54 protein-coding genes and 3 tRNA genes (1 of these 57 cut by a window edge) are annotated in these 55,783 nt (G+C 62.1%); 20 read left to right on the forward strand and 37 right to left on the reverse strand.

Annotation, left to right across the window (positions count from 1 at the left end):
• Positions 1–61: 61 nt before the first annotated feature.
• The 3 genes from EZV60_RS10635 to EZV60_RS10645 form a co-directional block, all read right to left on the reverse strand.
• Positions 62–682: a UPF0149 family protein gene (locus EZV60_RS10635; RefSeq protein ID WP_135505281.1), complete on the reverse strand. Its 621-nt coding sequence runs from the start codon at positions 680–682 to the stop codon at positions 62–64.
• Between the two features lie 384 nt (positions 683–1,066).
• Positions 1,067–1,642: a CHRD domain-containing protein gene (locus EZV60_RS10640; protein ID WP_135505744.1), complete on the reverse strand. Its 576-nt coding sequence runs from the start codon at positions 1,640–1,642 to the stop codon at positions 1,067–1,069.
• Between the two features lie 480 nt (positions 1,643–2,122).
• Entirely contained in the window at positions 2,123–3,604 is a 1,482-nt protein-coding gene (locus tag EZV60_RS10645; RefSeq protein ID WP_135505283.1) for a DUF6538 domain-containing protein, read from the reverse strand.
• Positions 3,605–3,910: 306 nt separating this feature from the next.
• On the opposite strand from EZV60_RS10645, the gene EZV60_RS10650 reads away from it, so the two are divergent.
• Positions 3,911–4,597: a hypothetical protein gene (locus EZV60_RS10650; RefSeq protein WP_167853506.1), complete on the forward strand. Its 687-nt coding sequence runs from the start codon at positions 3,911–3,913 to the stop codon at positions 4,595–4,597.
• On the opposite strand, the gene EZV60_RS10655 is transcribed toward EZV60_RS10650, so the two are convergent.
• Positions 4,580–5,308 (reverse strand): helix-turn-helix domain-containing protein, encoded by a 729-nt coding sequence (locus EZV60_RS10655; protein WP_135505287.1) that lies wholly within the window; start codon positions 5,306–5,308, stop codon positions 4,580–4,582. The two genes, EZV60_RS10650 and EZV60_RS10655, sit on opposite strands and share 18 nt — an antisense overlap.
• A gap of 479 nt (positions 5,309–5,787) precedes the next feature.
• Between EZV60_RS10655 and EZV60_RS10660 the strand changes: the two genes are divergently transcribed.
• Positions 5,788–5,864 (forward strand) — tRNA-Asp (locus EZV60_RS10660).
• A gap of 23 nt (positions 5,865–5,887) precedes the next feature.
• A tRNA-Asp gene (locus tag EZV60_RS10665) sits at positions 5,888–5,964 on the forward strand.
• Positions 5,965–6,096: 132 nt separating this feature from the next.
• Here EZV60_RS10665 and EZV60_RS10670 read toward each other — a convergent pair.
• From EZV60_RS10670 to EZV60_RS10680, 3 genes are all read right to left on the reverse strand, one after another.
• Positions 6,097–8,526 carry a DUF6851 domain-containing protein gene (locus EZV60_RS10670; protein WP_135505289.1) on the reverse strand — a complete coding sequence of 810 codons (2,430 nt, stop codon included), beginning with the start codon at positions 8,524–8,526 and terminating at the stop codon, positions 6,097–6,099.
• 196 nt (positions 8,527–8,722) lie between these two features.
• Entirely contained in the window at positions 8,723–9,592 is an 870-nt protein-coding gene (locus EZV60_RS10675; RefSeq protein ID WP_425353565.1) for an alpha/beta fold hydrolase, read from the reverse strand.
• A gap of 4 nt (positions 9,593–9,596) precedes the next feature.
• Positions 9,597–10,985: a dipeptidase gene (locus EZV60_RS10680; RefSeq protein ID WP_135505291.1), complete on the reverse strand. Its 1,389-nt coding sequence runs from the start codon at positions 10,983–10,985 to the stop codon at positions 9,597–9,599.
• A 265-nt stretch (positions 10,986–11,250) separates the two neighbouring features.
• Between EZV60_RS10680 and hemA the strand changes: the two genes are divergently transcribed.
• The 3 genes from hemA (at position 11,251) to ispG (ending at position 15,059) form a co-directional block, all read left to right on the forward strand.
• Positions 11,251–12,474, forward strand: a complete 1,224-nt coding sequence (gene hemA / locus EZV60_RS10685) for a 5-aminolevulinate synthase (RefSeq protein WP_135505293.1) — start codon at positions 11,251–11,253, stop codon at positions 12,472–12,474.
• A gap of 127 nt (positions 12,475–12,601) precedes the next feature.
• Entirely contained in the window at positions 12,602–13,846 is a 1,245-nt protein-coding gene (locus EZV60_RS10690; protein ID WP_135505295.1) for a helix-turn-helix domain-containing protein, read from the forward strand.
• Positions 13,847–13,928: 82 nt separating this feature from the next.
• On the forward strand, positions 13,929–15,059 hold the full coding sequence (ispG, locus tag EZV60_RS10695) for a flavodoxin-dependent (E)-4-hydroxy-3-methylbut-2-enyl-diphosphate synthase (RefSeq protein ID WP_135505297.1): 1,131 nt from the start codon (positions 13,929–13,931) through the stop codon (positions 15,057–15,059).
• A 14-nt stretch (positions 15,060–15,073) separates the two neighbouring features.
• On the opposite strand, the gene EZV60_RS10700 is transcribed toward ispG, so the two are convergent.
• The 3 genes from EZV60_RS10700 to EZV60_RS10710 are packed head-to-tail and all read right to left on the reverse strand — an operon-like array spanning position 15,074 to position 17,683.
• Positions 15,074–15,550, reverse strand: coding sequence for a disulfide bond formation protein DsbA (locus EZV60_RS10700; RefSeq protein WP_135505299.1), 477 nt, complete (start codon positions 15,548–15,550; stop codon positions 15,074–15,076).
• On the reverse strand, positions 15,547–16,314 hold the full coding sequence (locus tag EZV60_RS10705) for a DsbA family protein (protein WP_135505301.1): 768 nt from the start codon (positions 16,312–16,314) through the stop codon (positions 15,547–15,549). Before EZV60_RS10705 ends, EZV60_RS10700 begins: the two co-directional genes overlap by 4 nt.
• Positions 16,315–16,354: 40 nt before the next feature.
• Complete coding sequence (locus tag EZV60_RS10710; protein ID WP_135505302.1) at positions 16,355–17,683, reverse strand: M48 family metalloprotease; 1,329 nt, start codon at positions 17,681–17,683, stop codon at positions 16,355–16,357.
• Between the two features lie 65 nt (positions 17,684–17,748).
• Between EZV60_RS10710 and EZV60_RS10715 the strand changes: the two genes are divergently transcribed.
• The 4 genes from EZV60_RS10715 (at position 17,749) to prfB (ending at position 24,099) form a co-directional block, all read left to right on the forward strand.
• Complete coding sequence (locus EZV60_RS10715; RefSeq protein ID WP_135505304.1) at positions 17,749–18,894, forward strand: pyridoxal phosphate-dependent aminotransferase; 1,146 nt, start codon at positions 17,749–17,751, stop codon at positions 18,892–18,894.
• Between the two features lie 117 nt (positions 18,895–19,011).
• Positions 19,012–20,229, forward strand: a complete 1,218-nt coding sequence (locus tag EZV60_RS10720) for an N-acetylmuramoyl-L-alanine amidase (RefSeq protein WP_135505306.1) — start codon at positions 19,012–19,014, stop codon at positions 20,227–20,229.
• A 102-nt stretch (positions 20,230–20,331) separates the two neighbouring features.
• The gene (locus EZV60_RS10725; protein WP_135505308.1) at positions 20,332–22,854 is read left to right on the forward strand and encodes a penicillin-binding protein 1A; all 2,523 of its coding nucleotides are present in this window, start codon (positions 20,332–20,334) and stop codon (positions 22,852–22,854) included.
• A gap of 114 nt (positions 22,855–22,968) precedes the next feature.
• Positions 22,969–24,099 carry a peptide chain release factor 2 gene (gene prfB / locus EZV60_RS10730; RefSeq protein WP_135505310.1) on the forward strand — a complete coding sequence of 377 codons (1,131 nt, stop codon included), beginning with the start codon at positions 22,969–22,971 and terminating at the stop codon, positions 24,097–24,099.
• Between the two features lie 16 nt (positions 24,100–24,115).
• Here the strand turns inward: prfB and gluQRS are convergent, their stop codons facing one another.
• The 5 genes from gluQRS to EZV60_RS10755 form a co-directional block, all read right to left on the reverse strand.
• Complete coding sequence (gene gluQRS, locus EZV60_RS10735; RefSeq protein WP_135505312.1) at positions 24,116–24,955, reverse strand: tRNA glutamyl-Q(34) synthetase GluQRS; 840 nt, start codon at positions 24,953–24,955, stop codon at positions 24,116–24,118.
• Entirely contained in the window at positions 24,952–25,569 is a 618-nt protein-coding gene (locus EZV60_RS10740) for a class I SAM-dependent DNA methyltransferase (RefSeq protein ID WP_135505314.1), read from the reverse strand. The genes gluQRS and EZV60_RS10740 overlap by 4 nt, the downstream gene beginning before the upstream one ends.
• 13 nt (positions 25,570–25,582) lie before the next feature.
• The gene (gene trmFO / locus EZV60_RS10745) at positions 25,583–26,947 is read right to left on the reverse strand and encodes a methylenetetrahydrofolate--tRNA-(uracil(54)-C(5))-methyltransferase (FADH(2)-oxidizing) TrmFO (RefSeq protein ID WP_135505316.1); all 1,365 of its coding nucleotides are present in this window, start codon (positions 26,945–26,947) and stop codon (positions 25,583–25,585) included.
• Positions 26,948–26,985: 38 nt separating this feature from the next.
• A complete protein-coding gene (locus EZV60_RS10750) occupies positions 26,986–28,287 on the reverse strand; it encodes a cytochrome-c peroxidase (protein WP_135505318.1) in 1,302 nt (433 codons plus the stop codon).
• 159 nt (positions 28,288–28,446) lie between these two features.
• Positions 28,447–29,268 carry an enoyl-CoA hydratase gene (locus tag EZV60_RS10755; protein WP_280952589.1) on the reverse strand — a complete coding sequence of 274 codons (822 nt, stop codon included), beginning with the start codon at positions 29,266–29,268 and terminating at the stop codon, positions 28,447–28,449.
• A 24-nt stretch (positions 29,269–29,292) separates the two neighbouring features.
• Here EZV60_RS10755 and EZV60_RS10760 point away from each other — a divergent pair, with 24 nt between their 5' ends.
• Positions 29,293–29,727, forward strand: coding sequence for a PaaI family thioesterase (locus EZV60_RS10760; protein ID WP_135505322.1), 435 nt, complete (start codon positions 29,293–29,295; stop codon positions 29,725–29,727).
• Here EZV60_RS10760 and EZV60_RS10765 read toward each other — a convergent pair.
• The 16 genes from EZV60_RS10765 to EZV60_RS10830 all read right to left on the reverse strand — a co-directional run bounded on the left by EZV60_RS10765 (position 29,724) and on the right by EZV60_RS10830 (position 43,287).
• Positions 29,724–29,987: a pilus assembly protein PilP gene (locus tag EZV60_RS10765; protein ID WP_245306272.1), complete on the reverse strand. Its 264-nt coding sequence runs from the start codon at positions 29,985–29,987 to the stop codon at positions 29,724–29,726. The genes EZV60_RS10760 and EZV60_RS10765 overlap by 4 nt on opposite strands.
• 128 nt (positions 29,988–30,115) lie before the next feature.
• Positions 30,116–31,567, reverse strand: a complete 1,452-nt coding sequence (gene purF, locus EZV60_RS10770; RefSeq protein WP_135505750.1) for an amidophosphoribosyltransferase — start codon at positions 31,565–31,567, stop codon at positions 30,116–30,118.
• A gap of 120 nt (positions 31,568–31,687) precedes the next feature.
• The gene (locus EZV60_RS10775; protein WP_135505324.1) at positions 31,688–32,134 is read right to left on the reverse strand and encodes a DMT family transporter; all 447 of its coding nucleotides are present in this window, start codon (positions 32,132–32,134) and stop codon (positions 31,688–31,690) included.
• Between the two features lie 32 nt (positions 32,135–32,166).
• Positions 32,167–32,307, reverse strand: coding sequence for a hypothetical protein (locus EZV60_RS19100; protein ID WP_167853507.1), 141 nt, complete (start codon positions 32,305–32,307; stop codon positions 32,167–32,169).
• Positions 32,308–32,373: 66 nt separating this feature from the next.
• Positions 32,374–32,484 (reverse strand): Hint domain-containing protein, encoded by a 111-nt coding sequence (locus EZV60_RS19555; RefSeq protein ID WP_425353567.1) that lies wholly within the window; start codon positions 32,482–32,484, stop codon positions 32,374–32,376.
• Between the two features lie 146 nt (positions 32,485–32,630).
• A complete protein-coding gene (locus tag EZV60_RS10780; protein WP_135505326.1) occupies positions 32,631–33,191 on the reverse strand; it encodes a CvpA family protein in 561 nt (186 codons plus the stop codon).
• A 24-nt stretch (positions 33,192–33,215) separates the two neighbouring features.
• Positions 33,216–34,580 carry a DNA repair protein RadA gene (gene radA, locus EZV60_RS10785; RefSeq protein WP_135505329.1) on the reverse strand — a complete coding sequence of 455 codons (1,365 nt, stop codon included), beginning with the start codon at positions 34,578–34,580 and terminating at the stop codon, positions 33,216–33,218.
• Between the two features lie 66 nt (positions 34,581–34,646).
• Entirely contained in the window at positions 34,647–35,420 is a 774-nt protein-coding gene (locus EZV60_RS10790; protein WP_135505331.1) for a DNA repair protein, read from the reverse strand.
• A 133-nt stretch (positions 35,421–35,553) separates the two neighbouring features.
• The gene (locus EZV60_RS10795; RefSeq protein WP_135505333.1) at positions 35,554–36,006 is read right to left on the reverse strand and encodes a paraquat-inducible protein A; all 453 of its coding nucleotides are present in this window, start codon (positions 36,004–36,006) and stop codon (positions 35,554–35,556) included.
• 83 nt (positions 36,007–36,089) lie between these two features.
• The gene (locus EZV60_RS10800; protein ID WP_135505335.1) at positions 36,090–36,836 is read right to left on the reverse strand and encodes an ABC transporter ATP-binding protein; all 747 of its coding nucleotides are present in this window, start codon (positions 36,834–36,836) and stop codon (positions 36,090–36,092) included.
• The gene (locus EZV60_RS10805) at positions 36,833–37,618 is read right to left on the reverse strand and encodes an MlaE family ABC transporter permease (protein WP_210115083.1); all 786 of its coding nucleotides are present in this window, start codon (positions 37,616–37,618) and stop codon (positions 36,833–36,835) included. Before EZV60_RS10805 ends, EZV60_RS10800 begins: the two co-directional genes overlap by 4 nt.
• The gene (gene alr / locus EZV60_RS10810; protein ID WP_135505337.1) at positions 37,615–38,652 is read right to left on the reverse strand and encodes an alanine racemase; all 1,038 of its coding nucleotides are present in this window, start codon (positions 38,650–38,652) and stop codon (positions 37,615–37,617) included. The genes EZV60_RS10805 and alr overlap by 4 nt, the downstream gene beginning before the upstream one ends.
• A gap of 157 nt (positions 38,653–38,809) precedes the next feature.
• Positions 38,810–40,285 (reverse strand): replicative DNA helicase, encoded by a 1,476-nt coding sequence (locus EZV60_RS10815; protein ID WP_135505339.1) that lies wholly within the window; start codon positions 40,283–40,285, stop codon positions 38,810–38,812.
• Positions 40,286–40,512: 227 nt separating this feature from the next.
• A complete protein-coding gene (locus tag EZV60_RS10820; protein ID WP_135505341.1) occupies positions 40,513–41,187 on the reverse strand; it encodes an orotate phosphoribosyltransferase in 675 nt (224 codons plus the stop codon).
• 50 nt (positions 41,188–41,237) lie between these two features.
• Positions 41,238–42,275 carry a dihydroorotase gene (gene pyrC, locus EZV60_RS10825; protein ID WP_135505343.1) on the reverse strand — a complete coding sequence of 346 codons (1,038 nt, stop codon included), beginning with the start codon at positions 42,273–42,275 and terminating at the stop codon, positions 41,238–41,240.
• 46 nt (positions 42,276–42,321) lie between these two features.
• On the reverse strand, positions 42,322–43,287 hold the full coding sequence (locus tag EZV60_RS10830; RefSeq protein WP_135505345.1) for a phosphoadenosine phosphosulfate reductase: 966 nt from the start codon (positions 43,285–43,287) through the stop codon (positions 42,322–42,324).
• 195 nt (positions 43,288–43,482) lie between these two features.
• On the opposite strand from EZV60_RS10830, the gene EZV60_RS10835 reads away from it, so the two are divergent.
• Complete coding sequence (locus EZV60_RS10835) at positions 43,483–44,391, forward strand: AAA family ATPase (RefSeq protein WP_135505347.1); 909 nt, start codon at positions 43,483–43,485, stop codon at positions 44,389–44,391.
• A 60-nt stretch (positions 44,392–44,451) separates the two neighbouring features.
• Positions 44,452–45,714, forward strand: coding sequence for a vWA domain-containing protein (locus tag EZV60_RS10840; RefSeq protein ID WP_135505349.1), 1,263 nt, complete (start codon positions 44,452–44,454; stop codon positions 45,712–45,714).
• 51 nt (positions 45,715–45,765) lie between these two features.
• Here EZV60_RS10840 and EZV60_RS10845 read toward each other — a convergent pair whose 3' ends face one another.
• Positions 45,766–45,999, reverse strand: a complete 234-nt coding sequence (locus EZV60_RS10845; RefSeq protein WP_135505351.1) for a DUF1127 domain-containing protein — start codon at positions 45,997–45,999, stop codon at positions 45,766–45,768.
• Between the two features lie 149 nt (positions 46,000–46,148).
• On the opposite strand from EZV60_RS10845, the gene EZV60_RS10850 reads away from it, so the two are divergent.
• The 4 genes from EZV60_RS10850 to EZV60_RS19105 all read left to right on the forward strand — a co-directional run bounded on the left by EZV60_RS10850 (position 46,149) and on the right by EZV60_RS19105 (position 48,912).
• Positions 46,149–47,480: an aminotransferase-like domain-containing protein gene (locus tag EZV60_RS10850; RefSeq protein ID WP_245306273.1), complete on the forward strand. Its 1,332-nt coding sequence runs from the start codon at positions 46,149–46,151 to the stop codon at positions 47,478–47,480.
• Positions 47,481–47,654: 174 nt separating this feature from the next.
• Positions 47,655–48,113: a 50S ribosomal protein L13 gene (rplM, locus tag EZV60_RS10855; RefSeq protein WP_135505355.1), complete on the forward strand. Its 459-nt coding sequence runs from the start codon at positions 47,655–47,657 to the stop codon at positions 48,111–48,113.
• Between the two features lie 5 nt (positions 48,114–48,118).
• Positions 48,119–48,610, forward strand: a complete 492-nt coding sequence (gene rpsI, locus EZV60_RS10860; RefSeq protein WP_135505357.1) for a 30S ribosomal protein S9 — start codon at positions 48,119–48,121, stop codon at positions 48,608–48,610.
• 125 nt (positions 48,611–48,735) lie between these two features.
• Positions 48,736–48,912, forward strand: coding sequence for a hypothetical protein (locus EZV60_RS19105; RefSeq protein WP_167853508.1), 177 nt, complete (start codon positions 48,736–48,738; stop codon positions 48,910–48,912).
• Positions 48,913–48,916: 4 nt separating this feature from the next.
• Here the strand turns inward: EZV60_RS19105 and EZV60_RS10865 are convergent, their stop codons facing one another.
• The 4 genes from EZV60_RS10865 to EZV60_RS10875 form a co-directional block, all read right to left on the reverse strand.
• Positions 48,917–50,101, reverse strand: a complete 1,185-nt coding sequence (locus EZV60_RS10865; RefSeq protein WP_135505359.1) for a vWA domain-containing protein — start codon at positions 50,099–50,101, stop codon at positions 48,917–48,919.
• Between the two features lie 9 nt (positions 50,102–50,110).
• Entirely contained in the window at positions 50,111–50,278 is a 168-nt protein-coding gene (locus EZV60_RS19110) for a hypothetical protein (RefSeq protein WP_167853509.1), read from the reverse strand.
• A 13-nt stretch (positions 50,279–50,291) separates the two neighbouring features.
• Positions 50,292–51,650, reverse strand: coding sequence for a DUF2927 domain-containing protein (locus EZV60_RS10870; RefSeq protein ID WP_135505361.1), 1,359 nt, complete (start codon positions 51,648–51,650; stop codon positions 50,292–50,294).
• A gap of 356 nt (positions 51,651–52,006) precedes the next feature.
• On the reverse strand, positions 52,007–52,852 hold the full coding sequence (locus EZV60_RS10875) for an AAA family ATPase (RefSeq protein ID WP_135505363.1): 846 nt from the start codon (positions 52,850–52,852) through the stop codon (positions 52,007–52,009).
• Between the two features lie 147 nt (positions 52,853–52,999).
• On the opposite strand from EZV60_RS10875, the gene dksA reads away from it, so the two are divergent.
• Together dksA and EZV60_RS10885 are read left to right on the forward strand one after the other, a co-directional pair.
• Positions 53,000–53,455, forward strand: a complete 456-nt coding sequence (dksA, locus tag EZV60_RS10880) for an RNA polymerase-binding protein DksA (RefSeq protein WP_135505365.1) — start codon at positions 53,000–53,002, stop codon at positions 53,453–53,455.
• A 73-nt stretch (positions 53,456–53,528) separates the two neighbouring features.
• On the forward strand, positions 53,529–54,689 hold the full coding sequence (locus EZV60_RS10885; protein ID WP_135505367.1) for an FAD-dependent monooxygenase: 1,161 nt from the start codon (positions 53,529–53,531) through the stop codon (positions 54,687–54,689).
• Between the two features lie 104 nt (positions 54,690–54,793).
• Here the strand turns inward: EZV60_RS10885 and EZV60_RS10890 are convergent.
• A tRNA-Ser gene (locus EZV60_RS10890) sits at positions 54,794–54,883 on the reverse strand.
• Between the two features lie 187 nt (positions 54,884–55,070).
• Here EZV60_RS10890 and EZV60_RS10895 point away from each other — a divergent pair.
• A protein-coding gene (locus EZV60_RS10895; protein WP_135505754.1) for a DUF2059 domain-containing protein crosses the window boundary here: on the forward strand, positions 55,071–55,783 show its 5' portion. Its footprint extends 64 nt past the window's final position; 713 of the gene's 777 nt are visible here — the first part of the coding sequence; its start codon is at positions 55,071–55,073; its stop codon lies beyond the right edge, outside the window.

Raw genomic sequence — 55,783 nt, forward strand, 5'->3', positions numbered from 1 at the left:
TTGGATACCGGCCTCCCGCAACGGAAAGTATTGTCCAGATGGACCAGAGGCCGGTCATGCACTAACAATCAACCTGGACCACTCCGTGGGGGCAGTCCAGAATTTCCTTTGCAGCAGCATCCAGCGTCTCGTCCAAGTCCTCTTGCGATATGCCCAACACCGAGTTTCCGTTGTCATCCAGAATATGAACCAGAATAGGTGTCATGAGACGAGCACCAGCACTGCTCTCCGTGAGCCTCAGCCATTCCTTGTGACGAAGCGAAACTGCCTTCATGAACCCCTCACACCAGTCCATCGCAATTACATGGCCTTCCTTGGCTTGCCAGAATATTGGCTCTACCTCGGGCGGGTCTTGTGACAGGCCATAGGCTATCTCTCCGTAGAGACAAACAATCGTTTCGATCACCCAATCGGGGGTGCCTTCCACATGGCCTCCCATAGCGACCGGCATCCATTCCTCCGGCTGTATCATGACATGTGAGCAGACAACCCCATGCATGAAACCATCCAAATCCGATATACACATGCAGGAGTCCGGAGTGGCATCCGAAGACAGGTAATCGTCTAGTTCATCAAGGCTTTCCATATCGTTGCCTGCAGGACAGTGGTCTGCAATCAGTAAACCGGAGATGACGATGGATGCAAAATGATGAATGAAACAATCAGGGTCTTCATCGAACAAGGCTGGAGTGGCCACACAGGTCGTAGGTGTGTGCCAGATGATTATTAATAATGGTTTTTAAAGGCGGGTCATCGCTCAAAGTTTCACCCCCGCCGGGCGATTGGTCCCGACGAGGGCTTAGTCTTAGAACACGCTTAGGTAGTGAAATATAGATAACAGAAAACATTCAGTTGCACAAGATTATGTTATCTTTTTTAGGCAAGACCTTGGACGTTCCTGATGGTTCCGAGGAGTGTCATGGTTTGTCTGCATAGGTCACAGGTGGTTAAATTACCCCCGCCAGACGTGAATCCAGCGAGGGTAGCAACTGCTAAATGCTGACTAGGTGACACTTGACTGTGAAAACACAGTGATCGTCAGGTGAAGCGTGTGAGGCTTCCTAGGTTAAACCTGTTTCTTCTTCTTACGGGCGGCGAACCCAAGAGCGGCTAAGCCCCCCGAAAGCAGTAGAAAGCTCGCAGGCAAGGGGACGGCAGAAATTTGTCCGCGAATTTCACCACTAAGATGGTCGTTTGTGTGCACGTTTATGTATAAATTACCCGCAAGTAGATCTGGCACCGCAGACGCCAAATCTACTGTGCCTTCACCCACGTCCCATACAGCAGAGAGACTGAAGCCTGTAGCAGACTCCACAAAGCTTTCGTCTCCATCGATGTTGTTATTAAAGCCAGTCGGACCGAACCCAAACACCACAGGTCCGTTCGTACCCGCCGGTCCTTGATGGATATGAATGCCTGGGGCTCCTACTAGATCCGATAGAAAGATCCCTCGAACAAAGAGGTCAATAAACAGCTCTGTTTGACTATCGTTAAGTTCCAGCGTCGCATTGCCGCTTGCACCCGTCACAACGCGTGGCACCTCCTGATCCCCAGTAAGATTAGCCGAAAAATTAACTACAGCAGCATGTGCTTGCACAACGCTGGTAGCTAACATCACAGCTGAAAGCAGCAGTTTTCGCATTTCCGCGATCCTCTCCCATAATAATAAATAAGCACAAAGGTAAAATTTAAGCAACGATAGGATGGTTCACCGGTTAAGGGCGAGTCTCAACCTGTCACAGAAGACAAATGCGCGCGCCCAAAATGATGCTGTCATCTGTTCGGCCTCTGGCTGCGGTTCTGTTCGATAACCATTATTCACATACCCGCCGCATCGGCGCACGATCCTTCGATCATTTCATCGAATTCATCGGCGAAGTCCGTGACCTCTTCATCCCAGACGAATGTTGAAACTTCCTCATCTTCTTGGCTCATTTTTTCACCCTCTTTCTGCCTGAAGCCGTCTTCACTTCCTCCGCCTCAGCCTGATCTACCAGTTCTTGATGCTCCCAATCTGGATCGTAATACCTATGATAACCATCTGCCACTGCATCGAAGACAGGTCTCAGGGTATCGATCTGCGTGATGATGTAGCCCTCTGTCACACTGCGTGACTTGTGGTCTAGAAGTTGCCCCAGTCCTCGCACTCATACGCCAGAGCTAGCTGTTCCTGCATTTCCGTCAGCCGTTCGCCTGATCCGTATCCCCCAGCGATACTGTTTTGAGAAGCATGTCCCATGATTGCATGCTGGATGTGCTCCGGTGTTCGTACCGCTCGCAGTTTGTCCTTCATGGTGTGGCGGGCTGAGTAGGCGACCAATGCCGAGTCCTTTATCTCCATCTTCTTACGTATGATGCGATTCAGTGTCTGGCTTATTGAGTCCATGCCCCCGTCTCGTCCATACCGAGGCAACAGGGGAGCTTGTGGATCCTCGCGTTGATCGTGCTTGGCTACGTAATTTCGCAGTTCCTCCAAAGCCTCACCCACGAGTGGTAGGTCTCTCTCCGATGCATCGTTCTTGAGTTGGCGGATACGGTTATGCCGAAGCTGAATGTGCGGTGTGTTGGCATCTAACTTGATTTCACCGACGGTGAGACCTGCTGCCTCCATAGTGCGACAGCCCGCGTGGCTCATAAGGAGAGCCACCAGCTTGACCTGTTCATGGCTAGCACGGGCATGCTTGAGGTACTCGTTAAGTTCCTGAGGTGTGAATGATCGTCGGGCAGCTTGTCTTTCGCGTAGGTTGGTCTCAAGCTGCAATCCGCTGAACGGATTTTTCAGGGGAAGGTCGAAGTGATCGCAGCCACAGTTGAAGATCGCCTGAAGTCTTTGGATTTCTTTGTTTAGCGTCGCGTTTGACCAACTGGGTTTTTCCCGCCTCAGATACTCGCGGTATTGACGCATCAAAGGTTTCGAGAGGTTCTTGAGTGGGGTTTGCAGGTCAGATGACAGGTTGTACTCCAAGAAGGTTGCCAGTCTCAAAGCTGCACGCCAGTTCGCTTGTTCGAATTTCTTTTTGTTGTGCTCGGAGCGCTGCTTCTTCTCCTGATTGATCTCAAGATACAGCTTAACGCACTCTTCGAGTGTGGGCTCCACGGTTGATGGTTGCTCACCACGCAGGATCAGGGCTGCTTGATCCCATTGATCCGCCGGACTCCTCTTGGTGTAGATTGTTTCTCCTGTCGCAGGGTCTGTTCCTTCGTCTTTAAGGTCTGCGTACCTATTGAAGAATTCTGCGACCGTGTCCGCATATGCTCTCACTTCCTCAGGGCTGGCCTGAAAGTCTGGCTTTTGAAGGGGGTGTATGCCGTATCGCGTCAGAAATTCTTCTGCACTTTGTCTCGCGTAATGCACGTCGAGTACACTGGGAACTTTTACATCAGAGGCTTGGGGGTCATTCCCCCTTCGTATCTCTGCAACTCGCTTCTCGAACTTGGCGTTAACGAATGCTCCCTTCGCAAGCGCTTCCGAATGGGACTTGGTTTTCAGGGACCGCTTTTCTTCCCGTTTGCCAAAGACGTCGCGACAATCATCCGGTACCCTTCGTCGATACGAGTAAAAGCCGGTCTTCGACTTCCTGATGTAGCTCGTGACCTGTGCCATCTAATCTTTGAGATTTTCAAGTGTGTACCATATGGGTCTTATTTTGTGTACCAAATCTCTCTGAAGTTATCAATAAAACAAGAAAAATAAGGGTAAATCGTGCGAGGTGTAGAGTCCCTCACCGCCCACCATTCCCGGATACGTTGTATTGTTCAGGCGTCGAGAAGGGATTGTTTAGTCATTGGAAACATTCCGTTTTTCCGGACCATGGTCATTCCAAAAAGGACCGGTCGCTGATAGCACGTAGGTGGGGGGCGGCGTGGCCGCCATGCGCTTTTTTTGCGATCGGGGGACCGCATGAATGCCATGCGAAATTCATTGGACTTGATAAAGGTCGGGGGTACCTGTGTCTCGGCGCTGGCGGCAAGCGGACACGAGGTTGAACTGATCAGCGATTTCATCGCCGCCGAAGACCTCGTGCGCTCGATGGGCAAGGAAAGCGTGACGGCCAAGCTGTCGGGGCATTTCAACGACTTCACGGAAGAATCCGGCTTCTGGCTGGTGCTGCGCGAGCATGGCGAGTTCGCGGCGGCGGTGGCGACGCGCTTTGATCACGTGGGCCGGGAATCAATGGGCGATTACATGATTCGCACGATGCGGCGGCACTATCCGCATCCGTCCGGTGAAACGCTTTTGCAGGTCACACGGGCGCTGCCGCCGGGGTTTCACGGCCGGATGGCCTATATCGGTGAACTGTTCGTGCGCCCGGGAAAGCGCGGCTCGCGGCAGCGCCTGAGGCACCTGATGCTGCTTTTGCATTGCTGCATCGCCGGCAAGTGGGAGGTCGACTGGACCTATGCGCTGATGCGCGACCGCGACGTGATGGCGGGGTTCGCCACAACCTATGGCTTTACCGTGCAGTTGCCGGGCGTCGCGAAATGGGCGCAGCCCGCGCCGGCGGGACGCGACGACAGCGAATGGCTGGTGGCGCTCAGCGCCGATCACCAGGCCCACATGCTGCATCACTACGCCGGATCACTCCAGAGCTTGTGAATAGTTCAGCACGTATTTGTTGCCGTCGGCATCCTCGACCGGTAGCAGCAGGCGCTTATAGGTGAAGCGCAGCGGAAAGCTGTGACCGGGCAGCATGACGTCGATTTCCTGAATCGACAGCTGCGGGTCGCCGTGGCTGGCCTCGACATGAGCAAGGCGCACGCTTTCGGTCAGCTTGCCGTCGAACGTGGTGAAGAGATATTGCAGATGCTCGGCCGTCTGGATGCCAAAGCTTTGCGCCGCAAGGCTTTGCGCGCCGATCTTGAAGGGTTCGGGCAGGCGCGAATCCGGTTCGGGCGCGCGGTAGAGATCGACATGCTCGCTCAGCGCGTCAAAGTTGGCCAGCTTGCCGCGCTGCTGGTGCCACCAGGTCAGCACGTCATCCAGAAGCGGGCGCGCGCCCCGCTGGTTCAGCTTGCGGTGCGCCTCTCGGGTGACGGCGGTCAGGATACGCTCGGCTTGGGCGGTCACGATGCGGTTGTCGATCTCGCCGCCCGCCAGGCTGATCTGGTCGTTCAGCCCGGCGATCTGGTTGGGCGTGATGCCCAGTGCCGAACAGATCTTAACCACGCTGGAATAGCCGGGGTCGCTTTTGGTCGACAGAAGGTTTGAAATATAGCGTTCGCCCTGTCCGATCTCGAGAGAAAGGCTTTTGTAGTCGTAAGGCGACTCTTGAATAAACGCTTTCAGGCGTTGGTGAAAGTCTTGCACGGCAGCGCATCCTATTTAACGGACAGTAGATCACATATAAGTTCAATCGCAACTTCACGTCAATTAGAGCGCCGACATTCGGCATTAAATGTCGAGAAATTCAACAAGCTCAGGTTGACCTGATCACCAAACTCAGAACGCGTGCTACGATATAGATCCTACTTTACTTCAAAAGATTAGGCAATCTTATGGCAAATCAATAACACTAATATGGCGCTTGATTCTTCGGGACTGACTACAATGTCTTTCCATTGCCGAAACGAAACTAAGCTATTGTTTCGGTGTCATTAATAAGCTGTGTTGAGCTGAATGCGGGTTTTGGGAAAAACAGTGTTTCTGAGGCATCTTTGAAGGCGGTTTTTGACCTGTTGGGAAATGCGTATAGGAAAGCAGAAAAGCTGCGTCTGAATGCTTGACGGCGCCGGACGCGCAGACTAAACCGCGCCTTACGCCGGGCGACGCCCGCGCGTGAGCAGCGGGCGGTTGTAGCTCAGTTGGTTAGAGTACCGGCCTGTCACGCCGGGGGTCGCGGGTTCGAGCCCCGTCAACCGCGCCACTGCTGCTTACGACAACCTTTGCGCGGTTGTAGCTCAGTTGGTTAGAGTACCGGCCTGTCACGCCGGGGGTCGCGGGTTCGAGCCCCGTCAACCGCGCCACTTCCCTTCAGTTTCGTCACTTCCCGGGTATGGAACGGCCTTGTGCCGTGGACTGTCTTGCATGGCCGCTGTCAGGACGCTGCCCCGGTTGGTCCGGGGCAGGTCGTGACATGTTTGGCGTGCTCTGAGGGCTTAGCCGATCGGCAGATCTCCAAGGCCGAAGGGTCGGTCGGCATCGGTCGCCGTTCCGTCGAAGAACAGCTGCGCGAGATCGTAGGTGTCCGAGCCGGTCGTCCGACCTAGCTGCCGCCCGAAAAGGTCGCCATCGGTGAAATGAATGCCACCATAGAGCCGTGACAGCCCGGCCTCGTCCGCCGCGTCGCTGAACGTATCCCAGGCAAGCGTCGTCTCTTCGAAGGGCACGCCCTGCTCGAAGATGGTCGAGCCGGGCGCGAAGGTCACCGAGCCACCGAAATCGTCCGATCCGGTAACCAGCCTCAGCACTTCCGCACCCGCCGCGCTGAATCCGGAATGGCCCGAGGTGTATTCCGCGAAGGGCGGGGAGACGTTGCCGCCGGGAAGCTGGAAGGTGATGAAGTTCTCGGCCAGGATCGTGCGCGTGCCGTAACCGGTGCCGTCGGGCGCGATGCCGCCGAAGGCCTCGATCACATAGCCGGTTTCGCCGGTCAGTTCATCGACACCCATTTCGCCGATCAGGCCAAGTTCGCCAAGATCGCGGATCGCGCGCACCGGGCGAGCGTAGTCGTATTCGACCTTGGATTGCCAGGTGGCGATGCCGGCGTCCATCACCGCATTGCCCATCATCAGGAACAGCTTTGCGTCCTGTTCGATCGTGTGGTTGTCGCGTGCCGACACGAATTGCGCGAAAGAGATGAAGGTGCCCGGCGGAAATGCCGTGCCGCCGCCGTCTTCCCAGAACTCGGCGATGATCTTTTGCTCGTCGGTCAGATTTGCGGAATAGGCGACCACCTCTTCTGCCTGATCGATGAAGCCTTGATTGATCACGTCACCGATCAGGTCCTTGCTGACCGCGATCACATCACCGGCGATATAGGGGACGCCGCCGATGGTCGCGTCGCTGCCAAGTGTGATGGACTTGGCCGCGAAATTCAGCGTGGCGTCGGAAAAGGCCGCGGTAAAGAACGCGTCGGGTGGCGGCGGCAAAGTGTTCGAGAAATCGGTTTCCCCGTCGGGATTTTCCGCCAAGGCAAAGCCTTCGACTTCCAGCCAGTGAGGTGTCAGGAAGGTCTGTTCGGGATTGTTGTCCTCGGGATCGACCGGCACGTTTTCAGGGGTCCAGCGGGTGATGTCGTTGATCTGGTTCGGCCCGGAATTGAACGGCGTATAACCGGTCGTGTCGGTATATCCGCCCGCCTGGTTCGACCCGTCGACAAGACGCACGGCCAACAGGTCTTCTGCCGCATCGATACCGATTTGCGCTTCGAGACTACCGTCATCGCTCAGCGGGAAGCCAAGATTCTCCGCCATGACCGTCTCAAAGAGAGGCTCCATATCCGGGAAGAGCGCGCGCAGCACGGTGATGGCGGCAAAGCTCATCGCCTTTTCCTTTTGCGCGTCGGTCCCGGTGGTCTCGATATTGTCGCCTTCCAGGTCGAGAGACACGTGAGTTGCTGTCGCATCGAATGCCGACCACGCATCGTAGATTGCCGTGTGCATCATCGCATAGGCGCGCGAGGCCACGGTCGGCCCCGTGGGCGAACTGGTTTCGATCACCGATTGCTGCACGACCCGGTCCCAGATCACGCTGATCGTCGGGTCGATATTGTTGACCGTCACGGCCTGTGTGCCGCCGGCGACCTGGATATATGGCGCGGCGTCAGGACCGAAGGCTTCGGTAAGTTCCCCGATATCGAAGCTGCGATCGGCAAAGGTAATCTGTTCGAACCCGTCCGCCGTCATTTGCTGGCCCGAGAAGCGTTCGATCAAGGTGATCGTGCCGTTCGAGACGGCGATATCCAGCGCACCCGCGTCGAAAGAGAAGATGAGCTCGTCGGTGCCCAGACCGCCATCCGCGTATGCGACGAGCTCATCGAGGCTGAGGACGTCGTTGCCGAGACCGAGATCGACCGTTCCGCCGCCGGAATTGAGCGTGACGTTATCGTTGTCGTTCCCCGCGCTGACCTCGTAGACGAACGCGTCGGCGGTGAAGATGTCGTTGCCACGTCCCAGGTCCACCTCGTCGGCCCCGCCCTTGAGCGTCACAACGTCGTTTCCACCCCCGGCGCTGAGATACCCGACGAAACCTTCGGCCATTAGCAGGTCATTGCCGTTTCTGAGCGACACGTAGCCCGCGTCGCCCATCAGCGTCACGTCATCGTCACCATTCCCGGCATCGAGCATGCCGACCCAGCCTTCGGCGAGAAGAGTATCGTCGCCTTTTCCAAGGATCACCCGGTAGGCGTCGTCCTCAAGGGTCACGGTGTCAAAGCCGGCCTTCGCGTTGAGGAGCCGGATCGGATTGGACACGACAAGCGTGTCATCGAAATTGGTGCCAAAGACAAACTGCTTGGGGATTGGAAAGGCGGCCCCTTGCAACGAGGAGGATCCGAGAAGGGGAAACAGGCGTGAATTGATCTGCATTTTTGCAAAACCTTTTTGAGAATGCGGAAGAAAAAATACACACTACGGCGAAAAGCAACTCTCTGAGTGTTTCAACACCGGGGTGATCGGTCAAATGATATAAAACATTTTAAATCAGTGTCTTAGGGTTATTTTTCGGAATTTTTCCAGTCAGGCGATCGTGGTGTCAACCTGAGCGTGCAGGGCAAAGCACGCTTCACGCGCCGAAAAAGCTTTGCAGCGCTTCGGCTGTCTCCTCCGGGGCGGTGTCGATGAAGAAATGCCCGCCGGGAATGGATCGGGCCATCATGTCGGTACATTTCCCTTCCCAGGTCGCGGGCACGTCATAGGCTTTGGCCATCGCGCCCGTGCCGCCATAAAGGATCAGCGTGGGGCAGGTGACACGCGCCGACAGATCCTCGGCATCGTCGTGCACATCGTGATCCAGCGCCGCGCGATAATCGTTGCACATGCCCCGGATCGTATCGGGGTCGCGCCACGCCCGGCGATAGGCCTCCAATTGATCCGCGTCGAAATCCTCCAGCTTGGCCCCGCCCCAGCCCAGAAGGCAGGCGTGATAATAGCGGTCCGGATCGGCGGCGATCATCTCTTCGGGAAAGGGGGCCGGCTGTGCGAGGAAGAACCAGTGGTAATAACTGCGCGCGACCGGGAAGGTCAGATCGGTCAGAAGGGTATGGGTAGGCACGATGTCCATCAGGCAAAGCCGCGTCACCGCCCCCGGCGCATCGAGCGCCAATCGGTGCGCCGTGCGCCCGCCCCGGTCATGGCCCGCCAGCGCGAAAGACGCGTGCCCCAGATGCGCCATCAGCGCGACCATGTCCCGCGCCATTTCGCGAAAGCTGTAGGCGGCGACCGCCTCGGGCTTGGAGGATGCGCCATAGCCGCGCAGGTCGGGGCAGATGACGGTGTGCGTCTTGGCCAGCTCGGGCGCCACATGCGCCCACATCGCGCGGGTCTGCGGAAACCCATGCAGCAGCAAAAGCGGCGGGCCGTCCCCGCCCATGCTGAAAGCGATCGAGACGCCGTTGACCTGCGCGATGTGATCGGTAAAGCCGGGGATCGTCACCGGCCTAAACCGAAGCCAGCTTGTCGAGCACGCGCGCCCAGCTTCGAATGCCCTTGTGGAAGCTTTCGACGTTATACTTTTCGTTCGGCGAATGGATCGCGTCGTCGTCCTGCGCAAAGCCAATCAGCATCGAATCAAGGCCGAGAATCTCTTTGAAATAGCCCGCGACCGGGATCGACCCGCCCATGCCGGAGAACACGGCCTCGCGGTTCCACTCGGCGGACAGGGCTTGACGCGCGGCCTCGAACTCGGGGCGGTCAAGGTTCATCACCGCCGCCGGCGAGCCGTCGAGATCCTGATTCCACGTCACCGATGCGTCGACCGGCAGGCGGTCTTCGACATGTTTGCGGACCTTCTGACGCAGTTTGTCGGGGGCCATGTCGCCGACCAGCCGGCAGGTCAGCTTGCAATGCGCCTCGGCGGGGATCACGGTCTTGGTGCCCGCGCCCTGATAGCCGCCCCAGAGGCCGTTGATTTCCAGGGTGGGCCGCGCCCATTGCTGGACCAGCGCGGAGTAGCCTTCCTCGCCATGGGGTTTTGTGAACCCGACGGAGTTGAGATAGGTTTTCTCGTCAAAGCCGCAGTTTTCCCACTGCTCCAGCAATTCGGGCGGCACCTCGTGCACGCCCTCATAGAACCCGTCGACCGCCACCCGGCCGGTTTCATCGTGGAAAGACGCGATGATGCGCGAAATTTCCTTCAGGGGGTTCAGGCCCGGCCCGCCGTAATGGCCCGAATGCAGATCGATGCGCGGCCCGTGCAGCGTGAATTCGTCCTTCAGCATGCCGCGCAGCTGCGAGGCGATGGACGGCACGCCGGGCGAGACCATCGAGGTGTCGCAGATGAGCGCCAGATCGGCCGACAATTCCCCGGCGTTCTCCTTGAGGAAGGGGATGAGTGAGGGCGAGCCTGATTCTTCCTCGCCCTCGAAGAAGAAGGTGATGCGGCAGGGCAGCGACCCGGTCACATGTTTATAGGCGCGGCAGGCCTCGACAAAAGTCATGAGCTGCCCCTTGTCGTCCGAGGCGCCCCGGCCCCGGATGACGCGGCCCTGTTCGGTGTCCTGAATCTCGGGCTGGAACGGGTCGCTTTTCCATAGCTCCAGCGGATCCACCGGCTGCACGTCGTAATGGCCGTAGAAGAGGAGATGCGGGCCGCCGTCAGCCGGCCCGTCGACATGGCCCACGACCATCGGGTGACCGGGGGTGGCGCGCTTCTCGGCCTTGATGCCAAGGCTTATGAGATCCTCGACCAGCCAGTCGGCGGCCTCTTCGGTGGGGCCCTTGTAGGCCGGATCGGTCGAGATCGACGGGATGCGCAACAGCGCCATGAGGCGGTCCATCGCCTCGGGGATCTGATCGTCGATACGGTTCAGGATGGCGTCGATGGACATGGGCGGGCGGGCTCCTAGGTTTTGGGTGGCCGGAAGGTAGCAGGCCGCGCGACGCTGTCCAGCCGCTTGACCGGGATCAAAGTCTGTGCCCGTGGCAATATGTAACCTGTTGCCGTATGCCGATGGATTCTATATCCATTGCATAAATTGAATATGTGGCGGACCAACCGCCATGGAGGAGAACAGGCAGGGGCACCTGCCGGAAGAAAAGGCGGGTCCGTCCCGCCGGGCCACCCAGGTCTGACTGCGAAGGAAGGGAATGCCAGTGGATTATTCCGCAAAGATCGACGCGGCGCTGAACCGGCTGCACGAAGAAGGCCGGTACAGGACCTTCATCGACATCGAGCGCAAGAACGGGCAATTCCCGCACGCGACATGGCGCAGGGCAGACGGCTCTGAGCAGCCGATCACGGTCTGGTGCGGCAACGATTATCTGGGCATGGGCCAGCATCCTGCCGTGATTGCGGCCATGCACGAGGCGCTGGATGCCACCGGCGCGGGCTCGGGCGGGACGCGCAACATTTCCGGCACCACCGTCTATCACAAGCGGCTCGAGGCCGAGCTGGCCGATCTGCATGGCAAGGAAGCGGCGTTGCTCTTTACCTCGGCCTACATCGCGAACGACGCCACGCTGTCGACGCTGCCGAAGCTCTTTCCGGGCCTCATCATCTATTCGGATGAGCTGAACCATGCCTCGATGATCGAGGGCATCCGCCGCAATGGCGGTGCCAAGCGGATCTTCCGGCACAACGATCTGGCGCATCTGCGTGAGCTTCTGGAAGCCGACGACCGCGACGCTCCCAAGCTCATTGCCTTTGAATCCGTCTATTCCATGGACGGCGATTTCGGCCCGATCGAGGCGATCTGCGATCTGGCCGACGAATTCGGCGCGCTGACCTATATCGACGAGGTCCACGCGGTGGGCATGTACGGCCCGCGCGGCGCGGGCGTGGCCGAGCGCGACCGCCTGATGCACCGCATCGACATCATCAACGGCACGCTGGCCAAGGCGTTCGGAGTGATGGGCGGCTATATCGCGGCCAGCGCGAAAATGTGTGACGCGATAAGGTCTTATGCGCCGGGCTTCATCTTCACCACCTCGCTGCCGCCAGCTGTGGCCGCCGGTGCCGCGGCCAGTGTCGCGCATCTCAAGCGGGACCCCGCGCTGCGCGACCAGCACCAGACACAGGCGAAGATCCTCAAGACGCGCCTGAAGGGGCTTGGCCTGCCGCTGATCGACCACGGCAGCCATATCGTGCCGGTGATCGTCGGCGATCCGGTGCACACCAAGCAGCTTTCGGACATGCTGCTTGAAGGTTATGGCATCTACGTGCAGCCGATCAATTTCCCGACCGTGCCGCGCGGCACCGAACGGCTGCGCTTCACGCCGTCGCCGGTGCATGGGCCCGGAGAGATGGACCATCTTGTGCATGCGATGGATGAACTTTGGAGCCATTGCGCGCTGAATCGTGCCGAATTAACTGCCTGAGCTTGCCGCAGGTGCATTCGCACTTGCTCTGTGGTAACGTATGCCTAATCAACAGAGCAGTGCGCGAATCGGGATCTTGCGCACAGGCGAAAGTGGCACAAGGCAGGACGTGTTAGGGGCAGGGCACATGATTGGATTCCGATCCAAAAGACAATCTGTATCTGCTGACGAGGAACCACGCGGGTTCGATGCGTTCGAACTTCGCCTCGGTGACGTAATGCGTGGCGAACGCGCGACCTTGGGCAAATCGCTGCTCGACGTGGAACGCGAGCTGCGCATTCGCGCATCTTACGTTGCCGCCATCGAAAATTGTGATCCCGACGCCTTCGATACCCCCGGTTTCATCCCCGGTTACGTGCGGTCCTATGCGCGCTATCTCGGCATGGATCCCGACCGGGCCTTCCAGAATTTCTGCCACGAAAGTGGGTTTTCCATCGCCCACGGCATGTCCGCTGAGGCGTCGAGCATTCGGCGCAGCGATGCGCCCCTGACCAAGCGCAGCCCGCGCAAGGACGACCCGCTCGGCATTCCCAACACGCCCTTCGTGCCCGCCGGGGATTCGTTTCTCGCCCGGATCGAACCCGGCGCAATCGGCTCGGCCATGGTTCTGGTGCTGCTCATTGGCGGCATCGGCTATGGCGGCTGGAGCGTGCTGAACGAGGTGCAGCGCGTGCAATTCGCCCCGGTGGAAAACACGCCGAATGTACTGAGCGATCTCGATCCGCTCGACGGTGCAACGCCGATGGCGTCGGGCGGAACGAATGATCCCGCAGCGCCCGATGTGGCCTTCGACGCTCCGCGCGATGACCGGCTTGACCGTCTCTACCGCCCCGAGGCGCTTGATGTGCCGGTGATGGTCGCGCGCGACGCGCCGATCTCGACGCTCGATCCGTCCGAAGTGGGCACCTTCCGTCCCGATCTGCCCCAGACGGATCGCGAATCGATCGACTACGCCGTGGCCACCGCCGGCATTGAAGAGCCGGCCGCCGAAGACGGGGCGCTGCCCAGCCCGCAGGTGCTGGCCGATCATCCCGAGGGCGTCAGAATGGTTGCCGTGCGCCCGGCATGGGTGCGGGTCCGCGCCGCCGACGGCACGGTGATTTTCGAAGGCATCATGAATGCCGGCGATACCTGGGACGTGCCCGTGACCGAAGAGGCGCCGACACTGCGTGTGGGCGAATCCGGGGCAATCTACTTTGCCATGAACGGCCAGCATTACGGCCCCGCCGGCCCGCGCGGGCAGGTGACCTCGGGTCTGCCGCTGGATGCCGACATGCTGGCCGATGCGCTGGTCGTGGCCGATCTGGATCAGGATCAGGACCTGATGCAATACGTCGCGCAGTTGCAGGCCGCACCCCCCGCCCAGGACTGAGCCGCAGCGATTGCCACCGGCCGCATGGCCCGGTAATGTCAATCCAAGCTTACACCCTCTGACCGACGAGGAGCGCAGCGCGATGTCGCTCAATCCCATTCGACCCTGGCGCAACATCTATCGCCGCAAGAGCCGGCAGATCATGGTCGGCAACGTGCCGGTGGGCGGGGATGCCCCCATCACCGTGCAGACCATGACCAACACCGCCACCACCGATATTACCGGCACCATCGCGCAGGTGCAGGCCGCCGCCGACGCGGGCGCGGACATCGTGCGCGTGTCCGTGCCGGATCAGAACAGCGCGAAGGCGCTCAAGGAAATCGTCCGCGAAAGCCCGGTGCCGATCGTCGCGGATATCCATTTCCACTACAAGCGCGGCATCGAGGCCGCCGAGGCGGGCGCGGCCTGCCTGCGCATCAATCCCGGCAACATCGGCAGCCAGGACCGAGTGCGCGAGGTCATCCGGGCCGCGCGCGATCACGGCTGTTCGATGCGCATCGGCGTGAATGCCGGGTCTTTGGAAAAGCACCTGCTGGACAAATACGGCGAACCGACGCCCGAGGCGATGGTCGAATCCGGGCTCGACCATATCAAGGTGTTGGAAGATAACGACTTTCACGAGTTCAAGATCAGCTGCAAGGCCTCGGACGTCTTCATGGCCGCCGCCGCCTATCAGGCGCTGGCCGAGGCCACGGACGCGCCGATCCACCTTGGTATCACCGAGGCGGGCGGTTTGACCTCGGGCACGATCAAATCGGCCATCGGGCTGGGCAACCTGCTGTGGATGGGCATCGGCGATACGATCCGCGTGAGCCTCAGCGCCGATCCGGTGGAAGAGGTCAAGGTCGGCTACGAGATCCTAAAGTCGCTGGGCTTGCGCCATCGCGGGGTCAACATCATTTCCTGTCCCAGCTGCGCGCGGCAGGGTTTTGACGTCATCAAGACGGTCGAGGCGCTGGAAGAGCGGCTGGAGCATATCAAGACGCCCATGAGCCTCAGTATTATCGGCTGCGTGGTCAACGGGCCGGGCGAGGCGCTGATGACCGATGTGGGCTTTACCGGCGGCGGGGCCGGGTCGGGCATGGTCTATCTGGCGGGCAAGGCCAGCCACAAGATGTCCAACGCCGAGATGATCGAGCATATCGTCGAACAGGTCGAAAAGCGGGCCGCCGAGATCGAGGCGGACGAGGCCGAACGGCCAGCGGCGGAGTAGAGCGCGCCTCGCACTCACTCAGCCAGATACCGCTCCAGCACCGGCACGGGCATCCAGCCCTGAAACATCCGGTCTTCGAATACGTAGGCCGGGACCTGCTCCAGCCCCAGATCGCGCAGTAGATTGTCGTGTTCACCGATCACTAGGCGCGTGAAGGTCACGCCGTAAGATTCAGAAATATCGTATAATTCTGTCTCTGCACGCCTGCAGTCGGGACAGCCTTCCGCCACAATCAGCGCCAGTTTGGCCCCACCGGCAAACAAAACGTCCCGATGCGCGGCAATGCGGGCAAGATCGCTTTCCACCGCCTCGGCATAAGGGTCCGCAATGACCACCGGTGGCGCATCGGGCAAAAGCTGAGGCACATCCAACAGCGCCGCGCGGATCTCTGCGTGGAAGATCGCGCGCTCGGCCTCGGACAGTCGGGTAAAATCCGTCTCGGCCCATGCGGGCAGGGCGGCGGTCAGCGCCGCCGCCCAGATCAGCCTCATCCCTCTTCGCGCAGCTCGGCCGCGACGCGCTGCATCTCGTCGAGCGGCAGGTAGCCGCGCAGCATCTGATCTTCCATCACGAAGGACGGCGTGCCGGAAATACCGAGCTTTCGGCCCAGCGCGTGATTGGCGTCGATCACCTGCGCCACCTCGTCGCTTTCCATATGCGTCACGATCTCGTCGGCGGGCAGGCCCAGATCGCCCGCGATGCGGCGCAGCGCGGGTTCGGTGATGTCGCCGCTGAAGGCCATCAGCGTGTCATGCGCGGCCTTGTAGGCGTCGTCGCCCGCCTTTTGCAGGACCGCCACGGCAAAGCGCGAGGCCATCACGGATTGCTCGCCCAAGATCGGGAACTCCTTGACGATCAGGCGGATATTGCCGTCGAAGTCCAGCAGATCCGCCACTTGGGGTGCAGCGCGACGGCAATAGCCGCAGCGGTAATCCATGAACTCCACCAGCGTGATATCGCCCTCGGGATTGCCCCCGACCCAGGAATGGCCATCGTCGAAGATCGCGTCTTCATTGGCGGCGACCAGCGCCTCGTCGGCCTGCGCCTGCTGATCGGCCTGGCGCTCTTCCAGAACCTCGACGGCCTCCATGATCACCTCGGGATTGTCCAGCAGGTAGCTGCGGATCTCGCCGCGAAAGGCCTCGCGCTCGGCCTCGCTCATGTTTTCGAGATCGAAGGCCTGTGCGGGCAGGGCGGTCAGACCGGCGGCCAGCCCGGCGCTTAGGGCCAGGGCGGGAAAAAGGGGACGTGTCATGTGTGTCTGCTCTCCTTGAAAGGCGTGTCGTGTCGATGGGTCACTTGCGTTGTTTCTCGGCCCGGCGCGCGGCCACGAGGATATCCTGCGCCCGCCGCCAGCCCGCCGAGCCGCGCGGCAAAAGCCCCGAGGCGCGCTCGGCATGGATACCGGCATCCTTGAGACGGCCCTGCATCGCATACCGCTCGGCGGTTACGACCGAGGCCATGCCGCGATTGCCGCTTTTGGCGTGGGCGGCGGCCAGATCGCGCAGCACGCGCGGGTCGCGCCCGTCACGTTGATGCGCGCGCTGAAGGTATTGCAACGCCGACCCGGTTTGTCCCTGCGCCAAAAGCGCCCGGCCATACGCCCCGAGGATAAGCGCATTGCGCGGGGCAAGCTGGGCCGCGCGGCCATAGGCATTGGCGGCGGCGCCGAATTGCCGGCTTTCCATCAGGATCTGGCCCTTCAGCTCGTAGTAAAAAGGGTCGTTCGGGCGATACGAAATCGCCTGGTCGATCAGCGGCAGCGCGCGCTTGAGGTTCGACCGGCGGTGCCACGCCACGGCCTCGCGCATGGCCTTGATGTCGGCATAGCCGCTTTCGCCCGCCCGGCGCAGCGTCCACTTGGGCGCGCGCTGAAACGCCGAAAGCTTGCCCTTGGCGCGGAAGAACCAGTAGCGCGCCTGCGGATCCTCCTTGGCGCGACCCTTATATGCCTCGGCCAGACGCTGCACCACGCGGTAGCGGTCCTGGCTGAGCGGATGGGTGCGCGCATAGGGGTCCTGACGGCCGCGCGATAGCACCTCCTGCCCGCGGAAGATGTCGAGAACCTGAAGCGCCCCGGCGGGGTCGATCCCGGCATTGGCGAGATAGCGCAGACCGGACTGGTCGGCGGCGTTCTCCTCGGCGCGGGTATGCACGAAGAAAAGCCGCTGCGCCGTGGTCTGCGCACCCAGCGCCACCGCACCGGCGGCCTCTCCTGCTCCCGCGGCCACCGCGGCGGCGGCAGCGAGCGCCGAGCCGATGCCCGCGGCGGTGCGCGCGTTGCGCATGTTGATGGGACGGCGCACCAGATGACCGTTGGCGATATGCGCGGCCTCATGCGCGATCACCGATTGCAGCATCGCCGGCGTTTCCATCCGTTCGATGAGGCCCGCGTTCACGAAGATCGAATTGCGGTCCACCACGAAGGCGTTGAGCCCGCCATCGTCCACCACGAGAATCTCCACATTGGCCGAGCCGAGCCCCGCCTGCGCCAGCACGGGCGCGGCAAGCTGCCGCAGCGCGTATTCGATATCCGGGTCGCGCAACAGTCCAAGCGCACGCGCAGGCTGCGCGAGCGTCAGCGCCAGAAGTGCTGCCAGTGCCAGAAGCCGTGTCAGATGCATTGACCTTGTCGCCGTTTCCAAGTCACAGGAGGAAGGATAGTGCGGCGCAGCTTAGGGGGAAGAACATGCGAAACTCAAGGCGATCCGGGGTCGATCCCTTTATCGTGATGGACGTCATGGAAGCCGCCCGCGCCGCCGAGGCGGCGGGCCGCGAGATCATTCACATGGAGGTGGGTCAGCCCGGCACGCCCGCGCCGGAAGGCGCGCGCGCAGCCCTGGCCGCGTCCATGGGCCAGGACGCGATGGGCTATACCGTCGCGCTTGGCCTGCCAGAGCTTCGCACGCGCATCGCCCGGCTTTACGGCGACTGGTACGGGGTGGATCTCGACCCGGGCCGCGTGGTGGTCACGTCCGGGTCCTCGGGCGCGTTCATCCTGGCCTTCACGGCGCTCTTCGACACCGGCGCGCGGGTGGGAATCGGCGCGCCGGGCTATCCCAGTTATCGCCAGATCCTGCGCGCGCTCGATCTGACGCCGGTCGATATTCCCACCGAACAATCCGCGCGCTATCAGCCGGTGGCGGGCGATATCGCGGCGCACGATCTGGACGGGCTTCTCGTCGCCAGCCCTGCGAATCCGACGGGCACCATGCTGGATCACATGGCGCTTTCGGCGCTCATCGGCGCCGCCCAGGACGCGGGCGCGGCCTTTATCAGCGACGAGATCTATCACGGCATCGAATACGACCGCCGCGCCGTGACAGCGCTGGAGATCAGCGACGAGGTTTACGTCATCAACTCGTTTTCCAAGTATTTCTCGATGACTGGCTGGCGCGTGGGCTGGATGGTGGTGCCCGAGGATCACGTGCGCGTGGTCGAGCGGCTGGCGCAGAATCTTTTCATCTGCCCGCCGCATGCGAGCCAGGTCGCGGCGCTGGCGGCGATGGACTGTCACGAAGAGCTGCAGGCGAACATGGATGTCTACCGCGTCAACCGCCAGATGATGCTCGACGGTCTGCCCGGTGCCGGTTTCGACCGGATCGCGCCGCCCGATGGCGCGTTCTACGTCTATGCCGATGTGCGTCACCTGACCGACGACAGCCGCGCCTTCGCCGCCGAGATCCTGGATAAGGCGGGCGTCGCGGTCACGCCGGGGCTTGATTTCGACCCTGACCGCGGGGCCGGGACGCTGCGCTTTTCCTACGCACGGTCGACGGCGGATATCGCGGAGGGGCTCACGCGATTGAAGGCCTTTATGGCTCAGAGGTCGTAACCGGGGCCTAGCCCCGGACCCCGGGAAATATTTGCACGAAGAAACCCGGTTGTGGGCAAGGGCCGCCGACTCGTGTAACCTGAACCGCAATCAAGACCGACAACAGCGGCGAGCAGCATGATACGGGCAATTCTGGCTTTGATACTGGCGATTTGGGCCGGCGCGGGCATCGCGCAGGGCTTTTCCGGGCTGGCGCGGGTCAACCCCGAAGCCACGCGGCTGAGCGACACGCGCGACGGCATGCGGCTTGAGATCGGGCTAAGCCAGGGCGTTCCGTGGCGGGTCTTCACGCTCGACGGGCCGCCCCGGTTGGTGCTCGATTTCCGCGAGGTGGACTGGCGCGGCGCGGATCCCGCGCTGATCGACTGGGCCGAGGGCGCGAAGGCGGTGCGCATGGGCGCGTTCCGCCCGGGCTGGTCGCGGCTGGTGGTCGACCTCAACGGGCCCTTCGCGGTGGCCGAGGCCGATATGCGCGTCGAGGAAACGAGTGGCGCGGCGCGGCTGCGCGTCGATCTGCAGAAGGTACCGGCCGAGCGGTTCGCCGCCGTCGCCGGCGCACCGGCGCTGCCGGGCTGGGCGCTGCCGGGCGAAGGTCTCAAGGCGCAGATCCGGCCGCGTCAGCGCGGCGAGGCGCCGCTTGTCGTGGTGATCGACCCGGGCCACGGCGGCATCGACCCCGGCGCCGAGCAGGAAGAACTTGTCGAGAAGGACCTGATGCTGACCTTCGCGCGCGAACTCAAGGACGCGCTGACGCGCGCGGGCGGTTTCGAGGTGGTGCTGACCCGCGAGGCGGATCTTTTCGTGTCGCTCGAACGGCGCGTCGCCATCGCCCATCAGACCGGCGCCGATCTTTTCCTGTCGCTCCATGCCGACGCGCTGAGCGAGGGGCGCGCGCATGGCGCGACGGTCTATACCCTGTCCGACAGCGCGTCGGACGAGGCCTCGGCGGCGCTGGCGGAACGGCACAATCGCGCCGACATGCTGGCGGGCATCGACCTGACTGGGGTCGATGACGTGGTGGCCGACGTGCTGATGGATCTCGCGCGGCAGGAAACCCAGCCCCGCGCCGAGGAAATCGCGCGCGCGCTCAAGCTGGGGCTGGCCGAACGCGGTCTGCCGCTTAATTCGCGCCCCCTGCGGTCCGCGGGGTTTTCGGTGCTCAAAAGCCCAGATATCCCGTCGGTCCTGCTCGAGGTCGGCTTCCTGTCGAGCCGGCGCGACCGCGAGAACCTGCGCGATCCGGCCTGGCGCGCCACGATGGCGCAGGCCATCACCGAGGCGATCTCTGCCTGGCGCATCGCGGATGCGGCCCGCGCCGATCTGGTGCGGCAATGAGGCCCGCGCGGATCGGCGGGCGGCTGCCGCGCGCCGAGATGTGTTTTGACCGCGCTGCGCGCGATCCTTATATGATGGCTGACTGACAAGGACCTAACCCACGTGCTACGCCCGATCCTGACCTTCTTCGGCACCATCTTCAGCCTTATGACGCTGATCGTGATGCTTGTGGCACTGTCCGTGGGCGCGGTGTTCCATATTTACGGCAAGGACCTGCCCAGCCACGAGAGCCTGGCCAATTACACGCCCCCTACGATCAGCCGGATCTATTCGGGCGAGGGGCGGATCATCGACGAGTTTTCCCGCGAACGACGCCTCTTCACCCCGGCCGAGGATATCCCCGACCTCGTCAAGCAGGCCTTCATCAGCGCCGAGGACAAGAATTTCTATTCTCACCAAGGCTATGATGCGCGCGGGATCGCCGCAGCGGCGGTCGAGGCCGTGCGCACCCGCGGCCAGACCGTACGGGGTGCGTCGACCATCACGCAGCAGGTGATGAAGAACTTCCTTCTTTCCGGCGACCGGCGGCTGGAACGCAAGATCAAGGAAATCATCCTCGCCACCCGGATCGAGGACACGCTGAGCAAGGAAGACATTCTTGAGCTCTATATGAACGAGATCTTTCTCGGGCAGAACTCCTATGGCGTGACGGCCGCCGCCCAGACCTATTTCAACAAGCCGCTGCGCGACCTGGCCCCGCACGAGGCGGCATTCCTGGCCTCGATGCCCAAGGCGCCGTCGGACTATCACCCGGTGCGCGAGAAAGAGCGTCTGAAGACCCGTCGCGATTTCGTGCTCAAGGAAATGTACGAGAACGGCTATCTCGACCGGGCCACCTACGAGGAAGAAGTGGCGCAACCGCTGCGCTCGGTCCAGAACGGCGATTTCGAACCTTTCTCGGCGCAATTGCCGCCGCGCGACTATTTCACCGACGAGATCCGCCGCCAGCTGAGCGAGAATTTCGGCGAGGGCGAGTTCTTTTCCGGCGGTCTGACCGTGCGGGCCACCATCGATCCCGAACTGCAGGAAGAGGCAGCCTTTGCACTGCGCCAGCAGCTGGAACAATATGACCGGGGCCGGGGCCGCTGGCGCGGAACGGGCGAGGTGTTGCCCGCCGAAGCGCTGGAAAGCGAAGAGGCCTGGCGCGCGGCGCTGGCCGAGGCGGACGTGGCGCGCGACATCGACTTTCAGGGGCGCTGGTATCCGGCGGTGATCGTCGAGATAGGCGATCAGCAGATGCGTCTTGGCATCGAGGGCGTCGAGGAGACGGAGGCCGAGCCGCATGTCGTGCCGCGCGCCGATATCGCCTGGCTGCCCGGCAATTTCCAGCAGACCTTCGAACGCGGCGAGGTGGTGCATGTGCGCCGGATGACCTCGGACGAGGACGGCAGCTTTCTGCGCTGGACGCTGCGACAGGTGCCCGAGGCGCAGGGCGGCTTCGTGGCGATGGACGTCAATACGGGGCGCGTTCTGGCCATGCAGGGCGGGTTTTCCTACCAGAACTCGGTCTTCAACCGCGCGACCCAAGCCAAGCGGCAGCCGGGCTCGAGCTTCAAGCCCTTCGTCTATGCCGCCGCCCTCGACAGCGGGTATACGCCCGCGACTATCGTCGTGGACGCGCCGATCGAGATCAACACGCCCCAGGGCCTCTGGCGGCCGCGCAACTCTTCGAACAAGTTCTATGGGCCCACGCCGCTGCGCACCGGCATCGAACAGTCGCGGAACCTGATGACCATCCGCCTGGCCGAGGAGATCGGCATGGACGTGGTCGCCGATTACGCCGAGCGGTTCGGGGTCTATGACGACATGGGCCAGTTCCTGGCCAACTCGCTGGGGTCCGAGGAAACCACGCTCTACAAGATGGTGGCAGCCTACGCGATGTTCGCCAATGGCGGCGAGCGGGTGGAACCCACGCTGGTCGACCGGGTGCAGGACCGCTACGGCAAGACCGTCTATCGTCATGATCCGCGCGCCTGCACCGATTGCGACGATCCGGGCATTCCGCGGTCGCGCGGCCCGCGGATCGTGTCGGACCGCCAGCAGATCATGGACCCGGTGACGGCCTATCAGCTGACCTCGATGATGAAAGGCGTTGTGGATCGCGGCACCGCGGCAGGCGCGATCAACCTGCCGGTGCCGATCGCCGGCAAGACCGGCACCACCAACGACGCGCGCGACGTGTGGTTCGTGGGCTTTTCGTCCACCATCGCCGCGGGCTGCTATATCGGCTACGATCAGCCGCGCGGCCTCGGCCGGGGCGCCTATGGGTCGTCCATGTGCGGGCCAGTGTTCCAGTCCTTCATGCAGAAGGCGATCCAGAAATACGGCGGATCGGACTTCAAGGTGCCGGAGGGCTGCGACTTCATCAAGATCGACCGCTTCACCGGCGCGCGCCTCTCTGATGACGCGTCGGGCAATTACGTGGTCTCGGAATGCTTCCGCGAGGGCGAAGAGCCGGTCTTCGGCATCACCTTCGACGGCGGCTTTGCCATGGGCGGGGATTTCGAGATGTACGCGCCCGGTCAGGGTGAAAACGTCCGCGAGGTCACCACTTCGACCGGGGAAAAGGCGCGGGTCGGCAACAAGTCGAGCTTCGGCAACATGAGCTCAGGCGGGCTTTACTGACCTGACGACGGGCAGGGCGCGCTGAAGCACGCCCTACGGGGCCGCGCTCCCGATCTTGCCCGTGCGCCTGACGCTTGATATCAACCCGTTCTGAGCAGACCAAGGACCCCCAGAATGCGCGCCGAGATTCAAACGCTTGTCTCCGAGATCGAAACCTCGCTGGAGCTTCTCCGCCAGCGTCTGGGCTGGGAAACGGCCCAGCACCGGCTGGAGGAATTCAACGCGCGCGTCGAGGACCCGCAGCTTTGGGACGATCCCGAAAAGGCGCAGAAGCTGATGCGCGACCGGCAGGCGCTGGTCGACGCGATCGAGACCCATGATACCATCAAGGCCCAGCTTGAGGACAATACGGGCCTTATCGAACTGGGCGAGGCCGAGGACGACGCCGAGGTGGTCAAGGAGGCCGAGGACGCGCTGCGCGCCCTTGCCAAGCTCGCCGCCGCGAAAGAGCTCGAGGCGCTTCTGGACGGCGAGGCGGACGCCAACGACACCTTCCTTGAAATCAACGCCGGTGCGGGCGGCACCGAAAGCTGCGACTGGGCGGCCATGCTGGCGCGGATGTATGTCCGCTGGGCCGAGCAGCACGGCTATACGGTCGAGCTTCAGTCCGAAAGCCCCGGCGACGAGGCCGGGATCAAATCGGCGGCCTACAAGATCTCGGGGCACAACGCCTATGGCTGGCTCAAATCAGAATCCGGCGTGCACCGCCTCGTGCGCATCTCGCCCTACGACTCGGCGGCCAAGCGGCACACCTCGTTCTGCTCGGTTTGGGTCTATCCGGTCGTCGACGACAATATCGAGATCGAGGTCAACCCGTCGGACATCCGCCTGGACACGTTCCGCAGTTCCGGCGCGGGCGGCCAGCACGTCAACAAGACCGACTCGGCGGTGCGGATCACCCACCACCCCACCGGGATCGTCGTGACAAGCTCCGAGAAATCTCAGCACCAGAACCGCGAAATCGCCATGAAGGCGCTGAAATCGCGGCTCTACCAGCTTGAGCTTGACAAGCGCAACGCCGAGATCAGCGCCGCCCACGAGGCCAAGGGCGACGCGGGCTGGGGCAACCAGATCCGGTCCTACGTGCTGCAGCCCTATCAGATGGTCAAGGACCTGCGCACGGGCCACGAGACCTCGGACACCAAGGGCGTGCTCGACGGCGACCTCGACCCGTTCATGGCCGCCACTTTGGCGATGGATGTGTCCGGCAAGTCCCGCGCCGAGGCGCAGGGCGAAGACGTTTAGAAGCCGCGCCCGGGCCCTATAGCCCCACCATCGCCCGGATATCCTGCGCCGTCCTGCCCTGTTCGCGGTAAAGCGACAGCGCCCGCGCGTCGTCCCGCTTGGCGAGCCTCTTGCCCTCGTCATCCCGGATCAGCCGATGATGGTGGTAGCGGGGCAAAGGCTTGTCCAACAGACGCAGCAGAAGCACCTGGATCGGCGTGAAGTGAAAGAGATCCTCACCCCGCACCACATCCGTGATCCCCTGGGTTACGTCATCGAGCGCCGAGGCCAGGAAATAGGCCACGATCTCCTCGCCCTTGCGCGACACCACCACATCGCCGATCCGGGCCAGGGCGAAATCCGGCTCGACGCGATGCGTGCCCGCCCATCGTTCGCCTGTCTCTTCAAACGCCGGCAGCGCGCCGTCGAACCACGCCAGCGTCCTGTCCAGATGCAGGCGTAGCGCATCACCGGGGTGTCGGCTGGCCATGTCGCGGTGCCGGCACGTGCCGGGATAGACATCGTGGCGCACCCCCTCCTGCGGGGCGGTCTGTGCGGCCTGAATGTCGCTCCGGCTGCAGGAACAGGGGTAGAGCAGGTCCATCTCCTCCAGCCGCGCGATGGCCGGCTCGTAATCGCGCAGATGCTCCGACTGCCGCCATACGGGACCGTCCCAGGACAGCCCGAGCCACGCCAAGTCCTCGAGGATCAGCGCATCCCATTCGGCCTTCGAGCGCTGCAGGTCCGTATCCTCCATCCGGAGCAAGAAACGCCCCTCTGCCGCGCGCGCCATGTCATGGCCCAAAAGCGCCGAAAACGCATGGCCCAGATGCAGCGGCCCGGTCGGCGACGGGGCGAAACGCGTGGCGAACGTCACTTCTTTTTTTCAAGCACGTAGACAAAGGCCTTGATGTTCTGACCGGGCAGATGGGCCCCGTATTTGCGCATCAGAAGGCCCGCCGCGCCGCAATCGATCCACTGGTTCAGCGCGGTCTCGTATTCGCGCGCGGCAATGGCGTGATCGTTGAGGCTCAGTGCGAGATACCCGCCCTTGGGCAGCGCGCGTAGAACAAGATCGACCGTTCCCGCCGGCGCCGCGCCGGGCCCGATGACACCGGCGCAGACGATGGCGCGGTAACTCTCGGCCGGAATGGGTTTGGGATCGTCGAGATCCATCTCGTGCAATGCGCGGTAGACGCCCTTGGGACGCGCCTGTGCCAGCATATCGGCGCTGGGGTCCATGCCATCGACATTGGTAAACCCCGCCTCCTGCAGGGCGACCCCGGAAAGACCCGTGCCACAGCCGTAATCCAGAACAGGCGCGGCCTTGTCGTCCAGATACCCGGCCAGGGCCCGGGCCACGCGGCCCGGCGTGGCATAGGCGTTCTCGGCCACCTCGGTCTCATAACTTGTCGCCCACGCATCATAAAGCGCGCGGGTGTCCTCGGGGCTGTTGACGTCGTAAACCTTGTCGAAAAACTTATCGGGCATGGCCCGAAGCTAATCACACCGGCGCGGGAATGTCCATTTTTGCCCCCTGCAGCCATTCCGACCACGCGGCCTTGGCCCGGTCGGTATAGGCCTTGTAGCGGTCCCGACGGCCCCGTCGCCCGCCCTTTAGGCCGTCCACAGGGCGAAAAAGCCCGAAATTGACGTTCATCGGCTGAAAGGTCTTCGCCTCGGCCCCTCCGGTGATGTGATGGATAAGCGCGCCCATCGCGGTGTCCTGCGGCGGCGTCTGCAAAGGGCGGCCAAGGATTTCCGCGGCGGCCAGTCGCCCGGCCAGAAGGCCCATGGCGGCGGATTCGACATATCCCTCGACCCCGGTGATCTGCCCGGCAAAGCGCAGGTTGGGCCGCGCGCGCAGACGCATCTGGTCATCAAGCAGCGTGGGCGAATTCAGGAACGTGTTGCGGTGGATCCCGCCAAGGCGCGCGAAACTTGTGTTCTCAAGCCCGGGAATTGTCTTGAAAACAGCCGCTTGCGCGCCGTACTTCATCTTGGTCTGAAAGCCCACGATGTTGTAAAGCGTCCCCAGGGCGTTGTCCCGGCGCAGCTGCACCACCGCCCAGGGTTTCACATCGGGCTGATGCGGATTGGTCAGGCCCACCGGTTTCATCGGGCCATGGCGCAGGGTTTCGCGGCCCCGTTCGGCCATCACCTCGATCGGCAGGCAGCCGTCGAAATACCCGGCCGTTTCCCCCTCGTGAAACTCGGTCTTCTCGGCGGCCAGCAGCGCGTCGATGAACGCCTCGTACTGGTCGCGGTCCATCGGGCAGTTGAGGTAGGCCGTGCGCTCTTCCTCGGTCTCGCCCTTGTCATAGCGCGACTGCATCCACGCCTTCGACATGTCGATGCTGTCGGCATAGACGATGGGCGCGATCGCGTCGAAAAACGCCAGCCGATCCGTCCCGGTCTCGCGCGCAATCGCCTGTCCCAGCGCGGCCGAGGTGAGCGGCCCGGTGGCAAAGATCCAGCGCCCCTCGCGCGGCAGGTCGGTGATCTCGCCCGCCTCGACGGTCACGTTGGGAAGCGCGCGCAGCGTGGCGGTCACGTCGCGGGCAAAGGCCTCGCGGTCCACTGCCAGCGCGCCGCCAGCGGGCAAGCGGTGCCGGTCGGCCATCTGCATGATCAGCCCGCCCGCCTGACGCATTTCCCAATGAAGCAGCCCCACCGCGTTCTGTTCGTCATCGTCCGACCGGAACGAGTTGGAGCAGACCATTTCGGCAAGATCGCCGGTCTGGTGGGCAAAGGTGCCGGTTGCGGGGCGCATCTCGTGGATCACCACGGGCACGCCAATCTGCGCGGCCTGCCACGCGGCCTCGGACCCGGCCATGCCGCCGCCCACGATATGAAGTGTCTCTGTCATGTGCCCGATCTAGGGGATCGCGGGCGATTTGGAAAGGCTCAGCTGCCGTTCTCTCCGGTGCCCGGCACCGGCAGGCCCGAGGGGACGGTTTCGGGCACGCCGAGCCGGCCCTCGCGCGACACCGGATCGGTCAGCGCGCCGAGAAAGGCCACCAGCGCGGCGACCTCCAGCTCGGAGAGCGGCGCGCGGGGCAGGGTGTTGGCGGCATAAACCGCCAGCAATTCGTCCACGTCCTCCATCGCCGGGTGCGCCGGGCCCTCGGCGGGATGCGAGGCAAGACCCGCGCCGGGGTCGGCATGGTGGCGGATCATGTCCGCAAGCGTCTCATAGGCCCCGTTATGGCCATAGGGCGCGGTCAGCGCGACGTTGCGCAGGCTGGGCGTGCGAAACCGATACCGGTCCTTGGTGCGCCCGGTCACATGGCCCAGCCCGTGATCGGCAAGGCCCCTTGGCCCGTGGCCCTTGCCCGGCCCGATCGGCGGCACGCCGATGGCATGCAGCCGGTGATCGGTCTGAAACGCGCCCGCATGGCAGGCATCGCAGCCCGCCTTGCCATAGAACAGCGCCATGCCGCGCAGTTCCTCGTTGCGCAACGCCTCGTCCTGCCCGGCCAGAAAGGCGTCGAACGGGCTGTCGGTGGCGCGAAACTCATAGGCGATGAAATCCGCCAGGGCGCTTGCGATATGGGTGATGTGCAACGGTTCGTCCGGCCCGATAAGCCATGTAAAGCGGCGGCGATAGTCGGGAATATCCGCGACCCGCTCGGTCAACTTTTGCCACGCGCCGTCCAAACCCGCGATCCGTCCTTGCGCGACCGCGTCGGCGATCACGTTCTCGCCGGCCTCGCCGGCCATTTCATGCGGTGCGACCAGCGGCAAAAGCGCCTGCGCGGCCAGAAGCGACACAGGCCGTTCCAGCCGGTGACCCTCCGGCATGGCGATGCCGAACCGCGCGTCGGGGGCGCGCGCCAAACGGCCATCGTGGAACAGCCGGTCGAATTCGCCCGCCGACAGGTTGAAAAGGGCGGGCGTGTTCCGCGAAAGGCGGGCGGCAGACCCCGCGACGGGCACGTGACGGGCCGGACCAAGCCCTTGCGCGCCTTCCCCCAGCGACAGCGCTACGCCGTCCGATGTGCCGAAACGCGGATTGTGGCAGGTGCCGCAGGCGATGTTGCGATTGCCCGACAGGATCGGGTCGTAAAACAGGTCGCGCCCCAGCAAAACCGACGTGGCCCCCGGAATGGGGAAATCCACGCGGTTTGCCGGGTCGGGCAGGTCAGCGGCCAGAGAGAGAGTGGCCTGGAGGGACCAAAGGCCAAAAGCGGCCGCCCATCTTCGCATCGTACAACATACCCCCACCAAGGGTGCCCCGCCTGTCAGGCTACCCGAAGGAACTGTGGCGGAAAAATGGCAAAGGTGGAAAAACTATGGCACGAATATGGAAACGGCGCGGCAAACCCGCCGCTGGGACGGGCGCTTGGGCCAAGACAGATCTGGGCCTCAGCTCTGGTTCCAGTCCGGTGCGCGCTTCTCTATGAAAGCGTTGATGCCTTCCTCGGTGTCGCGCCAGAGCATGTTTTCCACCATCACGTCGCGGGTATAGTCATAAGCTGCCTCGAGATCCATCTCGAGCTGACGGTAGAAGGCCTGCTTGCCGATCTTGACCGCCGCACCCAGCTTGCCGGCGATGGTCTCGGCCAGTTCCATCGTCGCCGCCTCAAGGATCGGGTGGGGCACCGCGCGGTTGATCAGCCCGATCTTGCGGGCGCGGTCGGTGTCGATGAAATTGCCGGTCGTCAGCATTTCGAAGGCCTGCTTGCGCGGCACATTGCGGCTCAGCGCCACCATCGGGGTGGAGCAGAAAAGCCCGATATTGACCCCGTTCACGCCGAATTTCGTGCCTTCCGCGGCAATCGCCAGATCGCAGGACGCGACAAGCTGACACCCCGCCGCCGTGGCGATGCCATGCGGCGCGGCAATGACCGGCTGGGGCAGGTCGCGGATCGCCGTCATCACCTTGGAACAGCGGGTGAAAAGATCGGCGAAATAGGCCTTGCCCCCATCTTCGGCCTGCCGTCCCCGGGTCATTTCCTTTAGGTCGTGCCCCGCGCAGAACGCCTTGCCCTCTCCGAAAAGCGTGACGACGCGGATCGAACTGTCTTCGGTCAGGTCGGCGAACGTATCAGCGAGCGCGGCCAGCATGTCGTCGGACAGCGCATTGAGCTTTTCGGGGCTGTTGAGCGTCAGTCGGGCGACGGGCCCATGATCTTGTCTTTCGAGGATTGCCATCTTGTCTCTCCCTTGCGCTTGTGATTCTTGTATCGTGGACGGACCGAGGAGGAAAGCATGGGCCTGAAACTGTCGGCGGCCGAGGTGGCGGAGTTCCTGACCGAGGTTTTTCCGCAGGTGAAGGACGATTTCACCATCGAAGAGCTCGAGGAGATGCGCGCCACGGTCCGGCTCAACGTCGGAGAGCGGCACCTGCGCCCTGGCGGCACGGTGTCGGGCCCGGCGATCTTCGCGCTGGCGGATGTGGCGATCTACATCACCATCCTGGGCATGATCGGGCGCGAGGCGCTGACCGTCACGACCAACTGCTCGATCGACTTCATGCGCAAGCCTGCCGCGAACACAGATCTCGTCGCCGCCTGCCGGCTTCTGAAACTGGGCCGCAGCCTTGCTGTCGGAGAGGTGCTGGTGTTTTCGGATGGGATGGATCAGCCGGTGGCGCGCGCAAGCCTGACCTACGCGATCCCGCCGGCCAAAGCCACCCGGGCCTAACCGCCGGGCATCCGCAGACGGGTTGCGCTGCCGCCGCGCGCCAGTACGACCTCGCCTTCGCCGATGGCCATCACCCGCGCGCCATCGATGCGGTCGCCTTCCATGATGCTTTCGATATTGCCCGAGGGCGTCCGGACCAGCGCTTCCGCGCCGCCGGTCTTGAGGAACGTCCCCAAAAGCGCGAGGCCGCGCCGCGGGAACACATTGTCCTCGGTGGCCGCCTCAAGCGTCTCTTGCGGTGTTTCTGTCACGTCTGCCATTTGGTTTTCCCGTCATCTCAGCGCGCGGGACATATGCCGGACGTTACTGGGGGGAAAGCCCGGTCTACGGGCATCGGCAAGATAATGCTGCAGTGCGGCGAAAAACCGGCGGCGTGCCGCCGATGGGCCTATTCGGCGGCCTTGAGCTCGAAGCCCTTCTCTATCTGGTCGGTCGGCGCCACGGGATAATCGCCCGAGAAACAGGCGTCGCAATATTGCGGGCTGGCGTTGTCGCGCCCCTGCGCCTCGCCCACGGCGCGGTAAAGCCCGTCGAGCGAGATGAACTTGAGACTGTCCACGGCCAGGTGATCGCGCATCTCGTCTTCGGACATGGTCGCGGCCAGAAGCTTCTCTCGATTGGGCGTGTCGACGCCATAGAAACAAGGCCACGCGGTGGGCGGGCTCGCGATGCGGAAATGCACTTCCTTGGCGCCCGCATCGAGGATCATTTCCTTGATTTTGCGCGAGGTGGTGCCGCGCACCACGCTGTCATCGACCAGGATGATCCGCTTGCCCTCGACCAGCGCGCGATTGACGTTGAGCTTCAGACGCACGCCCATGTTGCGGATCTGCTCGGTCGGCTCGATAAAGGTCCGGCCCATATACTGGTTGCGGATGATCCCCATGGCGAAGGGGATGCCCGACTGCTGGCTGTAGCCGATCGCACCCGGCGTGCCGCTATCGGGCACCGGACAGACAAGATCGGCCTCCACCGGGCTTTCCTTGGCCAGCTCGATCCCGATCTGGCGGCGCGTCTCGTAGACCGACTGCCCGCCGATGATCGAATCAGGGCGCGAGAAATAGACATGTTCGAAAATGCAGAACCGCGGCTTTTGCGGGCGGAAGGGGTGGTGGCTTTCCACGCCCTTGTCCGAGATGACCACCATTTCGCCCGGGGCCAGTTCCCGCACGAAGCGCGCGCCGATGATGTCGAGCGCGCAGGTCTCCGAGCTCAGCACCCAGCCATCGCCGACCTGGCCCAGCACCAGCGGGCGCACGCCCAAGGGGTCGCGCACGCCGATCAGCTTTTCCGAGGTCATCGCAACGACCGAAAACGCGCCTTCGACCCGGCGCAGCGCGTCTTCCATCCGCTCGGGGATCGTGCGCTGCAGGCTGCGCGCCATCAGGTGAATGATGCATTCGCTGTCGGAATTGGACTGGAAGATCGAGCCGCGCTCGACCAGTTCCCGGCGCAGCGCGTCGGCATTGGTGATATTGCCGTTATGCGCAATCGCGGCCCCGCCCATGGCGAATTCGCCGAAAAAGGGCTGCACGTCGCGAATGACCGGCGCCTTGCCCCCGGCGGTGGAATAGCGCACGTGGCCAATCGACAGCGGGCCGGGAAGGGTTTCCATCAGGCTCTGGCGGGTGAAATTGTCGCGCACATAGCCGAACCGCCGGGCCGAGTTGAAGCCCTGTTCGGCATCGTGGCTGACGATTCCGCCGGCCTCCTGGCCGCGGTGTTGCAGCGCGTGCAGGCCAAGGGCCACGAAATTCGCGGCGTCGGTCACGCCGATCACTCCGAAAATACCGCACTCCTCGCGCAGCTTGTCGTCATCGAACGGATGGGCGGGGGGCATTTTGTTGTCGGACAAGGCGGCAGCTCCGAATCCCTGATCGCTTGGACCCCTAGATAGGGGTTAGGGGCAGGTATGTCACGAAACTATCATATCCAAGGCCCGGTTGTCCGTGACGTCGTGTCAGAACCGCGACAGAACCGCCCCCGCCGCGACCAGCACCGCCGCCATAACGCGGGGCAGGGAAATCTCGCGCGGCAAAAGACCGAAAGCGCCGAAATGGTCGATCGCCAGCGACGCCGTCATCTGGCCCAGGATCAAGAGGGTGGTTGTGGTCAGAACGCCAAGGATCGGCACCGCCCAAAGCGACGACCAAACAAAGACCGCCCCCAGCGCACCGCCCACCAAAAGCCATTTCGGCACCGCGCCGACCCGGGGCAGGGAGGCCCCGTCGCCATAGGCCAGCGTGATCCCCAAAAGCACGACAAACCCCACGCCGAAGGAAATGCAGGCCGCCGCCACAGAACTTTCGATCTGCCGGGCGAGCATGGAATTGATCGGCGCCTGCATGGCGATGAGAGCGCCACCTATGGTGATGATCAAAGAGGCAAGAAGCGTGGCTTGGGGCATGGGCATCCGGGCGCGATAAAGAAGGAACGATGTCACCCGACGCGGTACAGAAACGCGCGCCCCTTGTCATCCGTCTTCGCACAAAGCTTTGCCCAGTCCGCGCCATGCAGTCGCCCCATGCGCATCAGCCACCGCGCCTCCCTGTCGGGCAGAATAGGACGCGCGGGGGCCATCGTGATGTCCGTCAGGCGCGCCTGGGCCCGCCGTCCATCCTCCAGCAGCGCGCACAAATGCTGCGTCTAGGGCGTCACCAAAAGGCTTTCGCTAGCCAGCCCGTGCGACAGCAGGATCTCGTGCCGCGCGAAGAGCAGGTGATGGTATCGCCAATGCTCGGGCTGCCGCCCGGCCAGATCACTTCACTGTCGAGATAACCTGGGTAGTCAAAGATTGGCATTCGGCTTGGTCAGTCCCGCAATGAGGACTGAAAAAACCCGAAATTATTGTACAAATTGTTATTTCGGCCGCCAAGTTTTGTACAATTTGTACAAATATCGCGTCAGTTCGGTGCGTCGCAGGCTGAGACAAGCTCTTCATATTGCTGCGTGATCCAACCCAAGGCTTCCTCGGGATTCCCATCCTCGACCCGGTCGGTCAGCCGGGCAAAGACCCGCGCCGACCGGCTGTCGTCGATCATCTGGATATCCTGGCTGGTCACGACGGTTTCGTAGACGAAATAAGCGATCGCCACGAGCAGAACGCCGCGCGCCACGCCGAAGAGAAAGCCAAGCCCCTGGTCGATCCCGCCCAGGGCCGAACGCTGTACGAGCGACGAAAAAAGCGGCGTTATCAGGGATGTAGCGATTAGAGCGACGGCGAAAATGGCGGTCGCGGCGGCGATCATGCTCAGCTCGCAACTATCGGCTATAAAGTCGCCAACCACCGGCACTTCCTTGACCAGCGGCTCGACCTGCGGGGCGAAAATAAAGGCCAGGATCGCCGCAATGACCCAGCCTGCGATCGCAAGCGCCTCTCTTACAAGCCCGCGCGAATAGGCCAGAAGCGCGGAGAGCACGATGACCAGCGCCACGATACCGTCGATGATGGTAAACCCGTCCATGCCTGTTTCGCCCTTCTAAGTGCTTCAACCCGCACCGAAAATTTCGCCCACGAAGCCTGTCAAATCGCCCATGCGGGTCAGTGTCAGGCCACCCGTCCCGCCGGGTTTGCCCCCCGTCGGAATGATTGCGGAGGAGAAACCAAGTTTTTTGGCTTCTTTCAACCTGTTTTCGGTCTGCGACACCGGCCGAAGCGCGCCGGACAGGGAAATTTCGCCGAAAAGCACGGCCTGCGCGGGCAGGGCGGTATCCTCCCTCGCGCTCAGAAGCGCGGCGGCAACGGCGAGGTCAGCGGCCGGTTCCGAGATCTTGATGCCGCCCGCAACATTCAGGTAAACATCTAATCCTGCGAAAGGAATCCCGCATCGCGCCTCCAGCACGGCGAGGATCATCGCAAGACGCGCGCTGTCCCAGCCGACCACGGCACGGCGCGGTTGCGCATGCGGCGTGGGCGCGACAAGCGCTTGCATCTCCACCAGCACGGGCCGCGTGCCTTCGATACCGGCGAAAACCACGGATCCCGGCGCCGGATCGCCCCGCCCGGAGAGAAAAAGCGCTGATGGATTAGGGACTTCGGCCAGTCCCCGCCCCGTCATCTCGAAAACACCGATCTCGTCGGCGGGGCCGAAGCGGTTCTTGACCGAACGCAGAATTCGAAACTGGTGCCCGCGTTCGCCTTCGAAATAAAGCACCGTATCGACCATGTGCTCGACCACGCGCGGCCCGGCGATCTGGCCTTCCTTGGTGACATGCCCGACCAGAATGACCGACGCCCCCTTGCGCTTGGCGAAGGTCGTCAGTTCATGCGCCGCCGCGCGCACCTGCGCGACAGACCCCGGCGCGCTGTCAACGTTGTCGGCCCACATGGTCTGGATCGAGTCGATGATCACAAGACCGGGTTTTTCCGCCTCGAGCGTCGTCAGGATGTCGCGTAGGGCGGTGGCGGTGGCCAGCTTCACCTTAGCCTCGCCCAATCCCAGCCGCTGCGCGCGCATGCGCACCTGCGCGCTCGCCTCTTCGCCCGACACGTAGATCACCGGCAATCCGGCTTGCGCAAAGCGCGCCGCGGCCTGAAGTAGAAGCGTTGATTTGCCAATGCCGGGATCGCCGCCCACCAGAGTTGCAGAGCCGGGTACAAGCCCGCCGCCCAGAACGCGGTCAAGCTCGTCCATGCCCGACCGGGTGCGCGGCGGCGGCGTCTCTTCGGTCGCGAGGTCCGAAAGCACGATGGCCTGGCCGCGCTTGGCCCCGAGGGACTTGCCTTTGGGCCCGGTCGACAGCGGCGCATCCTCTATGATCGTGTTCCACTCGCCGCACGCCTCGCACCGCCCGGACCATTTGGAATGGACGGCGCCACAGGCTGTACAAGAGAAGGATGCGGGTTTTGCCATGGCCGGGTCATGCCCCAACCGTCAGGCCAGGTCAAACCCGTTCGCGCGCGCAGCGCAATGGGCGTATTATTCCGCTGCTTTGGCCGGTTGCTGCAGGTTCACCACCGATGCCCCTTCGAGTGTCTCGACCTCGCGGTAGCCCAATTCGGGCAGGATATCCCTCAGATCTTCGCGCAGGCGCTGAAGCTGGCTGACGGCGACGCTTTCCTCAAGCTCCACATCCTCGGCCCATCGCTTTAACCGCAGCGTGACGGCCTTGGCATGGTCGATCCGGCGGTTGAAAAGCTCGATCTCCTGCTGGCGCTGCTTGAGAAAGGCGCGGGCGCGGTCGACCTTGTCGTCGGAATAAATCTCGGCCAGTTCGCGGCTCAGGAAAGACATCTGCGCCGCCACTTCCATGATCTGGGGTTCGAGGCTTTCCAGATCGGGATGCTCGCGCATATAGGCGAGCCGTTCACGCACGGCGTCGAATTCCGACTGAACCTGAAACATGCCCGCGCGGTCCGCCGCATGAGCGGCGGCATAGGCGCGCGCCACATCGGCCATGCCGATGTGAAAACGCCGATGAGAGTTTTCCAGCGCCATGATCCGGGCGTTGGTCGGCAGGTAGATACACAAGAGGACCGCCAGAAGCGTGACGCAGGATTGCACCGCGAGACCCGCCTGCGGATAGACCGTGCCGCCGAAGGCCAGCGGCATCTCGAGCCATGGCCAGATACCGGCCACCGCAAGGCCAGTGGCGACGATCAGGCCAAGAGCAACAAGCAGAAAAACGAGTGTCGCAAGGCGCTGTAAGACAAATTGAACCAAAAAAATGGCGGACCGAACGGTATCGGACATCACTTCCCCCCAGAAAGCGTACCCCGGAAAACATCGTTAAGTGTACGCAATGCGCGGCATTTCGCCTAAAGATATTTTGAACCTTACCGTCCTGATCCGAAGAACTTTGCCACGCGTTCCGCCATACTGTTTCTCAGCGGGCGACAGTCGGATCCTTTCGTCCAGATTTTTCGGTCAGCATGCCAAGCACCAGAGAGATCAGAATACAGGCGGTGAAAAGATAGAGGCCCCATGCCGTCTCGATCCGCCCGACGCCGATTCCCTTGGCGACGGTTATGTAAAGCGCGATGAGAAAAATATCGGCCATGGCGAGCTTGCCGAGGATCTGCAGCACGGGCAGAACCTTGCGGCGGAGCAGGCCGAAGTGAATGAGCGCAAGACCAATCGTCTTGGTGTAAGGCGCGAAAAGCGCAAAGAACGTCACGAGGAGTGCGAGAACGGCATCGCTCTCCCAAAGCCTTTGCAACCCGGTGATAACGGAGATTTCCTCCAGCCCGAAGAGCGGCAGGAGGCCCGCGCGCATCAGGGGCGCGAACCAGGCCACGGGATAAAGAACCAGAAGAGCAAGGTTGAGGTATTTGATCATGGCGGATCCGTCGGCCGACTGATCCACAGCCTAGCCGGTTACACCGCGTTTGGCACCCGCGTATGCCGTCGCGATTATGCGGGTCATCGCACCGCCTCGATCGGCCCCTCCGCCGAGCCGGTCACGAACTGTTCCAGATAGGGATCGCCGGACTGATCCATGTCGGCGACCAGCCCAGTCCACTGGATCACCCCGTCATGCAGCATCGCCACGTTATCTGCGATGGCCCGCACGGAGGTCATATCATGGGTAATGGTCATGGCCGTGGCGCCCATTTCGACCACGATTTCGCGGATGAGTTCGTTGATGACACCCGACATAATCGGATCCAGTCCCGTCGTGGGCTCATCGAAAAAGATGATTTCCGGCTCTGCGGCGATGGCGCGGGCGAGGCCCACGCGTTTCTGCATGCCGCCCGACAGTTCCGCCGGGAAAAGATCGGCCTGCTCCGGCTTCAGACCCACACGGCGCAGTTTCTCGATGGCGATCTCGCGCGCCTCGTCGCGGGGTCGCTTGAGCGAACCGCGCAGCAGGCGGAAGGCGACGTTCTGCCAGACAGGCAGCGAGTCGAAAAGAGCGCCACCCTGAAAGAGCATGCCGAACCGCGCAAGAAACGCGTCCCGGTCTCCGGTGGTCACGTCCTGCCCATCTAGCGTGATCAGACCGCTGTCGGGCTGTATCAGACCAAGGATACACTTCAAGGCGACGGACTTGCCGGTGCCGGACCCGCCGATGATGACCATCGACGTGCCCGACTCGATCCTGAGATTCACGCCGCGCAGGACCCGGTTGGATCCGAACGCTTTATGCACATCGCGCAGTTCGATCATACCGAGAAGAACACCCCCGTGAGCACGAAATTCGCCGCGAGAATGAGGATCGCCGCGGCCTGTACCGAGCCTTTCGTCGCACGCCCGACCCCCATGGCGCCGCGTCCGGAATGCATCCCGAAATAGCAGCCCATGACAGCGGCGATCACGCCGAAGGCCGCGCCCTTGACCAGGCTCGAGGCGATATCGCGCATCTCCAGGAAATCGACGGTGTTCTGAAGATAGGTCGCGGCGTTGAAGTCGAGCTTTTGAACCGCCACGGTATACCCGCCCAGAATGCCGATGATGTCGCCCACGCCCACCAGCAGCGGCACGGTCAGAAGCGCGGACAGCACACGCGGCGCAACGAGGTACTTCATCGGATGAGTCGAGAGCGTCACGAGTGCATCGATCTGCTCTGTTACTTTCATGGTCGCGATTTCGGCGGCGATGGACGAGGTCACACGCGCCGCAATCATCAGGCCGACGAGGACCGGGCCAAGTTCGCGCACCATGCCAATGGCCACGATCTGCGGCACGACCGCCTCAGCGTTGAAGCGCGCCCCGCCGGCATAGATCTGTAGGGCCAGGGCGCCGCCCGTGAAGATCGCCGTCAGGCCCACAACCGGAAGTGAAAGCCAGCCGATCTGTAGCAGCGCGTGCATCACCTCGCGCGGGTAATAGGGCGGGCGCAGAATATGGCTGAAGGCCGTCACCGCGAAGCTGCAGATGCGCCCGAGAACCGCGAGACCTGCCAAGGTGTTGCGTCCGAGCGCGGCGAGAGGCGACAAAACCACGCTCATCCGCCGATATACCGGCGATCGTAACGTGGGCCGAGGGCAGTTAGAATTTCGTAACCGATAGTGCCAGCGTTGCACGCCAGATCATCGACACCCTGCTCGGCCCCCAGCAGGCGCAGGCTCTTGGGTTCGAACCCAAGCTCGGTGACATCCACGCCGATCAGGTCCATCGAGATGCGTCCCGCGACGGGGCAGGGCGTGTTTTCGGCATAGAGTACCGTTTTAGGCCCCATGATGCGGTGGATTCCGTCGCCATATCCCGCCGAAACCGTGGCGATCCGCGTTTCCCGTTTGGCGGTGAAGGTATTGCCGTAGCCGACCGTTTCGCCGGGTTCCAGCAGGCGCGTCTGGATCACGGGGATGTCGAGCGTGACGACCGGCTGCGCATCTTTGAAGGGCAGGCCGCCGTAAAGCCCGATGCCGGGCCGCGTGAGGTCGAAATGATACTCCTCGCCCAGAAGGATACCCCCGGTGGCGGACAGCGACAGCGGCACACCGGTCTCGACGGTCATTTCGCGAAAGGCCGCCAGTTGCGCGGCGTTCATCGGATGATCGGGTGTGTCGGCACAGGCCAGATGGCTCATGATCAGCGCCGGCGACTGGCCAAGCGCCACCTCGCGCACTGCGGCCCATTCCGCCGGCTCCATCCCGAGACGGTTCATGCCGCTATCGAGCTGAATGCCGAATCCGTGGCCGGGCAGGGCCTCGACATGTCGAATGAGCTGATCGAGAGAATTGATCATTGGGATAAGACCCAGATCGCCGATCATGTCCGCGTCGCCCGCCATGTGACCGGAAAAGACGTGGATTGCAGGCCCTGGTCCGAGCGCGTCGCGCAGGGCCGCGCCCTCTTCTGCGACGGCGACGAAAAATTGCCGCGCTCCGGCCTTGGCCAGCGCACGCGCCATACGAGCCATGCCAAGCCCGTAGCCGTCCGCCTTGACCACGGCGGCCGTTTCGCACGATGTGCGCGCATCAAGTGCGCGCCAGTTGGCCACGAGGGCATCGAGGTCGATGGTAAGTTTGCCGGTGCTCATGGGGTGGGGTTTTGACAGGAAGTCTTGAACGGTCAAGCGAAAACCGGCTGCAGGCGGCGTCTAAACTCACAGAGCGAAAAAGTGACCTGTGACGACCCCGCTTTGGGTTCTGAAGAACCGGTAAAATGCAGGCGCGCTGCTTCAGAGCGGATCGAGCTCAGAACTCCTGATCGCCCTGCTGCCAAGGTTTCACAAGATTACCGAACCGGGTGAAGCGGCCCTCGAAGCTCAGCTCGACGGTGCCGATGGGACCGTGACGCTGCTTGCCGATGATGACTTCGGCCTTGCCATGCAGCTTTTCCATCCGGGCCTGCCATTCGGCCATTTTGTCCAGCTGGTCGTCGCCCGGCTTTTCCCGCTCGGCATAGTACTCCTCGCGGAAGACGAACATCACCACGTCGGCGTCCTGTTCGATCGAGCCGGATTCGCGCAGGTCCGACAGTTGCGGGCGCTTGTCCTCGCGGCTTTCCACCTGTCGCGAGAGCTGCGACAGGGCGATCACGGGGATATCGAGCTCTTTGGCGATAGCCTTGAGGCCCTGAGTGATTTCGGACACCTCGTTTACCCGGCTATCTTTGGCCGAGGCAGGGCGGACCAGTTGCAGATAGTCCACGATGAGCACGTCGAGACCGTGCGTCCGCTTCAGCCGCCGTGCGCGTGCGGCCAGCTGGCTGATTGGGAGGGCAGGCGTGTCGTCGATGTAAAGCGGGCAGGATTCGAGTGTCTTGGCAGCCTCGACGAAGCGCCGGAATTCGCCCTCTGTCATGTCGCCCCGGCGGATTTGTTCGGACGGCACCTCGGACGCTTCCGAAAGGACCCGCGCGGCGAGCTGTTCGGCGCTCATTTCCAGGCTGTAGAAACCCACGACCCCACCTTCGATCGCGCCCTCGTTGCCGTCGGGGCGCTGCCCGCGCTTGTAGGCCTTGGCGATGTTGAAGGCGATGTTGGTTGCAAGTGACGTCTTGCCCATCGACGGGCGCCCGGCGAGGATCAGCAGGTCGGATTTGTGCAATCCGCCCAGTTTCTTGTCCATATCGATCAGGCCGGTCGAAACGCCGGCCAGCCCGCCATCGCGCTGATAAGCCGCGTTCGCGACGTTAACTGCGTCTGTTACTGCCTTGAGAAAGCTTTGAAATCCTGACTCCGACTGCCCTTGCTCACTCAGCTTGTAGAGCTTTTGCTCGGCCATGACGATCTGATCGCGCGGCTCTGAATCGACATCGGCGCGGGTGGCGTGATCGGCGATTTCGTGGCCCAGCCCGATTAGTTCGCGCCGGATCGCCATGTCGTAGATCATCTGAGCGTAATCGCGGGCTGCGAAAGCGGAGATCGCGGCGCCTGCCAGCTTAGCAAGATAGGCGGGGCCGCCCAGTTCTTTCAGGCCCTCGTCATCTTCGAGAAAGGTTTTGATCGTCACGGGAGAGGCCAGATTTCCCTTGGCGATGCGCGCCGCAGCGACTTCGTAGATGCGTTCGTGCACGGGATCGTAAAAATGATGCGGCTGGATGATGCTCGCAACGCGGTCATAGACATCGTTGTTGGTCAGGATCGCGCCCAGAAGCTGCTGCTCAGCCTCGATCGAATGCGGCATTGCATCCGTGCCTGTGGCGTTGAAGCTCGTGACCTCGTTCATCGCTCATCCCCCATGTGCCTGTGGGTGCCGTCTTTACAAAAGCGCGCGCCGACCGGGCAAATGGTATGTTTGTGTGGATTGCCTGTGGATATCTCCCATCGTCCACATCTTGGATTACAAAGCAGCAAAGCGTCAAGATTTTGTGGCCGGTGTCGATCATAGGAATGCAAGCGTGGCCGCAATGACGCAAGGTTATTTTTTTGCTACGGCAGACGAGGTGGATCGGATCAGCCGCGCGCGGCCTGCCAAGCGCGTGGATCACGCATGAACGATTCTACCCCGTCCAACGTGGCCGCCGAGAAGCTGCCCTGCGCGCGCGCCTCTTCGAGGACATCCCACCAAGTGCAAAGGTAATGCAGCTCCACCCCGTGATCACCAAGTGTTCTGAGCGTGTCGGGGAAAATTCCGTAATAGAATATCACCGCCGTATGACTGCAGGTCGCGCCGGTTTCGCGGATCGCATCGACGAAGCTGAGCTTCGAGCCGCCATCGGTCGTGAGATCCTCGACCAGAAGGACACGCTCCTCTTCCGTCATTGCGCCTTCGATGCGGGCGTTGCGACCGTAGCCCTTGGGCTTTTTGCGAACATAGGTCATTGGCAAGGCCATGCGTTCGGCCACCAATGCGGCAAAGGGAATGCCAGCCGTTTCGCCGCCGGCGACGTTGTCGAAGGCCTCGAACCCGGCGTTGCGCATGACGGTGATGGTTAGGAAATCCATCAGGGTGGCGCGGATGCGCGGGAAGGAGATGAGCTTGCGACAGTCGATATAGGTCGGGCTCGGCAGTCCGGAGGCGAGGATAAAAGGCTCTTCGGCATTGAAATGCACCGCCTCGATTTCCAAAAGCATTCGCGCGGTCAGCCGGGCGATTTCTTTCTGGTCAGGGTAGGTCGCGGGGATCATGGCGGGGTCCTTCGTGGCGGAGGTCGGAATTTTGGGAAAAAGAAGATCGGTCAGGTCACGCGCCAGTGCAGCGGCATTTGCGGATCGAAAAGCGTGATCGGGCCGTTGCCGGTGTCGATCTTTTCCGGGTAGGTGACGGGATCGCCCTTGCTGAGCGTGATCGTGTCTTCGTTGACCGGCAGCCCGTAGAACCGTGGCCCGTGTTCCGAAACAAAACCGGCCAGACGGTCAAGCGCACCGTCTTGCTCGAACACTTCGGCGAGGATCGAAAGAGTGTTCGTCGCAGTGAAGCAGCCCGCGCATCCGCAGGCCGTTTCCTTGTTCGGGTCGGTATGCGGCGCGCTGTCGGTGCCGAGGAAGAAGCGCGGGTCGCCTGAGGTTGCCGCCTCTCTCAGCGCCAAACGGTGTTCTTCGCGCTTGGCCACAGGCAGACAGTAGTAATGCGGCCTGATCCCGCCCACCAGGATATGGTTTCTGTTGATCACGAGGTGATGCGTCGTGATTGTGGCGCCGAGGTTCTCAGCCGCGGATTTGACGTATGCAACGCCGTCGCTCGTGGTGATATGCTCCATCACCACGCGAAGTCCCGGCGTGGCGCGCCGCAGCGGATCGAGCACGCGGTCGATGAACACGGCCTCACGGTCGAAAATGTCGATCTCGGCATCGGTTACCTCGCCATGAACGCAAAGCGGCAGACCGATTTCGGCCATTTTTTCAAGCACACCGCGCACCCGGGTGAAATCCCGAACGCCGGACGCCGAGTTGGTCGTGGCGCCCGCAGGATAGAGCTTGACCGCCGTCACCAGACCCGAGGCGTGTGCCGACGTCACATCTTCCGGGTCTGAATCCTCCGTAAGGTAGAGGGTCATCAATGGGGTAAAAGCCATCTTTTCCGGCAGCGCGTCGAGGATGCGATCGCGATAGGCCGCCGCATCTGCGGCGCTCACCACCGGCGGCACAAGGTTAGGCATGATGATCGCGCGCGCGAAATGGCGGGCTGTTTCGGGCAGAACGGCCTTCAGCACCGCGCCATCGCGCAGGTGTAGATGCCAGTCGTCGGGGCGGGGCAGGGTTAAGGTCAGGGTCATGTTCCAGCGCTTTACACCAGCGCCGCGGTCTGATCCAGACGCGGTGTTAGTCGGCTTCGCGTGGGGGCATCTCGATACCCAATTCCTCGGCGCGCTCGTAGGCAGCACGAAGGCTGCGGCGGAACCGCGGCCCCGGGGTGGTGCGCAGGACATGTTGCGTCAGACGCGCGACGAGCCGCAGTCGCCCGTCATCTTCCAGCCGGTTGAGGACGGCCTTGAGATAGGGCACATCCCGGCGGCGAGCCCGGAAAAGCTGAGCAAGGCTGAACGCCGACAGCTTGCCGGCGCTCAATTGCGCCAGCATCCGCAACAGCAGGTTCATCCGGAGCAGGCCGCGATCCAGGCGCGCGCCCATGAACCGCATGCGGACCCGTGTGACGTTCGAACGCGCGAAGAGGGCCGCGTGCATTGCGTCGAACTCGATTTCCGGATCGTAAAGAACAAAAGCTTCGTCGGCTGCATCGAGCATATCCGGTGCATATCCATAACGAGTCGAGAAATCCGTCCGACGCATGGCGCGAAAACGATCATCCCACTCGGTCATGCGCGGATCGAGTGTGGCCTGCGGCTGGATCGCGAGTACTTTTGCACCCGGCGCGGCCACCGAAAACGCGGCCGCGGCATAGCCGCAGGAACCCGCGCCGTAAAAGATGACCTGGTCGAATTCCTCGAAAAAACCGTCATCGACGAGACGGTCGAAATAGCCGAAGACACGCGGGTCTCGGAACCAGGTTTCGCCGTGACAGGCCAGGCAAAGATGCGACCAGCCAAGCGCGCGGGCCAGTTGCCAACCCATCGGCTGCGACTCCGGCGTCAGAACACGCAGCGACTCAAATGGTTCGAAACTGACCAGCAGAGTGGCGTTCTGTTCCACGAAGATCGCGCCATGCGATGCGCCCAGCCGTTCGACATATCCGTCGGCATCCGTGGCTTCGTCTAGTCGATCAAGCCAATCGGCCCAATCCAGGCCATTCAAAGCCGTGTCCAGCGCTTTGGAATACTCGGCGGTCATCGCTCGGTCCTCAAGATATCGCGCCGCTTGACCACGGCTTCTTTCGTGTTCGACGCTATGCGGAAATCTGGGCGAAATTTTGGTAAATTAAAGAGGTTTTGGCGCGACCGCCGAAAGACAGCGAAAGCCGGCGCAACCACCACGGGCCTTGACGCCGGGCCGGACGCATGCAGTTCTGATCCGTGAGGAGGCCTGATGAGCACATTCACTTCTATCGACGACGTACAGGCAATGCTGGCGGCGCAAGGCTATGTTTGCGACCGGGCGCTCGGCACGGTTGTCTATCTCGCGCTGCGTCTCGGACGGCCACTCTTTCTCGAGGGCGAGGCCGGTACAGGCAAGACCGAAATCGCCAAAGCGCTCGCGGCAGGTCTCGGACGACGGCTGATCCGTTTACAATGCTACGAGGGGCTCGATGCCTCGTCTGCGGTCTACGAATGGAATTTTGCCGAGCAGATGATCGCGATCCGGGCGGCGGAAGCCGCTGGCGGCGTCGACCGCGCCACGCTGACGCATGAGCTTTTCACGGAAGAGTTCCTGATCGAACGCCCCTTGCTTGAGGCCATGCGCACGCAGGAGGGCGGACCGCCGGTTCTTCTGATCGACGAGCTTGACCGGACCGACGAACCGTTCGAGGCATTTCTGCTGGAGGCGCTGAGCGATTTTCAGGTGACGATACCCGAATTGGGCACCATTTCCGCGCCGGAGCCGCCGATCGTCGTATTGACGTCGAACCGCACACGCGAAGTGCATGACGCGCTCAAGCGGCGGTGTCTGTATCACTGGGTTGATTACCCGGATTTCAGCCGCGAGATCGAAATCCTGCAGGCCCGCGCGCCGGAAGCCGCAGAGGCGCTCAGCCGTGAGGTCGTGGCCTTTGTCCAGAAATTGCGCACCGAAGACCTGTTCAAGAAACCCGGCGTGGCCGAGACAATCGACTGGGCCAAGTGCCTGCTGGCGCTCGACGTTATCTCACTCAGCCCCGAGGTCATCGCCGATACGCTCGGGGCGATCCTCAAATACCAGGACGACATCGTCAAGCTGCAGGGTTCCGAGGCCAAGCGTCTTCTTGAAGAGGCGCGGGCAAGCCTGGAGCCTGCGTAGTGCTTCATCTGGCCCGAACTACCTCGGGGGTCCGGGGGCAGAGCCCCCGCCGTTCGCCGGATGCCTGAATACGCCGCGCTCGACCTTCCCGAGAATCCGAAACTCACTCATAACATCACCCATTTCGCCCGCGCCCTGCGCAAGGCCGGGTTGCCCGTCGGCACTGGGCGTGTCGTTGATGCCATTCGCGCGGTCGAGGCGGCGGGTTTCACCTCAAAAGCCGATTTCTTCTATACCCTGCGCGCCTGTTTCGTGACCCGGCCCGAGCATCGGGCGGTTTTTGCACAGGTCTTCCGTCTTTACTGGCGCGATCCGCGTTACATGGAACACATGATGGCGCTTATGCTGCCGGCCATTCGTGGTGTGCAGGAAGACCGCACCGCGCAGGCCGCCGAAAAACGCGCCGCCGAGGCACTGTTGGACGGGATCGAGCCCGACATGCCCGAGGCGGAAGCTCAGGGAGGCGACGAGGAGACACTGATCGAGATCGACGCCTCGCAGACCATGTCACGAGAAGAAAAGCTTAAGACGCTCGATTTCGAACAGATGAGCACCGCAGAGATTGCGGAGGCCAAGCGGATGCTGTCTCGCCTCAGCCTGCCAGTAAAACCCTTTGCCTCGCGCCGCGCCATGGCCAGCCATACCGGGCACAGGGTCGACGCGCGCAAGACCTTGCAGGCCGCGATGCGGCGGGGCGGCGAAATGGGCCGGATCCACCTACGCAAGCCACGCCCGCGCTGGCCAAACCTTGTGGCAATTTGCGATATTTCAGGTTCAATGAGCCAGTATAGCCGTATGGTTTTGCATTTTCTCCATGCTGTGGCCAATGAAAAAGGCGCCGGATGGGCCAAGGTGCATGCGTTCACCTTCGGAACGCGTCTCACCAATATCACCCGCCATCTTGCCACACGCGACGTTGACGCGGCCCTGCGCGCGGCTGGACAAGAAGCGCAGGACTGGGAGGGCGGCACGCGCATCGGGGCATGTCTACACGCGTTCAACAGGGATTGGTCGAGACGGGTCATGGGGCAGGGTGCCGTGGTGCTGCTGATCACCGATGGTCTGGACCGTGACGATTCCGAAAGCCTTGAGCACGAGATGCAGCGTCTTCACCTTTCGTCCCGTCGTTTGATCTGGCTCAATCCTTTGCTGCGATGGGATGGATTCGCGCCAAAGGCGACCGGCATCCGGGTCATGCTGCCGCATGTGGATTCCTTTCGCGCCGGCCACTCCATCGCCACGCTCGAGGATCTGGCCAAGGCGATCTCGCAACCTGATGACAGCGGTGAAAAGGCGCGGCTGATGGCCCTGCGTGACGGGTAAGAAAGGGCCGGCGCGCGGCCGGCCCAGTCGAAGGAGACCCGTCGGGGACGATCAGGATCTCCAGAACCATTTGCGGGACTCGTGAAACGCGTCTTCGGCGGTCAGCCCGATATCGCGCAACAGGTGACTGTCGAGTCGCGCCAGATCACAGCGGCTTTGACGGCGCTGCGACCAGATCAGGAAAAGCCACGCCACCTGAACCGCAAGACGCGACGGCACGGGCAGCGTTGTGCGGGCGCTCAGCTGCTTCAGGGCCTGTGTCTCGGGGCGGGTCAGGGTGTACATGGTCTTAACTCCTGTATTGTATTGGTACAATTTGCATGCTACGCCCTATTTTTGTACGCATTTGCGCTTTGTTTCGCTAGGAAAACATTGTGATGGATACAACTTGGCCACCAGACCTATCACAGACGTCAGAATCGAAGTATATTGTATTGATACAATCGTTACGCGCTGCCATCCGTACCGGCGTGCTTGAGCGCGGTGCAAAACTGCCGCCAGTGCGTGAACTGGCGTGGGATCTCGGGATCACGCCGGGAACTGTCGCGCGCGCTTACAAGATGGCCGCCGAGGAGGGCTTGGTGGAAACCGGCGTGGGCCGCGGCACATTCGTGGCAGGCGGGCTGGTCAGTCCGGCGGCGGATATTCCACTTATGAACCTGCCGCAGCCGGGTCATCTCGATCTGCGCGCCGTGCGCGTTCCCGATGTCGGGCAGGAGGCGCAGATCCGGCAAATACTTCAGGAACTCGCGCGCACAAACGTCCACGGCTACGTCGATTATCCCAACATCGAAACAGACCACGGCGCGCGTGTCGCCGTAGCGCATTGGATCGGACCGGACCGCGCCGGGCGCATCGCCGCCGAGGACGTTGTTCTGGGACTCGGCGCGCAGAATTCGGTAATGATGGCCCTTCAAACCGTACTGCACGGCACAACGCCTGTGATCCTGACCGAGTCGCTCGCTTACCCCGGCGTGCGCCACGCCGCGCGGCTTTTGAGAGCCCAATTGATCGGCGTCGACATGGACGCTCACGGTGTTCGCCCTGACCGGCTGGAAGAGGTATTGCGCCGTCATGGCGGGCAGGTTTTCTTGACGTCACCCGAATTGCACAGCCCGACCACGCTTCACACTCCGGCCGCGCGCAAGGCCGAGGTCGCCGCAGTGGCGCGCCAATTTGAGTTGCAGATCATTGAAGACGATTGTCATTGCCTGACACGGCCCGAAACGCCGGCCTACCGGGCGCTTTGTCCCGAACGTGCTTGGTTCATCTCGTCACTGAGCAAGACCGTGTCGGCGGCACTACGCTTTGGCTATGCGGTCGCGCCGAAGGGGCAGGGCGCGCAGGCGCGCCAGGTCGCGCAATCCTCGTTCTACGGCATGCCGCAACCGATCGTGGACCTTGTCACATCGCTTCTGCGGTCCGGCGCTGCGGAAGAAACCCGAGCGAAGGTCGAAACCGAAATGGCGCGCAAGGTGCGCATGGCGGTAAATGCGCTGGGGGGCTGGGACGTGCAATGGCGCGAGGATGCGCCGTTTCTCTGGTTGAAGATGCCGCAAGGCTGGCGCGGCTCCACCTTTGCGCGGGCCTGCGAAAGCAAGGGCATTCGCATCAAGCCCGCCGACGAGTTCGCCCTGCCAGACGGGCAGGCGCCCAACGCGGTCCGTGTCAGCCTGAACCCCTATATCCCCGAGCCGGAGCTGGAAGCCGCCTTGAGTACCATGTCGGCGCTGCTGGCGGTGCCGCCCCTGGCGGTGGATATCTGAGAGACGGCTGTCTCGCGCGCTTTTCTTCGCTGCAAACTTATGGGGTAAAATGATACCATATTTTTAAGATATTGAAATCGCGCATTTATTTCGAAAATATCGGCCTTGATTTGGACGGGCGGACCTGTATAACCGCGCAATCGAATGCGACCCTCAGTTATCAGGGACAGACCTATGAAAACCTATTCTGCAACTCCGGCAGAAATCGACAAGAAATGGATCGTGATCGACGCCGAGGGCGTCGTTCTGGGCCGTCTCGCCTCGATCGTTGCCACCCGTCTGCGCGGCAAGCACAAGCCGAGCTTCACCCCGTCCCAGGATATGGGCGACAATGTCATCGTGATCAACGCCGACAAGGTGCAGTTGACCGGGAACAAGCGTATGAAGCCGAACTATTGGCACACGGGCTATCCGGGCGGGATCAAATCGCGCACTACCGGCCAGATCCTCGAAGGCGCGCATCCCGAGCGGGTCGTGACGCAGGCGGTCAAGCGCATGCTGCCCTCCAACCGGCTTGCCAAGCGGCAGATGACCAATCTGCGCGTCTATGCCGGGGCCGAACATCCGCATGAGGCTCAAAGCCCGGAAGTGCTGGATGTGAAATCCATGAACAAGAAAAACACGCGGGTGTAAGAGACATGGCTGAAGAAATCAAATCTCTCGAAGGCCTGGAAGCCGTCGCAGACGGTGCCGAGGCGACCGCGACCGAGGTCGAAACCCCACGTGAGCCGGTGCGCGACGATCTGGGCCGGTCCTATGCCACAGGTAAGCGCAAGGACGCGGTCGCCCGTGTCTGGATCAAGCCCGGCTCGGGCAAGGTGAGCGTGAACGGCAAGGAAATGAACGCCTACTTCGCGCGTCCGGTGTTGCAGATGATCCTGCGGCAGCCCTTCTCCGTGGCCGGGGTCGAGGACCAGTTTGACGTAATGGCGACCGTCAAGGGCGGTGGTCTGTCGGGCCAGGCCGGCGCGGTCAAGCACGGTATCTCGAAGGCGCTGCAGCTTTACGATCCGTCTCTGCGCGGGGCGCTCAAGGCAGCCGGCTTCCTGACCCGGGACAGCCGTGTTGTCGAGCGGAAGAAATACGGTCGCCGCAAGGCGCGCCGGAGCTTCCAGTTCTCGAAGCGCTAAAGAGTTACAGAAAATGGACTTTTTCGAAGGGCTGCGGGAAACCGCGGCCCTTCTTGGTATGCAGGCCAGACCTTGCTGCGCGGATAAAAGACGCTACTTGTGTTGGCGCAGAGAGAGGTTCGTGCATGTCAGACACTTCCCCGAAGGCCTATAACCCCGAACTTCTGGCGCGGCTGGAGCAGCCCGATGAGGCACAAAAGGCGCGCCCCAAGACACGCGACCTGCGCGGGCAGGTGACGACAGCGAAGGATGCGTCGGAGCATCGTCGCTATGCGTGGCTATACGAGGATCTGCTGAACTGACGCCTTAGCGTCCAAGCTCTTTCATGCCACGCTCCAAACCGGCAAGCGTCATGGGCACCATGCGATCTTCGAAGATCTCGCGGATCATTTTGATCGAGTGGGTGTAGCCCCAATAAGCCTCGGGCACCGGATTAATCCAGAGATTGTCAGGCCATTGCGCGCGGGCGCGGTCCAACCAGACCTGTCCGGCTTCGGCGTTCCAATGCTCGTTCGCCCCTCCGGGATAGGCGATTTCGTAAGGCGACATCGATGCATCGCCCACGAAGATGCACTTGTAATCTGAACCGAACGTGCGCAGCACCTCTTGCGTTGGCGTTTGTTCGTCCCAACGCCGGCGATTGTCACGCCAGACGCCTTCGTACAGGCAATTGTGGAAATAGTAGTATTCCAGATGCTTGAATTCTGCCCGGGCGGCGGAAAAGAGTTCTTGGACTGCCGCGACATGCGGATCCATCGATCCGCCGACGTCGAGGAAAATCAGCACCTTGACTGCATTTCGCCGCTCTGGCCGCGTTTTGACGTCCAGATATCCATGCTCTGCCGTTGCGCGGATCGTGCCATCAAGGTCAAGCTCGTCCTCCGCGCCGTCACGCGCCCATTTCCGCAGACGTTTCAGTGCGACCTTGATGTTGCGCGTGCCCAGTTCGACGCTGTCGTCGAAATTGCGAAACTCCCGCTTGTCCCAAACCTTGACCGCCCGTCGGTGGCGGCTTTCCTGTTGGCCGATGCGCACACCTTCGGGATTGTATCCATAAGCGCCGAAAGGGGAGGTTCCCGCGGTGCCGATCCATTTGTTACCGCCCTGGTGCCGCCCCTGCTGTTCCTTCAGACGGTCCTTGAGCGTCTCCATTAGCTTGTCGAAACCGCCAAGCGCTTCGATTTCGGCCCGCTCTTCCGGTGTGAGATGTTTTTCGGCCATCTTTTCCAGCCACTCGGCAGGCAGGTCGATGGCGTTGAGCATATCGGCGCTGCTGATCGCCTCGAGCCCCTCGAAACTGGCGGCAAAGGCCCGGTCGAACCGGTCGATATGCCGTTCGTCTTTCACCATGGCGCTTCGGGCGAGATAGTAGTACCCCTCGACATCATAGGTGACCAGCCCGGTGCCCATGGCTTCGAGAAAGGTCAGGTATTCCCGCAGGCTGACCGGCAAGTCCGCTTTCCTGAGGTTCTCGAAGAAAGGCAGAAACATCGTCGCGCCTTAAACGGACATGCGATGGATGATCAGTGTGACAAACAGCCCGGCCAGTGTGAACACCAGCCCGAAAACGAAGGCGTATTGCAAAATGTCGGCGGTGCTGCCCTTGCGCCGGCATGCCGTCAGCGCGCCCAGGCTTGCGCCCAGGATGGCCCCCAGAATGACGATCATGTAACCCCCGTGGTCAACCTTTCAGGGGACTGAGCGAGGCGATTTCTCGAAGTTTCGCGCGCACAGCCCAGTCCGCGCCGAACCCGTATCGCGCCCAGCCGACGCTGTCCAGCCGGACGGCCTGCGCCTCTGCGACGCGGCCGGTCAGATCGAGCGCCTCGGCACGCAGCATCATCAGCGTCGCGAGAAGGGCCGCGTTTTCGTGCCGCTCGGCCGTGGCGAGATGCCGCGCGATTATTTCAAGCGCTACATCGCCGCGTCCCTGGCTTATCGCATAAGCGGCCAATTGCGAGCCGGTATAGGCGCGATGCAGATCGGTTCCGGGCGTCATGCGGTAAAACCGGTCGGCCATGAGAAAATGATCATGGGCGTAGTTCGGATCGGACGCCTGCGTCAGCCGGCCCATAGCAAAATGCGAGAATGCCCGGCGATGGTCCCGCCAGCCTGCGGTCTGCGCGATGCGCAAGGCCTCAGAGGCCGCGGACATACGCTGCGTATGGCGAGCCCCGGGACCAAGCGCGGTTTGGATCGCATTGATCCACGCGCGCGGCGTAGACGATGCCGGGCGCGGCGCAAGAGTTTCTCCTCGTGGATTGAGGCGAGCGAGAATTGCCGGCAGGCGGGCCGCCACTTGTCCGCGCGTCATCCCGGATCGCAGTTCCGGCGCGTAGTAGGCCCGGAGAATCAGCATGTCGAAGCCTGTCAGGACAGTGTGGACATTGTCGTCGTTGAAGACGCTGTCGGGCAAGTGGTAGAGATCGTTGAGCGGGCCGAGCGCCTGCGCCAGTTCCTCATGCAGACAATCGCGCACCTCTTGCGGTGATGCGTCATTCGGCAGGAAGATCGCGATCTTCTCTCGGTGCGTGAGAAGGCTCCAGTTCGTCAGACGGCTGTGACGGGCGGCGCGGTACTGTGACAGACGGCTGATGTTGGGCACGACGAAACAGGCCGCCTTGGGAAGATGGCGGCGAATCTCACTGCGCGGCACGGCCTCGATGGTGATGTTCGCGGACTCGCCCCGGACGCGCGCAATGTCGATACCGGCCTCAGTCCGCAGGCGGTGAACGAGGCGATTGAGATCGGACATGAGGCTGGGAGGCGGATTTCCGGTGACGCGGATCGACACCGGTCCTTCGAAGCGCGAGAAACGGGGCAGGGTCCGACCGGATTCCAGCTGGAAAGAAAGCTCCAGAAAATCGCGAGCGATATCGGTGTTAGAGCGGATCGGCGGCAACGGCTTTGGGGCCGAAAACGTCCGCATCGATTGCAGCATCGTTGGCTGCTGGGTGGCGGCCCGGGTGGGCGGTTCTGTAGGCGGGCCGGGTACGCAAGCGCCAAGCATGAGACAGATGGGAAGAATTACGCGACGCATGAGCCACCCGAAGTCTGTATTGAACCATGCAAAAGCGCCACCATATCGGCGGCGTTCCGCTGTCCTGCTTCGGCGATGCGCGGATGGTTGCGCGTCTCTTCCGCGCGCGTGTCTTCCGCCCTGCTCGATGCCGCTACCGGACCGAAGGGAGATTTGCCTCTCATTCGGTTCGATGTAAGGAGCAATAAAGGCAAAAATGTGGCCACGGACATGGTCAAACCGAAGCGTAGTCCTGATGCTGAACTTAGAATTCAAATTCAATGACATGCGCGATCCTGAAGACATGATTCTTCCGTGGCCTTCAGGCCGAGTTTACCCAATTCAGACCTTCTGCGCGTGCCTGCTCAAGCCTGGCATCAACCGCCGCGTTGCCGCCGCGCCATGAAGGCCAGACGCTCGAAAAGATGCACGTCCTGTTCGTTCTTGAGAAGGGCGCCATGAAGCTTGGGCAGGGCGTCGGCTCCATCGCGCTTGAGATCCTCTGCGGAAAGATCCTCGGCAAGGATAAGCTTGAGCCAGTCCAGCACCTCGGATGTGGAGGGCTTTTTCTTGAGCCCTGTCTGCTCGCGAATGTCGAAGAACTGCGTCAGGGCCTCTGTCAGAAGCTTGTCCTTGATGCCGGGATGATGCACTTCGACGATCCGGCGCATTGTGTCGGCGTCGGGAAAACGAATGTAGTGAAAGAAACAGCGGCGCAAGAACGCATCCGGCAGCTCTTTTTCATTGTTCGAGGTAATAATCACAATCGGCCGCTGTCTGGCCGTGATGGTCTCACCGGTCTCGTAGACATGAAATTCCATCCGGTCGAGTTCTTGCAGAAGATCGTTCGGAAACTCGATATCCGCCTTGTCGATCTCGTCGATGAGCAGCACGACCTTTTCCCCAGCTTCGAAGGCCTGCCAAAGTTTGCCCTTGCGGATGTAATTGCGCACGTCGTTGACACGCTCGTCGCCAAGCTGGCTATCGCGAAGGCGGCTGACCGCATCGTATTCGTAAAGACCTTGCTGCGCCTTGGTCGTCGATTTGATGTTCCATTCCAGCATCGGCACGCCGAGACCCTTGGCCACTTGCCGCGCCAGTTCGGTCTTGCCGGTGCCGGGCTCTCCCTTGACCAGAAGCGGCCTTTCCAGCGTGACGGCAGCGTTGACCGCGATCGTCAGATCTTCTGTGGCGATGTAGGCGTCTGTGCCTTCAAATTTCATCTCTGGGGTTTCCTAGCTTGGCGCAAAGCGGCGCAATTCGGCGGCACACTAATGCGGGTGCGAAAACACATCAATGCGGCGTGATTGTGTAGTGACAATCGCGTTTTGCCCGTGTAATCCGCACCAACGGGAGCCAGGGAGACAGAAATGGACGATGCTGGCCGAGAAGAGGGTACCGATATGAAAGCAGAGGTCTTTCTCTCCGAGGATTACACCCCGGCGGAAGACGAGCCGTTCATGAATGAACGCCAGCTCGAGTATTTCCGTCGGAAGCTGATCAACTGGAGGAATGAATTGCTCGAGGGCAGTCGCGACACGATCGAGGGGCTGCAAGACAGCACCCGCGCGATCCCTGACGTGGCAGACCGCGCAAGCGAGGAAACCGACAGGGCGCTGGAACTGCGCACGCGGGATCGCCAGCGTAAGTTGGTCGCAAAGATCGACGCTGCGCTGAGACGGATCGAAGAGGGCGAGTATGGCTATTGCGAGGTGACCGGCGAGCCGATCAGCCTCAAGCGGCTGAATGCCCGTCCCATCGCTACCATGAGCCTTGAGGCACAGGAGCGTCACGAGCGCCGCGAGAAAGTGCACCGCGACGATTGATCGTGCAAGCAGCTGCAACCAGATCAAAACGCCGGGGCTTTCGTCCTGGCGTTTTTTCGTTCAAGCACATCCTATGGATATAAAGGGTCTGGAGTGCCTCATCCTTGGCGGGGGAATCGGCGGGCTTGCCGCAGCGCTTGCCCTGTCGGCGCGCGGGGCACGCTGCCGAGTGCTGGAACAGGCGCCCGCATTGCGCGAGGTCGGCGCCGGGCTTCAGATTTCACCGAACGGCTTTGTCGTGCTCGAAGCACTCGGACTTGGCGAAGGTTTGCGACAAGCGTCGGTGCAGGCAAAGGCGGTAAGATTGTGCGATTATTCGGGACGCGACGTGGTCCGGCTCGACCTCGATCAATTGGAGCGTCCGTGGTATTTCTTTGTGCACCGTGCCGAGTTGCTTTCGCTGTTGGTGGAAGCCACGGCGCGTATGGGAATCCCGATCGAGACGGGTCGTCGCATCCTGAAGGTCCGGTCCGGAGCTCGCCCGTCCGTCGAAGATCAGACCGGTGCCGTTCACGCGGCGGATCTGATTATCGCCGCTGACGGGCTGCATTCCGTTGCGCGCCCCGTACTCAATGGAGAGGCCACGCCGTTCTTCACGGGCCAAGTGGCATGGCGGGCCGTAATCGACAGCGACAGTACCGCGCCCGAGGCGCAAGTCTTCATGGGACCCAAGCGCCATCTGGTCACCTATCCGCTTTCGCGCGGTCGCCGTAATATCGTCGCTGTAGAGGAGCGTCGAAGTTGGCAGGCCGAGAGTTGGAGCCAGACAGACGACGCCGAGAACCTGCGCAAAGCCTTCGCCGATTTTGGTGCGCCGGTGCGGGACATGCTGGCGCGGGTCGGACCAGTGAACCTGTGGGGCTTGTTCCGTCACCCCGTGGCAAGGACATGGCATGCGGACGGCGTCGCGCTGGTCGGTGACGCGGCCCATCCGACGCTCCCGTTCCTGGCGCAGGGTGCCAATATGGCGCTGGAAGATGCCTGGGGTCTGAGGCGCGCGCTTGACGACGCTTCTAGCCTGACCGGAGGGCTTGTCGCGTATCAAGAGTTACGGCAGGCGCGCGCCGAGCGCATCGTTTCAGCGGCCAGCAGGAATGCCTGGAAGTACCATTTGTCTTTTCCGCCTTTACGCATGGCGGCGCATTTTGCCTTGCGGCTGGGTGGGTCGGTCGCGCCTCGGCGACTCACCGGCCAGTTTGACTGGCTCTATGGCTATGACATCACGCACGATTAGTCGTCGCATCTGGTGACGCGGTAAGGCTTCGTAGCTTTGGAGTGCTTCCCTGCGCAGGCCTTAGTGCGGCAAGGGCGGCGTCATACGCTGCAATTCAGGCAAAATGGCGGAGAGACAGGGATTCGAACCCTGGGTGGGCTTGCACCCACAACGGTTTTCGAGACCGCCCCGTTCGACCACTCCGGCACCTCTCCGCGGGGGTCTGGTGGGTGCGTTTAATTGCCTTTGACAGGGGCCGCAAGGGGTTTGGCATTGTTTGGCCAGAGAATCTGCCTAGGTTGGGATCGAGCAAAATAACGAGGTGCGTGTGTGATACGACATGCTGATTTCCGACATCTGGTCTTGGCGACGCTGGCAGGGCTCACGCTGGCCCTTGGAGCGATGATGCCAGCCCGCGCGGCCGACCGCGACCGGGTCGAAGCGTTTCTGACCGTGACCGGTTTTGACGTGGCGCTTGAATCCATTGCGCTGTCGGCCGCCGACGCGCCTGCCATGCTGGGCATGCAGCCCAATGAGTTCGGGTCAGACTGGCGCGAAAAGTCGGCAGAGGTGTTCGACACCGATTTGATGCACGGCATGGCGCTGTCGATTCTGGAGGAAGCCCTGAGCGACGATCTTCTGACTCACGCGGCGGCATTCTATGCCTCGCCTCTGGGGCAACGCCTGGTCGAGGCGGAGAACGCCTCGCACATGGTCGAAGACGATGTCGCCAAGCAGACCGAGGGCGGCGAGGTGGTGGCATTATGGACACAGAATGACGATCCGCGCCTCGATATCCTGCGCAGTCTGAACAAGGCCATTGATAGCGCCGACACGGCCGTGCGCGCGGTGCAGGAGATTCAGGTGCGGTTTTTGATGGCTGCGTCCAATTCCGGTGTTCTCGAACGGCGTCTGGATGAGCAGGCTTTACGGGCTGCCTTAAAGGAAAACGAACCGGAATTGCGCCGCTCGCTACAGGTTTCGGGCCTTACGGCGGCAGCCTACACGTATCAGGATTTCAGCGAAGAAGATCTGGCGGCATATCTCGTCGCACTGGAGCATCCCGATATGCAGCAGGTCTATGAACTTATGAATGCCGTTCAGTACGAGATCAT

The sequence above is a fragment of the Roseovarius aestuariivivens genome (genome assembly GCF_004761875.1).
In the GTDB taxonomy this organism is placed as follows: Bacteria; Pseudomonadota; Alphaproteobacteria; order Rhodobacterales; family Rhodobacteraceae; genus Roseovarius; species Roseovarius aestuariivivens.

What these genes read in the sequence shown, in the direction of transcription:
- EZV60_RS10640 (WP_135505744.1), bottom strand. Translation starts at nt 1,642, where the DNA reads ATGCGAAAACTGCTGCTTTCAGCTGTGATGTTAGCTACCAGCGTTGTG.
- EZV60_RS10645 (WP_135505283.1), bottom strand. Translation starts at nt 3,604, where the DNA reads ATGGCACAGGTCACGAGCTACATCAGGAAGTCGAAGACCGGCTTTTAC.
- EZV60_RS10650 (WP_167853506.1), top strand. Translation starts at nt 3,911, where the DNA reads ATGCGAAATTCATTGGACTTGATAAAGGTCGGGGGTACCTGTGTCTCG.
- EZV60_RS10670 (WP_135505289.1), bottom strand. Translation starts at nt 8,526, where the DNA reads ATGCAGATCAATTCACGCCTGTTTCCCCTTCTCGGATCCTCCTCGTTG.
- EZV60_RS10680 (WP_135505291.1), bottom strand. Translation starts at nt 10,985, where the DNA reads ATGTCCATCGACGCCATCCTGAACCGTATCGACGATCAGATCCCCGAG.
- EZV60_RS10690 (WP_135505295.1), top strand. Translation starts at nt 12,602, where the DNA reads ATGATTGGATTCCGATCCAAAAGACAATCTGTATCTGCTGACGAGGAA.
- ispG (WP_135505297.1), top strand. Translation starts at nt 13,929, where the DNA reads ATGTCGCTCAATCCCATTCGACCCTGGCGCAACATCTATCGCCGCAAG.
- EZV60_RS10700 (WP_135505299.1), bottom strand. Translation starts at nt 15,550, where the DNA reads ATGAGGCTGATCTGGGCGGCGGCGCTGACCGCCGCCCTGCCCGCATGG.
- EZV60_RS10705 (WP_135505301.1), bottom strand. Translation starts at nt 16,314, where the DNA reads ATGACACGTCCCCTTTTTCCCGCCCTGGCCCTAAGCGCCGGGCTGGCC.
- EZV60_RS10710 (WP_135505302.1), bottom strand. Translation starts at nt 17,683, where the DNA reads ATGCATCTGACACGGCTTCTGGCACTGGCAGCACTTCTGGCGCTGACG.
- EZV60_RS10715 (WP_135505304.1), top strand. Translation starts at nt 17,749, where the DNA reads ATGCGAAACTCAAGGCGATCCGGGGTCGATCCCTTTATCGTGATGGAC.
- EZV60_RS10720 (WP_135505306.1), top strand. Translation starts at nt 19,012, where the DNA reads ATGATACGGGCAATTCTGGCTTTGATACTGGCGATTTGGGCCGGCGCG.
- prfB (WP_135505310.1), top strand. Translation starts at nt 22,969, where the DNA reads ATGCGCGCCGAGATTCAAACGCTTGTCTCCGAGATCGAAACCTCGCTG.
- EZV60_RS10740 (WP_135505314.1), bottom strand. Translation starts at nt 25,569, where the DNA reads ATGCCCGATAAGTTTTTCGACAAGGTTTACGACGTCAACAGCCCCGAG.
- trmFO (WP_135505316.1), bottom strand. Translation starts at nt 26,947, where the DNA reads ATGACAGAGACACTTCATATCGTGGGCGGCGGCATGGCCGGGTCCGAG.
- EZV60_RS10750 (WP_135505318.1), bottom strand. Translation starts at nt 28,287, where the DNA reads ATGCGAAGATGGGCGGCCGCTTTTGGCCTTTGGTCCCTCCAGGCCACT.
- EZV60_RS10760 (WP_135505322.1), top strand. Translation starts at nt 29,293, where the DNA reads ATGGGCCTGAAACTGTCGGCGGCCGAGGTGGCGGAGTTCCTGACCGAG.
- EZV60_RS10765 (WP_245306272.1), bottom strand. Translation starts at nt 29,987, where the DNA reads ATGGCAGACGTGACAGAAACACCGCAAGAGACGCTTGAGGCGGCCACC.
- purF (WP_135505750.1), bottom strand. Translation starts at nt 31,567, where the DNA reads ATGCCCCCCGCCCATCCGTTCGATGACGACAAGCTGCGCGAGGAGTGC.
- EZV60_RS10775 (WP_135505324.1), bottom strand. Translation starts at nt 32,134, where the DNA reads ATGCCCCAAGCCACGCTTCTTGCCTCTTTGATCATCACCATAGGTGGC.
- EZV60_RS19100 (WP_167853507.1), bottom strand. Translation starts at nt 32,307, where the DNA reads ATGGCCCCCGCGCGTCCTATTCTGCCCGACAGGGAGGCGCGGTGGCTG.
- EZV60_RS10780 (WP_135505326.1), bottom strand. Translation starts at nt 33,191, where the DNA reads ATGGACGGGTTTACCATCATCGACGGTATCGTGGCGCTGGTCATCGTG.
- radA (WP_135505329.1), bottom strand. Translation starts at nt 34,580, where the DNA reads ATGGCAAAACCCGCATCCTTCTCTTGTACAGCCTGTGGCGCCGTCCAT.
- EZV60_RS10790 (WP_135505331.1), bottom strand. Translation starts at nt 35,420, where the DNA reads ATGTCCGATACCGTTCGGTCCGCCATTTTTTTGGTTCAATTTGTCTTA.
- EZV60_RS10795 (WP_135505333.1), bottom strand. Translation starts at nt 36,006, where the DNA reads ATGATCAAATACCTCAACCTTGCTCTTCTGGTTCTTTATCCCGTGGCC.
- EZV60_RS10800 (WP_135505335.1), bottom strand. Translation starts at nt 36,836, where the DNA reads ATGATCGAACTGCGCGATGTGCATAAAGCGTTCGGATCCAACCGGGTC.
- EZV60_RS10805 (WP_210115083.1), bottom strand. Translation starts at nt 37,618, where the DNA reads ATGAGCGTGGTTTTGTCGCCTCTCGCCGCGCTCGGACGCAACACCTTG.
- alr (WP_135505337.1), bottom strand. Translation starts at nt 38,652, where the DNA reads ATGAGCACCGGCAAACTTACCATCGACCTCGATGCCCTCGTGGCCAAC.
- EZV60_RS10815 (WP_135505339.1), bottom strand. Translation starts at nt 40,285, where the DNA reads ATGAACGAGGTCACGAGCTTCAACGCCACAGGCACGGATGCAATGCCG.
- EZV60_RS10820 (WP_135505341.1), bottom strand. Translation starts at nt 41,187, where the DNA reads ATGATCCCCGCGACCTACCCTGACCAGAAAGAAATCGCCCGGCTGACC.
- pyrC (WP_135505343.1), bottom strand. Translation starts at nt 42,275, where the DNA reads ATGACCCTGACCTTAACCCTGCCCCGCCCCGACGACTGGCATCTACAC.
- EZV60_RS10830 (WP_135505345.1), bottom strand. Translation starts at nt 43,287, where the DNA reads ATGACCGCCGAGTATTCCAAAGCGCTGGACACGGCTTTGAATGGCCTG.
- EZV60_RS10835 (WP_135505347.1), top strand. Translation starts at nt 43,483, where the DNA reads ATGAGCACATTCACTTCTATCGACGACGTACAGGCAATGCTGGCGGCG.
- EZV60_RS10840 (WP_135505349.1), top strand. Translation starts at nt 44,452, where the DNA reads ATGCCTGAATACGCCGCGCTCGACCTTCCCGAGAATCCGAAACTCACT.
- EZV60_RS10845 (WP_135505351.1), bottom strand. Translation starts at nt 45,999, where the DNA reads ATGTACACCCTGACCCGCCCCGAGACACAGGCCCTGAAGCAGCTGAGC.
- rplM (WP_135505355.1), top strand. Translation starts at nt 47,655, where the DNA reads ATGAAAACCTATTCTGCAACTCCGGCAGAAATCGACAAGAAATGGATC.
- rpsI (WP_135505357.1), top strand. Translation starts at nt 48,119, where the DNA reads ATGGCTGAAGAAATCAAATCTCTCGAAGGCCTGGAAGCCGTCGCAGAC.
- EZV60_RS19105 (WP_167853508.1), top strand. Translation starts at nt 48,736, where the DNA reads ATGTCAGACACTTCCCCGAAGGCCTATAACCCCGAACTTCTGGCGCGG.
- EZV60_RS10865 (WP_135505359.1), bottom strand. Translation starts at nt 50,101, where the DNA reads ATGTTTCTGCCTTTCTTCGAGAACCTCAGGAAAGCGGACTTGCCGGTC.
- EZV60_RS19110 (WP_167853509.1), bottom strand. Translation starts at nt 50,278, where the DNA reads ATGATCGTCATTCTGGGGGCCATCCTGGGCGCAAGCCTGGGCGCGCTG.
- EZV60_RS10870 (WP_135505361.1), bottom strand. Translation starts at nt 51,650, where the DNA reads ATGCGTCGCGTAATTCTTCCCATCTGTCTCATGCTTGGCGCTTGCGTA.
- EZV60_RS10875 (WP_135505363.1), bottom strand. Translation starts at nt 52,852, where the DNA reads ATGAAATTTGAAGGCACAGACGCCTACATCGCCACAGAAGATCTGACG.
- dksA (WP_135505365.1), top strand. Translation starts at nt 53,000, where the DNA reads ATGGACGATGCTGGCCGAGAAGAGGGTACCGATATGAAAGCAGAGGTC.
- EZV60_RS10885 (WP_135505367.1), top strand. Translation starts at nt 53,529, where the DNA reads ATGGATATAAAGGGTCTGGAGTGCCTCATCCTTGGCGGGGGAATCGGC.